Source organism: Nitrospirota bacterium (assembly GCA_030645475.1).
In the GTDB taxonomy this organism is placed as follows: Bacteria; Nitrospirota; Nitrospiria; order Nitrospirales; family Nitrospiraceae; genus Palsa-1315.
The window spans coordinates 1-57,106 of the sequence record JAUSMA010000054.1; the positions used below are offsets into that span (position 1 = coordinate 1).

Here is a 57,106-nt window from a genome sequence, read left to right on the forward strand (position 1 = left end):
GTTCTCGCATCGTTCAGACCCTCAACGGGGACCCGGCCGCCTCACCACTCGGCGGCGCGCACAGACGTGGTGCTCCTTACTCGTCGCACCGTGCGCCCCAGAGGGTACGCCTCGGCCCTTCACTCGCTGCGGCCTTGCTGGACGACCTGTTTGAGCATCCTGCAGGGCAAACATAGGCCAAGCTCTCGTCCTAAATCTCAGCCTCACCCGTTGCAGACAGGATCCTGATGGCGCAATACGACATGCTGGTGATTGGGACCGGGCCGGCCGGCCAGAAGGCGGCGGTCCAGGCCGCCAAGCTGGGCAAAAAAGTCGGCATCATCGAACGCAAAGAGGTCCTCGGCGGCGTCTGCACGAACACCGGCACCATCCCCAGCAAATCCCTCCGCGAAGCAGTCCTCTATCTCTCGGGGTTCCGCCAGCGCACCCTCTACGGAGCCGGCTATCGCCTGAAAGAGACGATCACGATCGAAGATCTCGCCTTTCGCGCGAACCACGTCATCAAGAACGAAATCGAGATCGTGCGGAACCAGATGGCCCGCAACCATATTGATCTCATCTACGGAGAGGCCCGCTTCCTCGATCCCCATCGGCTCCTCATTCAACAAGCAGGCACGTCGACGGAACATCGGGCGCATGTCATCGTCATCGCAGTGGGAACAGAGCCAGCCAGGCCGCAGGCCATTCCCTTCGATGACCACACGATCATCGATACCGACGGTCTCCTCACGCTCACACACCTTCCAACCTCGATGGTCATTGTCGGAGGCGGCGTGATCGGGACGGAGTATGCCTCGATCTTAGCGGCGCTCGGCGTGCCGGTCACCCTGATCGACAAGAGGCCGCGCTTGCTGGAATTTGTCGACGCGCAGATCATCGAGGCCTTGCAGCGGCAGATGACGAACCTCGGCGTCACACTCTGTCACGAAGAAGAAGTGGTCTCCATCCGGAAAGACTCGGATGGACAGATCACGGTCTCCCTGACGCACAGGCCGCCGCTCACCGCAGCGACGCTGATGTATGCCATCGGTCGCATCGGCGCCACGAAGTCCTTGAACCTGGATGCCGTCGGCATAACGCCTGATGCGCGAGGCCGTATTACCGTCAACGAGCATTTCCAAACATCCGTCTCCCACATCTACGCTGCAGGCGACGTCATCGGCTTTCCCGCCCTGGCCTCCACCTCCATGCAGCAAGGACGCCATGCCGCCTGCCATGCCTTCGGGCACCCCGATCACACCGACACAGACCTCCTGCCCTACGGCATCTATGCCATTCCTGAAATCTCCATGGTGGGACAGAACGAGGACGATCTGGTCAGGGCAGGGACTCCCTACGCGGCCGGCATTGCGCATTATCGCGAAATTGCACGGGGACAGCTCATCGGCGATGACACCGGCATGCTGAAGCTGCTCTTTCACCGCGAGACCCATGCGCTCCTGGGCGTCCATGCCATCGGAGAAGGAGCCACAGAGCTCATTCACATCGGCCAGGCCGTCATGGCCTACCGCGGCAAGATCGATTACTTCATCGACACGGTCTTCAACTACCCGACCCTGGCGGAATGTTATAAAGTCGCCGCGCTGGACGGCATCAATCGATTGCCGAGACCCTGGCCGCCGCACGGGTGAAACTCGTGAAGCGTGAAACGCAGATGGCATTAACTTCCTCTCTATTTCTTTCTCGCGAGATACGAGATACGCTTCACGAACAACGTCCTGTATAGAAAGAGGCCACGATGTCATTCTCCGACCATCTGCGCATGCTGGCTCAACCGATCTGGGACGCACAGCTCACCCATCCATTCGTCGTCGCCTTGGGCAAGGGGACCTTGCCCGAGCGCACATTCAAGTACTACATCCTGCAAGACGCCAGGTTTCTCGGCGACCTGGCCCGCGTGTTTTCTGCCGGAGCGATGAGAGCGCCGGATTCAGAAACGGCGCTGCGGCTCACGAAGCTCGCAGAAGAAACCATCGTCGTCGAACGGAGCCTCCACGAAGGATATGGGTCGCGCTGGAAAATGACCGCAAAGGACATGTCGTCCGTGCCTCTGGCACCGACGAACTATGCCTACACCAGGCACATGCTGACCGTTGCACATACAGGCTCGGTAGCGGAAATCACCGTCGTCGCCCTTCCCTGCGCCTGGATCTACTGCGCCGTCGGACAGCATTTATTGAAGAACGGACCTCCGTCTAAAAATCATCCCTATCGCGACTGGCTCATGCTCTACGCCTCGCCGGAGTTTGCAGAAGTGCAGCAATGGATGCGCAAAAAAGTGGACCAGTGGGCCAAGACCGCAGGGAAGGAAGAAAAACGGCGCATGGAAGAAGCGTTCGTCATCAGCTCGCGGTATGAGTGGATGTTCTGGGAGATGGCGTGGAACGAGGAGAAGTGGCCGGTGTAAGAGGCGGGCGGGCCAGAGTTGGGCGGCTCTCTTCGCTTGAACGATATAAAGCACGCCGTTTTAGCATTGACGAGTATTACCGCATTATCTCTGCTGTAAAGCCACAAATCGAAACCCTTACGAATATGCGGTGGGACATCCCTACTCCCCCGGACTTCTCAAAATTGATGGCGCAGCGCATACCTTTCCTCATCGGCGGGTTGCCCGGCTATGAGTATATGGTCCACCTCCGTCATCATGGATTCCCCTCTCCACTACTCGACTGGACCCGCTCGCCCTATGTAGCGGCTTTCTTCGCATTTGATGGTGCTAAAGATCACACTAAAACAGTCTCGATTTTTGCGTACCAGGAATATGCGGGAATGGGAAAGAGTGGTTCTAGTGGAGAATCTGCCATATCGAGCTTAGGCCCGTATATCAGAAGTCATCGGCGACATTATCTTCAACAGAGTGAATACACAGTCTGTACTGTCAAGAAAGAAGACGTCGGTTACTACGAATGTCACGAATCGGCATTCGGGGGAAGTGTTACTGTTCAGGACCTGCTTTGGAAGTTCAACCTACCAGCCAGTGAGAGAGCAAAAGTCCTCAGGGCACTTGACGCCCACAACCTCAACGCATTTTCTCTGTTTGGCTCTACAGAAAGCCTCATGAAAACATTAGCTCTTAGAGAGATCGATTTTTCGACCGAAGAATGACAACAAATTTCCCTGCAAGGGCACGATGACCAATCGTCACATCTGGCTAAATCTTGGCGGGCAAGGGCTATTAGTTGGACTGCTAAGGCTTATCTATTGGCTGAATACCGGTGCGCGGGCGGTGCCTGGGTTGATTGATGATTTGCAGAGCGGGGATCTGCAGGCGCAGATGTTGGCGGCGAAGGGGTTGAAGCGGATCGGCTCGAACGCGCGGTCGACAATGCTGGGTTCGTGAGGAGGATGCTAAAAAGCCCGCTAGACAGGCCCTGCCTGCTGAGTATAATGTGCGCTAACGTTGACGTGATTCCCGATCTCACAGGATGACTTTCCCGGTATGAATCGCCTCCTCCTTACGATCCTCCTGGCCATCTCCACCTGCTGGACGGTTCCTGCTCACGCAGCCTCGCCGTACGAGGACAGTCTGAGACTGCTGGCGGAGGGAGTGATCGCCGATGTCGCAAAGGCGAAGAGGGGACGCCTGGCGGTGATGGACTTTACGGATGCAAAAGGCATCGTCACACCGATCGGACAGTTTGTCGCAGAGGAACTGAGCACGCAGATCTTAGTCACCGGCGAGTTCAAAGTCGTCGACCGCGCCCTCATGATTTCGACGTTGAAAAAGTTCCATGTCACGAAGCTCGAACCGGCTCAGGCGAAAGCCGTGACGCGAGCGGCCAAAGCGGTACGGGCCGATGTATTTCTCACTGGGTCCTATCTCGAATCGGCTGGAGAGGTCCGGGTCACCGTGAAGCTACTCAACCCCAGCACCGTCCAATCACTAGGCGCCACACGCGGCACCCTTCCCAAAGCCGGCCCGCTAGGGGATCTGATCAAGGAAGTGAACAAACCGCCGGTCGTCATCGTCGATCCGTCCGCCAAGGCGCCTCCACCCCCCGGTCTCGGCTTCCACCGTAATGAGCAGTATCAGCTGGTCGTGACCGCGCTGCACCAGCGGGACAATCGGGTCACCGCCGATCTGACCGTCGAGAATACCTCGTCGCGTGACCTGAAAGTCCTCTGTCTGCTGCAAAACACCCTGCTGGAAGACAACCATGGCGCGCTATGGAAATTGGATGCGCAAGACAATCGTGAAGGACTCTGTGCACGTGGGCTCGAACTCTCGCCACGCGAAAAAGACCGAGCCGTACTGACCTTCTCGGCTCCGGCCAGCGCACAGGCAAGCCACTTTACTTTGCGTTATCACGAGAGAATGCCACGCCAGGATGCCCGGTTCTCCATTGAAGGCCTCACAGCCGAACCGGCTGGAGCCTCTCCAGCAGTCACAGATACGCCAACACCACCTTCCACCAATTGAAATTCACATGAACACATCACTCATCAAACAGGTTTTAACGATTGCCGGATCCGATTCGGGCGGTGGTGCAGGCATCCAAGCCGACATCAAAGCCATGTCGGCCAACGGGGTCTATGCCATGTCGGTCATTACGGCGATCACGGCACAAAATACGGAAGAGGTCACCGAGGTCTTCGAATTACCGACCTCCATCGTCGCGGCGCAAATCGATGCGGTGTTCGACGACTTCGACGTCGCGGCGGTCAAGACCGGGATGTTGTCCTCGATGGCCATCGTCGAAGTCGTCGCCAAGCTCCTGAAACCTCAAAATGTCACGAATCTCGTGGTGGATCCGGTCATGATTTCGAAGACGGGCAAGACACTGCTGAAGCCCGAGGCCATCGAGGCCGTGAAGACGCAACTCTTCCCTTTGGCACTGCTCGTCACACCGAATATCCACGAGGCCCAGCAACTGTCCGGCATCGAGATCAAAACCCTCGCGGACGCTCGCCGCGCCGCCAAAGTGATTCATGCATTCGGCTGCAAGTATGTGCTGATCAAGGGTGGTCACTTGCTGGCAGAACGAGGCACCGACCTGCTCTATGACGGCCGATTCTTCAATGTGTTCAAGGGGGAGTTCATCGACACCCCCCACACGCATGGCACAGGCTGCACGCTCGCCTCGGCCATCGCGGCCCATCTCGCACGGGGTAAATCCATGAACGACGCCGTTCAGACGGCCAAGGCCTACCTCACCGAGGCCATTCGCCATAGTCTGGCGATCGGCCACGGAGCGGGACCGACGAATCACTTCTATTTTCTTCAATCCTAGGAGACTGACGCATGGGTCGTTTGACCGCCCGCCCACTAACGTTTCTGATCACTGGGTTCGGCTGGCTCCTCCTGTCTTCCCTGCTGGGATTAGCCATCCTCATTGGATTGATCCATGGCACGCCGCTGCCCTCATGGTTACGGCTGGTCCATGTGCATGCCATCCTCATCGGCGGCATCCTGCAACTCATGATCGGGGGACTCTGTGCGTCCCCGTCACACAGCTCCCAGGGCGACGGAGCTCCCTCGAAATCTCATCTAGGGCTGTTCGTCATCCTCAATGCCGCCACGGTCGGTTTGCTCGTGGGATTCGGTCTCGGAGACATGAGGATCGTCGGCGCAGCTGGAGTGGTGATACTGGGAGCAGTCGCCTCTCTCGCCCCGGCAGCCTGGCAATATTCTCGACAAAGCCCGGCTCAACCAGCCAATCCCTCGTGGCTCTATCGATTCTCACTCATCGCCTTGCTCGGAGGATTAGCCATCGGCATCGCGATGGCCTTCCGAATCATGCCGGAGCTCTATGCCCATGCGCGACTCCTTCACCTCCATCTGATTCTGATGGGTTTCGTGACGTTAGCCATGATCGGTGCCACGCAGCGCCTCCTGCCGATCATCTTGCACACCGAACTCTATAGTCCCAGGCTCGCTCGGCTTGTATCGATATTGCTTCCTGCAGGCTTCGCCATCCTCATCGGGGGATTCATCACCTCCTCCCTCAGACTGGAACTCGCGATCGGAGGACTGCTCGTCCTCAGCATCGGCCTCTACGCCTATAATCTCCTTCGTACATGGACCCGCTCAGGCCGGCCAGGGAACGCCGCTTCCGATCATCTCCTGGTCGCCACGTTCTTCCTGGTCCTCATGATGATTATGGGCGTCCTCGTCGGGGCCAACTTCCTTCCGCAACTCCCCGTATTGCCGTTTGGATCGTTGCACCTCGCAGCCTATACTCACATGGCCTTGATCGGATTTATCCTGCAGACGGTCGTTGGAGTCTTGTCCTTTGGCATTCCTGAACTACTGGCGACCAGCCGAGTCGCAAGCCGGAAAAAACAGGGCCCCTATCGAGAGCAACTCGCAGCTATCATGGACCGGTGGCGAGCCGTTCAGCTGGCAGGATTGAGCTTGGGAACCATGAGCTTCGGCGTACTCGCAGCGATGACCTGGAACTTCCCGCTCAATTCACTCCCCATGCAGATCGCCACCTGGGTCACTGTCGGCCTGCTCCTGAGCAGCCTGGCCCTCTTTACCGCCAAACTCGCCTGGGCCTTCGGGGTTCGTCCTCCCGAATAATAATTGCCTCTCCCCCCACTTTGATCGAGAGACTATCCAATGGAAGAAACCCTAACCTTTCATGATCGCCATGGTCACGGCATTTCCGCGATCTTGAGCAGGCCGGACAGACCAACGACAGGTCTCGCGGTGCTCTGCCACGGGTTTCTCTCCGGCAAGAACAGCACAACCAATAAAACCTTGACCCGCCTCCTCAATGAGCAGAGCCTGGCGACCTTCCGATTCGATTTTTTCGGCCAAGGAGAGAGCGACGGACCGTTCGAAGACATCACCACCACGCTGGCGATCGCACAAACTGAAGCCGCACTGAATCTGGTAGCCGCCAAGGGATACGACCGAATCGGGCTCGTCGGCTCAAGCTTCGGAGGGCTCGTAGCCATTCTGACGACAGCCCGGCGGCAGGGAATCACCTGCGTAGCCCTGAAATGTCCAGTGGTGGACTTTGCGGAAGAGCTTCGCTTAACATTCGGGCCTGAAGAATTGGCTCGCTGGCAAGCCACGGACACGATTCCGAACATCATGGGCGGACCGAACCGGGTCCGTTTGCGATATGGCTTTTACGAAGACTGCCTCGGACAGATTGCTTATGGGCCGGCTGAACGAATCACGGCACCGACGCTGATTGTGCAGGGCGACCATGATGAATGTGTCCCCCTCCATCAAAGCCAACGATTGCACGAGGCGCTGGGAGGTCCGAAGCGGCTCGATCTCCTGCCGGGCGCCGATCACCAGTTCACGCGAGGGGCAGATTTTCTCCAGATGACCACCTCGATTAGCGAGTGGCTCGTTAGGCATCTCATGACTGAGGACAAGATCGTTTAGTCTGACTAGAGTCGTGCGCAACATATCGCACTGCTCCATCACAAAGGATCCTCCCACAGGATGCTCAAAAAGGCCGTCCAGCAAGGCCGCAGCCGATGAACGCACCGGAGGCGTACCCTCAGGGGTACGTTGAGGATGCGTTCAAGCCGAGAACGCAGCTGGCGGGATTTTTCAGCATCCTGTTAGGTCATACATGATTACCGAAGGCACCCAACAGGTCTTGACGGTTCTCTATCCCCTCTACAAAGAGGAGGTCTACCGGCGACGCGAACAGATGATGCGACTCACGGCCTTCGGTTCACTGGGCCTGATTGCCATGCTGTTTGCGCTCCTCCTGAGCCCACAGAAGGATTGGCTCACAGGCTTCGATACGCTGGTCATGGGCGTTGCCAGTCTCATCTGGTGCGGGCTGTTCTGCGCGTTGATCCTCCAGCAACAGTCCCGACATCGACTGGCCAAACAAGTCCTGATTCAGCTCGAACAAGCGTTGGGGTTTTACGAAGACGGCCTCTTTGTCGAGAACCATTCTCTCTATCCTGAAGGATGGAAGACCGCCTGGCTTGGTGATCGGACCGCGACACTCTACTTTGCGTCGCTCTGGTCATTGACGGGATTGTTCCTTCTCTCGCTGCTCTTCTCCTCATAACGGTCGGTCACAGCCCTCACAACATTCAGACCTCCAACGCTGCGCCCTTTCTTGCCGTCTCTAGGAAGTTTCTTCCAGCCTCTGCCTCTTCTCTCTACAGACATACGGATACATCGCCATCGCAAACTGACAATTTCCTCGCCAATTGAACGCTTTTCACGAAAAATGCGGATGTATTCCCCTGCATGTACGGGGCATACGCTTTGCGTAGCTATCACCATCTGTTCCAACACCGTTTTGACTGTAAGGGAAGGTACCGTGACACCGGTCCTCACATCGTACCCTGTCAAATATATCTTTCTCACTACCACCCTGTTCGCAGGCCTCACTGCCTCGACGGTGATCGCTGCTGAACAAGGTAGGGAAGGCCCTCATAGCCTGATTCACCGGCCACAGGCAGAGCGCCCTGCTCTACTCGTGCCGACCCAAGAGACCAGGGTCAGACCTCTCAACGATCAACCTCCTCGCCTCACACCCCAAACCAAACTGCCCAAGACCCCAGCACCGCTAACAAGCGCACCAGTGAAACATCATCGAAAACTCGCCACACGCCCGGCTAATGTATCGACCACTATTCCAGCCGGAGAAACATCGATCGCCGCAGCCGGGAAAGTGACACGAACGACGGTCGATTCCACCAAGGCTACTGCGCCTCCGGCAACGGCGCCAATAACACAATCGACGGCAAGCCTCTTCGCAGGAGCCACCTCGACTGCTGCCGCGACAGCAAGCCCGAGATCTTCCACACCCTCTCCCTTCGCCAACGCGGCAACCGCCAGCCCTGTAGCCTCGACTGGAGGCGGTTCCGCTCCTTCGCCCGGTGGTTCGAGATCGGCAGTGAATTTGCTCAGGACTTCCGCAATTGCGAGCTTGCTCCAAGCTCCTACGCCTGTGGTCGTCGCACCTCCGTCACCCCCGCCACCTTCGACACCTCCCTCAACGCCTCCTCCCGGCCCATCGACTGGAAGCGTGACACTCTCATGGGCGGCAAATGGGGAACCAGACCTGGCAGGTTATAAAGTCTACGTCGGCACGGCATCCGGCAGATACGATTTCCCTGGTTCGCCTTTCATGACAGGGCTCGTCACGAGCTACACGATATCCAATCTTCCAAAGCCCCAAACCTACTTCTTCGCCTTGTCCGCCTCCGACAATGCCGGGAACGAGAGTTCACTCTCGGCGGAAATCAGCAACAGCCTCTATTAGCGACCGCTGAAAATCGCTGCCAACTGCGTTCTCGGCTCCCCAAAATCCTCAACGTACCGCAAGGGTACGCTTCCGCGTTTTAGTTCGCCTGCGGCCTTGCTGGACAGCGATTTTGAGCGGTCGCAATATTCCAACTCATAGAATCTTCGGCAAGCTGCTACGGTCTCGTCGGATGACCGTTTTGAGCAGCCTATTTTCAGTGGAGATGCGAAGGAGCGTACTCTCTGCAGGATGCTCAAATAGACGATCCAACTAGGCCGCAGGGAGTCCGGCGACTGAGTCGCACGTTTCTCTCCCGCCCACCCCGAGGTGCCGAGACCACTCTTTCACCGGTGGGTACGTCGCAAGGAGACGGACGACCGAGAACGACGTTGGAAGACGGTTTGAGCCACCGCTGAGATGAAGATAGTTGTGGCGTTCATTTGGCTATAGAAATCTCGGCAGGATGATCAAAACGGTCATCCAGCGAGGCCGCAGCCGACGAACGCACCGGAGGCGTACCCTCAGGGGTACGTTGAGGATGCGTTCAAGGCGAGAACGAAGCTGGGGACCGTTTTCATCAGCCTGTTAGGATTTGGCGCAGCGGAAGCCCGTATAACTATTGCGTGTCTCAGGCGCGAGCTTGAACCGTCCATATGTCAGAAGATACTTCGGTGCGTCGGACCAGGATCCGCCGCGGAGCACTTTAAATTGACCTGACTCAGGTCCTTGCGGGTTTTGTTCCGGAGAGTTCTCGTAGTAGTTCACACCGTACCAATCCTCGACCCATTCCCCGGCGTTCCCGGCCAGTTGGTAGAGCCCGTATGGACTCTTACCCTGGTCATAGGACTGCACGGGCATCAAGACCTGGCTATAGCTGAACCGCGCACCCAATGCGTAATTCGCCAGTTCCTTGTTCGGCACCTGATTACCCCAGGGGTACAATCGTCCATCCGTTCCTCTGGCCGACTTTTCCCATTCCGCTTCGGTCGGTAGCCGCTTCCTCTTCCACCGGCAATAGACATCCGCATCAGACCAGTCCACGCCGATCACCGGCCGATCGCCATGCTGCGACAGATCGACCATATTCCATTGCCACGGTGCAGGTCGATTCGTCTCAGAAAGAAAAACTGCGTACTGCGCCGCCGTCACTTCGTGAACGTCGATGAAGAACCTGGATAATACAACGTGATGCTTGGGACGCTCATCTTCAAGCGCCTGCATCCCGTCGACACCCATCGTAAACGGCCCTTCGGAAACCTCGACCATCGGAGTTTCGGCAGGGGGCTGCAGCTCCAAAGCCTTCGATCTTCTCAGCCGATCAAGTTGAGCCTGTGCATTCATATCAAGCGTGAAAAAGAGAAGGATGGTCAAAACGGTCATCCAGCAAGGCCGCAGCCGGCGGCCACACCGCAGGCGTACCCTCAGGGGTACGTTGAGGATGTGGCCGAGGCGAGAACGAAGTTGGGGACTGTTTTCACCATCCTGAGGATTAATGGATAAGCCCTCCCACGACCCAATGCCGATCATCCGGTACATCGATGATCAAGCGCGTCAAATTCATTTGCGCCAATTGTGCGCTGATTTCATCTTCGGTGAACGCCGCCAGCAACGAGTTGTAGAAATCTCTCCTGAGAATGTCCGGAGCCCCTGAGGCATACCGGTCGACGATCGCCTGCGCCTCTCCCGGCGATTCAGGCCGCAAGAGGTCCATCACGAGCACAGGCGAACCAGGCTTCACAGCCACACGTATTTTGTGCCAGAACTGCAGCGGGTTCGGCACATGGTGTAACAGGCTATTGGACATGGCGGCATCGGCCATATTGGCCCCGGCAAGGTCCTGAAATCGTTCACAGCGGAAGGTGATACGATCGGACAGCCCCGCTTGCCGCACCCTGTCCTCGGCCAACCGTATCATCGGGGAAGACGCGTCGACCGCAGTAATCCGACAGCCTGGTACTGCGCGGGCCAAACGAATGGGAATATCGCCAGGGCCACAACCCAGGTCGAGCACATGGCCCCCGGAGAACTCTGGAAAGTATTCACGGAATAGATCGACGAAGCCCTGGTTCTCCTGCGAAAAGTCCGCCGCCGCATAGGCCTGGACCTGCGCGTCGTCCTCCATCAGTTCCGGTTCGAGTGTTCGATTCATCGCCCCCCCCTGTCGCAAAAGCTTATGGCTATTCACGCTTCTTCACAATCGCTCAGCAATAGCCCCTACTCCCTTGCTTGACCATGCTCCAACCGCTTGCTATAAAGACCCGCGCAGGATCTTCCTGCATATTCGTGCCAACACCGAAAGGGGAATCTCGTGAATAAATCTGAGCTCATTGAAGCCATTGCCAAACATGCCGACCTGTCAAAGGCCTCAGCAGGCAGAGCGCTGGAAGGAGCCTTGTCTGCGATCAAAGGCAGCCTCAAGAAAAAGCAAAGCGTGTCCCTGGTCGGATTTGGCACCTTCAAAGTCAGCAACCGCGCCGCTCGCACCGGACGTAATCCTCGCACCGGCAAAGCGTTGAAGATTAAAGCAGCCAAAGTTCCGAAGTTCAAACCAGGCAAAGCGCTGAAAGATTTCGTCAACTAAACTAGCACTTGCCCTATCCCTCTCTGAAGCACCGGGCGTTCCTGCATGGGCAACAAGCGCCCCGGCAATTGAAGTGCGGGCTAAGGTCTGGGACCATCAAACCAGACCTTAGCCTATGCCTTCATCACCGTCACTGCATCGCCCGATCTCACAAGCCCTTCACGCAGCACCTTGGCATAGACCCGGCTCCAGCCTGGATGCTTTTTCTGGGAGATGCGCTGATAGTCCCCGTCCTGAAACCATGGCGCGTTGTGACTGCAGGGAACCGTGTAGCTCATCACTTCCAGCTGAACAGCCGGGCCAACGGCCAATCGCACACCTGGCTGAATGATCTCCCATTCCACTCCCGCAAGCGTCAGGTTTTCCCCCGACGACCCCGCGTGAATCGGGTGACCTTCGCCCTGAAGCCTCTCAAGCAATTCGAGCGAGTAGAGACAGACGGCCCGATCAGGCCCACCATGCACTTTTAGATTTCGTTGCCGATCGCCCTCTACACCCCGCTCCATCACCGTCGCTTCACGAATCGGCTTCTTCGGGACACCGCCGTCAGAGACGTTGATCTGATGCACATGAGGATAGGACGGTCGTCCTGGTGCGGTCATCGGCTAGCTCCTTCGCAGGATTCCCCCATCAATAATTCCAATGCCACCCAGCCCTCTTGCTCTCGCCGCTGGGAGAACAGCGCGCCAACCTTGGAAAAGGCTTCGAGAATCTCCTGCTCTTGATCGAACAGAATGCCGGACAGCAAGAGCCGCGCACCATGAGTCGCGTATTCCGCCAGTTCATCGCACAGCAGCAAAAGCGTCTGACGGTCGAGGTTCGCCAGCACGAGATGAGGCCGAGATGATCCGGCGACATCGCTGAGCGTCCCACAGACTAACTGCAGCTCACTTCCAAACCCGTTCTCTCTTGCATAGTCTCGTGCGCAGTCCACCGCAACAGCATCGCATTCGACTCCAAGGGCCGAGGTCGCCCCCAGCCTCAGTGCGACCATCGCCAGAATCCCGCTGCCTGACCCCACATCCAGCACGGACTCGCCGCCGTGCACGACATCCTCCAGCCATTCGAGTAACATCCGCGTCGTCGCATGGTGTCCGGTCCCAAACGCCTGCTTGGGGTCGAGCACAATCTCAATATCTTGTGGCTGCAGCACCGCCTGCTCCCAGCTCGGCCGGATGACGATCCGCCGACCGATCCTGATCGGCCTAACCGACTGAGCCCATTGCCGATTCCAATCCTGATTCGGTATCGATTGCACCAGCACTTCGGCATCGGCCCCACCGAACTGTTGCAAGACCGCTCGAAGCGCCGCCACATGATCGGCACTCCACCGGTCGCTCGGCCAATAGAGATGCATCGTAGGACCATCCTGCCAGGCCCCCTGTACGAAGGGATCTGACAGCGCGCCCAGGAGTTCTCCCGCGTCGATGTCGGCGTGAATCGTAACGTCTATCCAATCCTGTGCCATTGAATCCTATCCCGTTATTGACGGAGCCTGGCCCATCCAGTAAGGTCGAAGCGACCATGCAACAGAATCAGCACCACGCACAAGCGCCAGTACGAGAGCAGACGTTGCAGCGGCTGCTTCGACGAACCGATCGGTTGCTCCAGACAGGACTCCGAACCAGTGCCACCTTTACCCGCTGGCGTGTCGTCCTGTTCGTCACGGCGCTGCTCTGCACGATTACGCTCTACAGACTCGGTTGGTACCAGGCCGGCAATGGTTCGCTTGCCGGTTTTCTCATCCTGTTTCTGATCGTCGCGAGCTATCATACCAGGCTGGAACAGCGGATTCATCGGCTCCGGGAATGGCAACAGATCAAGCAGACGCATGCCGCTCGCCTCCGCCTCGATTGGGACAGAATCCCTGCACAGACCTTCGCCGGGCCGGCCCATCATCTCTACGCGAACGATCTCGATCTCGTCGGCCCCCATTCGTTGTTTCAATTGCTCGACACCACCGTCTCCTCGCACGGCCGCGAGCGATTGGCTGCATGGCTCCTCTCACAGCCGCCTGGCGCTGACGCCTGGGTGCAACGCCAAGCCTTGGTCCGCGAGCTCACGGCACGGCCATTGTTTCGAGACCGATTGGCGCTTGAAGCCCGCTTGCTCGGTGAGCAGGAGATCGACGGCCATCGCCTGGCTGCCGTACTGCAACATCGCCTGGACATTCCCCGACTGCACCTCATCCTGCCGATCCAGGCCCTCCTCGCCGCGACCACCGCAGGGCTCGGACTCGCTGCGCTGCTGAATCTGCTGCCAGGATACTGGATGTTCTCCTTCGGCCTCTACGCGCTCGTCTATTTTTTCACGGACCAGGGAGAGGAATTGCTCGAACATGCGGTCGGCCTCCACCATGAAGTCGAGAAACTCGGAACGGTATTCGGGCACATCGACCGTCATGCGAGACGCTCTCGCTCCGTCCTCTCGCGCACTTGGGCCCCGCTCACGAACAACGCCACGTCCCCTCTTCGTCTGATCCGACAGGCCGCACAGGTCCTCCATGGCATCAGCATCAAAGCCCATCCGGTCGTCCACCTTGCCGTGAATGCCCTCTGCCCCTGGGACCTCTGGTTCGCCAGAAGGTTGGGCCAGATCCAGGATCAGATCCGCGATCATCTCCCTCTGTGGCTGGATCGACTGGCGGAAATTGAAGCGGCTTCGGCATTGGCCACTTTCGCCTACCTGCACCCCGGCTACATCTGGCCCTCATCGCTTCAAACCGACGGCCAACAGAATGGGGCAGCCCCGCGCTGTTCCGCTCGCAATCTCGGTCATCCGCTGATTCCCCATGCGATGCGCGTGGCCAACGACTTCTCCCTTCAGGGCCTCGGACAGGTGCTGCTCGTGACCGGATCCAACATGTCTGGGAAAAGTACCTTCCTCCGGACTGTGGGAATCAATATCTGCCTCGCACAAGCTGGCGCACCGGTCTGCGCCAGTCATTTCGAGTGGACCTGGGTGCGCGTGGTCTGCTGTATCCGGGTAGACGACTCGCTCGACGAGGGGCTGTCATTTTTCTATGCGGAAGTGAAACGGCTGAAGACCCTGCTCGACGCGACGATGGATCGATCCCACGCCCCGGTGCTCTTCTTGATCGACGAAATTTTCAAGGGCACCAACAACCGCGAGCGATTGATCGGGAGCCGCTCCTTCATCACCGGCCTCTCGCAAGGCCATGGGTTCGGCATGGTCACGACCCACGACCTCGAATTGACCGATCTCGACAAGACAGTGCCGGGATTACGCAACGCCCACTTTCAGGAAACGGTGGAAGCCGGCGCACTCCAATTCGACTACCAGCTCCGTTCAGGCCCCTGCCCCACCACCAACGCCTTGCGGATCATGGAATTGGAAGGGTTGCCGGTCCCTCGCCAGACGGACGCTCATCACTCTTAGCAGGCTGTTAAGCAAGGCCGCATCAACAGCTTGCTAGTTTTCTTTGACCTTTGTTCTTGGTTCCTCCATATTTACAGCATCATCCACGAGACATGTGCTCACGCACCGCATGACCCAGGACGAGAAGCATCCCCTCCGCGGCCTCCTCATCGCGCAATTCTGCGGCGCGTTCAACGACAACGCCTGGAAACTGATGGTCGCCTTGCTGGCGATCAGGCAGGCAACCGCACAAATGGCTCCCGGCCCCGAGCTGGAGACTGCGGCACAGACACAAACGGCGCTCACCTTCATCATCTTCACCTTGCCCCTCGTGCTGCTGTCATTGGTCGGCGGCACCTTGGCCGATCGTCTGAGCAAACGCACCGTCATCATCGCGATCAAGATCGTCGAGGTCTTCCTCATGAGCGCGGGCACCGCTGCGCTCTGGCTAAACCCTACGGGCGGCATCTTGCCCCTGATCGTCTTGTGCGGAATGGGCGTGCACAGTGCGCTCTTCAGCCCGTCGAAATACGGCGTCCTCCCCGAATTGATTCCGCATGAACGGCTCGCGGCCGGCAACGGCCTCCTGGAGATGTGGACCTTTGCCGCCATCTTGATGGGCACGGCAGCCGGAGGGTTTCTCTTGCAAGCAGCCGGCGATCGACTCTGGCTCGCGCCACTCGCCTTGGCCGCCCTGTCGCTCGTCGGCCTGGTCGCAGCCTTTGCCATTCCCCACGTCTCCCCTGCACGTGCAACCGGCGGCGTCGGCTCGACGATCCGCGGCGCCTGGGCCGCGATCCAATCGGAGCGGATGCTGCGTCTGGCCATCCCTGGGGAAATCTTCTTCTGGACGATCGCAAGCCTCTTCGCCCAGAACGTGCTCGTCTATGCCAAAGCCGTCCTCCATCTCTCCGATGCCCTCTCGGGACTCCCGCTCACGGTCTTGTCCGTCGGTATCGGGCTCGGCGCCATGCTGGTCGGTCGGCTCTCTCAAAACCGGGTGGAGTACGGGCTGATTCCCTTGGGAGCGACGGGGGTGTTTCTCGCACTCGCGCTGCTTGGACTATTGACGCCGTTACTGCTCGACACATTTCTGGTGATGGGACTCCTCGGAGTCTCCAGCGCCTTCGTCTTTGTGCCGCTGAACGCCATTCTTCAATGGAAATCGCCACCCGATCGGCGCGGCGCCGTCATCTCGTTCTCCAACACCTGCGTCTTCACCGGTATTCTGCTGGGCTCCCTCGCCGGCGGCTCCCTGGCCAATGCGGGACTCTCGACGAGCAGTATTTTTCTCGCCACCGCCTGCTTCACCATCGGAGGCACGGCCTGGGCCCTCTGGCTTTTGCCCGATGCGTTTCTGCGGCTGGTGCTCGTGATCTTCACGAATACCTTCTATCGCCTCCGCCTCGTCGGCCAGGACCATGTTCCCCAATCGGGAGGGGCATTGCTCGTCCCGAACCATATGTCGTTCGTTGATGGATTCTTGCTCATGGCCGCCGTCGATCGGCCCATCCGGTTCGTTGTGGATGCCGCCTATGCGACACACCCGATCTTGAAACGACTGATGACCGCCATGAACGTCATCCCGATCTCGTCGGCAGGCGGCCCCCGCGTGATCCTCCAAGCATTGCGTAGCGCGGGGCAGGCGCTCGACGACGGCGAAATCGTCTGCATCTTTCCCGAAGGCCAGATCACCAGGACCGGAACACTCTTGCCGTTCCGACGGGGCTTCGAACGCATCGTCAAGGGACGAACCGTCCCTGTCATTCCGGTCCACCTCGACCGGATCTGGGGCAGCATCTTCAGTTTCACGAACGGACGGTTCGTCGGCAAATGGCCGGAGCGAGTCCCCTATCCCGTCACCGTGTCGTTCGGAGCGCCGCAACCCTCCTCGACCCCGGCCTATGAACTCCGCCGCCTCGTCCGTGAGCTGGGGGAAACTGCCTGGCATCTGCGCAAAGCCGATCAGGAAACCCTGCATCGTCCTATCGTGAGAGCCTGGCGGCGGCATCCCTTTACCTTTGCCCTGGCCGATAGTTCACGCCCGCACGTGTCCGCACTGCAGGCGTTGATCGGCACCATCGTACTCGCCAGAATACTCAGACCCCATTGGGAAGGACAGCAGCATGTCGGCTTACTCCTGCCACCCAGCGTCGCCGGTGCCTTGATCAATATCGCCGCCGCACTGTCAGGCAAGACCAGCGTCAACCTGAACTACACGGTTGGAAAGGCCGGCCTGGAATCGGCCATCGCACAGGCCTCGATCAAGACGGTGCTCACCAGCCGCCAATTTATCGAGAAAGCGAAGCTCGACATCCCGCAGGGCACCACCATCCTCTGGCTCGAAGACCTCGCCAAAACAATCAGCGGCGGCAAGAAATTCGTCGCGATGCTGTTGGCCCTGTTCGCCCCAATACGAGTGGTAGAACGGGCCTGCGGCCAGATGCGTAAGACCAGCATGGATGACCTCGCCACCATCATCTTCAGCAGCGGCAGCACAGGCGAACCGAAGGGCGTGATGCTCTCCCACTTCAGCATCAATTCCAACGTCGAAGGAGCCTCCCAGGTCATCCATATCAGCAACACCGATCGCGCCCTCGGCATCCTCCCCTTCTTCCATTCCTTCGGCTACATGCTCCTGTGGTTCTACTTGCGACATAACACCGGGGTCGTCTTTCATCCCTCGCCGCTCGACGTAGGCGCGATCGGAGAACTCTGCAGCCGGTATCGCATCTCGCTCCTGGTCGCCACGCCGACCTTTCTCCAGCTCTATCAGCGGCGCTGCACGCCGGAACAATTCAGCACCCTGCGCGTGATCATCACGGGAGCCGAAAAGCTGCCGATGCGGCTGATGCAGTCGTTCCAGGAACGTTTCGGCGTGACCCCCGTCGAGGGTTATGGGGTCACCGAATGTGCGCCTGTCATTGCGGCAAACTGCCCGGACTTCCGCGCCTCGGGATTCTTTCAAGTGGCCTCGCGGCGAGGAACCGTGGGGCAGCCGCTGCCCGGCGTGTCCGTACGCATCGTCGACCCCGACAGCTATGAGATCCTTGCGCCAGGCAACCCCGGCATGTTGCTCGTGAAGGGCCCCAACTTGATGAACGGCTATCTGGGCCGGAAAGATCTCACCGACAAAGCCATGAAGGATGGCTGGTACATCACCGGTGATATCGCCACCCTGGATGAAGACGGCTTCCTCTCGATCACCGACCGGCTCTCGCGCTTCTCGAAGATCGGCGGGGAAATGGTCCCGCATGGCCGCGTCGAAGAAGCCCTGCAGCAGGCGGCAGGCGGCGACATGCAAGTCTTCGCCGTCACCGGCATTCCCGATGAGAAGAAAGGTGAACAGCTTGCCGTCCTCCACACCCTCGATGAAGCGCAGATTCCCGGCATCGTGGCCAAGCTCGCAGCAAACGGCCTCCCGAACTTGTTTATTCCATCACGCGCAAACTTCATCAAAGTCGAGGCACTACCAGTATTGGGCACTGGCAAGATGGACCTGCGCGGTCTCAAGCGTATCGCGATGGAACGGCTATCGGGAGACGTGAAACGTCTTTCGTGAGTCGTATCTCGCGAGATACGAAGTAGTATGACAATGCCACCTGCCACAAAATCGCTGATCGACTGTCATGTCCATCTGGCTGCGTTGCCCGATGGCGACAACGGCTGCTACATCTCGCCCAAGATGTTGAAGAGTCCGCTGTTTCGGTTCTTGTTCTGGAAACACGGACTTTCTGTCGATCGCCCTCGCGAGGCCAATCAGAAATATCTCGACGACCTCCTGGTCGAACTCCGCGCCTCCCGCCATGTGCAGAAAGCCGTACTCCTCGGCATGGACGGCGTCTACGATCACAACGGATTGCTCAGCCGAGAACACACGGATTTCCTCATCAGCAACGACTATGTGCTGAAGACGGCGCAGGCCCACCCGCATGAATTACTCGCAGGGGTCTCGATCAATCCCCAGCGGCGCGACGCCATCGATGAAGTCCATCGCTGCGCCGATGCCGGCGCGGTCCTGGTAAAAGTGCTGCCGAACGCGAAACAATTCGACCCGGCCAATCCGAAGTACAAACCCTTCTACCGGGCACTAGCCGAACGGAATTTGCCGTTCCTCAGTCACGTCGGCTACGAGTTCAGCTTGATCGGCAAGGATCAATCGGTCGGCGACCCGGAGCGGCTTCGCATGCCGCTCGACGAAGGCGCCACCGTTATCGCCGCCCATGCCTGCAGCTACGGCCTGATCCTCTATGAAAAGTTTCTGCCCACGTTGCGGGACCTCGTGCAGCGCTACCCGAACTTCTATTCGGACATCTCTGCTCTCACATTGCCCAACCGGTTCCGAATGCTCCTGCATCTTCGCAAGTATCCTGAGGTGCATGAACGCCTGCTCTTCGGCACCGACTATCCCCTGTCCGTGTTCCACGTCGCCGCCTGGGGTCGCGTCGCCTTCGGGACGCTGCGTAAGATGATGCAGACCAAAAACCGCTTCGACCGGCAAGTCGAGGTCTGCAATGGGCTGAAATTAGGCTTCCGCTCGCTGGGAGACCTGCTTCCCCATACAGCGGCGAAAACGACCAGCTAGCGCGACATGTCTATGGATCGCGAGGAGATACTTGCCAGCCTGCGCGAAAGGATTCTGGCCTTCGCGACATTACGAGTATCGAGGGATCGCGCCGAGGACCTTGTCCAAGACGTGCTCTCGGTCCTTCACAACAAATATGCGCGCGTCACGGAACTGACCGAGCTGGTTCCGCTCGCTTTTCAGATCCTCCGGTTCAAAATGCTGGATGCCCATCGCAAGTCACTCCGGCGAGGCGAGTATCAGCAGGAATCGGTCGACGACCTTCCGCTCGCCGATCCCGGCGACGATCCAGCCATGGCGCTGGATCAGAAACAGCGCGTCGATCGACTCTTGATCGCGCTGGCCCAACTCGGCGAACGCTGCCGCGAACTCTTCAAGTGGAAACTGGAAGGCAACAGCTTTCCTGAAATCCAGAAGCTGATGGGCCAGAATTCGATCAACACCATTTACACGTGGGATCTGCGCTGCAGAAAACAGTTACTAACTCTCATGGGCGGAAGTTGGGAATGACGGGGGAAGTGCTGAGTCCTGAGCGAGATACGCTTCACGTTTCACGAATGACGGTTAAGAATGTCTGAGCCGGACCTCGAATAATTGCTGGGCGGATTTGCAGCCGATACACTCACTCAGGAGGAGCGTCAAAAGCTGTTCACCGCTGCACTGCACGACCAGCAGCTCTTCAATACGCTAGCCGATGAACAGGCGCTGAAAGAGTTGCTGGCCAACCCTGTCGTACGCCGCAAACTCCTCGCGTCACTGGGACAGAAGAGCGCCTCAGGCGCAGGAGGATCCTTCTCGTGGCTAGACTGGTTCAGGCGACCGGCCGGGCTGGCATTCGCCGGAGGCCTGACCGCAGCGGCCCTCGCAGTCGTATTAGGCATCAGGATTTATCAGGACAGTCTGAAACAGGCGGCGCAATCGATCGTCACTGAAGAGGCAATGCCCGCAGCAGCGCCGACAACAACTGCTCCAGCCTCTCAGCCTGCGAAGCCTTACGTCACGGAGCCCCAGGCGAAGACCAAGGAGCGCCTCGAATCGACAATTCCCTCTTCAAAGAAAGACACCCTTGCCGACAAGATGGCAAAGAGAGAACAGACTGAGCCGCCTTCACAGCCAGAACAGAGGGCATCGGATCTCGCGCGGGACAGGCGGCAACAGGGGAACGAACAAGACCCAGGACAAAAACAAGCCGAAGCTCCTGTCGCCGCACTTGGCAAGACATCGCAGGAATTAGGCTCCTCTGAGGATCAGAAACTTGCAGCGAGCGCCGCACCACCTACAGTCCCCGTGCCTGCCCCCATGCGAGCACCGGCAGTCAGTGCACGAACGCTCTTTTACGGCGAGGACGCGGCAAGGGCCGATAGTCCCGGAATGGCTCAAGAACAAGAGCGACTCAGCAAACCGCTTGCTGAGTCGGCGCCCCAATCGAACCGGCCTGAGCGGAAACTGGATCGATTCGCGCTGGCAGGAAAAGCAGTGGAAGCAGCCGCCCAACTCAAACCATTAGGACTCCGCTATAGCTTTGTCGTTTCTGGAACAGATGGGCAGGATCGGGAAGTGGATGCGGCGACGGCCGTGAAAAATACCGCGCCTGCACGTCTCGCCCTGGAGGCCAATCAAGCCTCCTATCTACAAATCTGGATGACGGTCGGCTCCTCACCCACGCAATTGCTCTTGCCTGATAAAAAAACCGGACAAATCTCCCTGAAGATTACCGCGGGCCAGCGACAACAGATTCCCTTGCCAAAGAAAAACGGTCCCGTCACCCTCACGGTCCGCCTCTCCCAAGTCCCCTTTGGACCGATCACGAGGCAGGAAGCCGCCCTGTTCGACCGGCTCTCTCCCGACCAACTCCAAGAAACAGTCCCGCAGGAACAAGCCACTTATGTCATCAACCAAGACCCAGCCTCTACGGCACAGCTCTCCGTCGAGATTCCGCTCGGTCGCTAGCGCGAGAAACTTCCTGAACCTCCTCGCAGGATGCTCAAAACGTTCGTCCAGCAAGGCCGCAGGCGAATCGAAACCGGAGGCGTACCCCTGGGGTACGTTGAGGATTTCAATGAGCCGAGAACGAAGCTGGCGGACGTTTTCAGCATCCTACAAGAAGTTGATCACCACCAGCCCGACAATCGCGGCTACTCCACCGATGCAGCAGAGCAGAAACCCGGCGGCTCCAGCCACAAACCAGGGCTTTACTCGCCGGAACTCTTGCGGCGTCAGCAACGGATGGAGCTCGACGGGAGCCCTCCACCAACGAGGCGGGAGCGTCGTGCGTGGCCTGAGCTGTCGGTAGAGAACGACGTGATACCACAGGCCCGTCGGGATCCCGACGAGGAGGCCTGCAACCAAGACCCAGAGCCCCAACTCGATCATGATCTGCGGCGTGACGACGAGCGTGATGAGCGCGATCACGCAAAATCCCACCAGGCTCGCGAGGACCAGCAGCAGTTCAAGCATGAGAGGGATTATACCGGAATCTTCTTGTAGGCGGAGGCGGTTCGTCAAAAATCAGAACAGCCTCGCAGGATGCTCAAAACGTTCGTCCAGCAAGGCCGCAGGGGAATCGAAACCGGAGGCGTACCCCTGGGGGCGCACGGTGCGACGAATAAGGAGCACCATGTCTGTGCGCGCCGCCAAGTCGGTGAGGCGGCCGGGTCTCCGTTGAGGATTTCGATGAGCCGAGAACGAAGCTGGCGAACGTTTTCAGCATCCTGCTAGACAGGAATCATGGTTGGATACGCCCAACATAGCGCCCAAGCTGCGTGACGAACGGAAACCGCAGCATCATGAACAGGTTCAAACAGACCGGGGGACCCAGATGTTCGAGGCCGATCTTCATCCCCAGTTGTCCCAGGGCCGGTTCCGCGCAGTAGGTTCCGAATAACCGATCCCACCAGGGCACATTGAAACCATAGTTGCTATTGGTTTCGCGCACGTCCACTGAATGGTGGATGCGGTGCATGTCCGGCGTCACAACGAACCACCGAAGTATGCGATCGAGACTCACCGGCATCTGCACATTGCTGTGATTGAACAGGGCCGTGCTGTTGAGCACAATCTCGAAGGCGACCACCGCGAAAGGGGCCACTCCCAACGCCAGTACCGCTGCGGCCTTCACCATCGTTGAGATCACGATTTCGACCGGATGAAAACGCACCCCGCTGGACACATCCAGATCCAGGTCGGAGTGATGCATCATGTGGAACCGCCAGAGGATCGGAACCAGGTGGAACACTTGATGCTGGCAGTAGATAATGAAGTCGAGCGCCACCACCGCCAGCCCGAATTCGAGCCAGACCGGCCCCTCGATCCAGTTCAACAGACCCCACCCACGTTCCTCCGCCATGGCGGCAACTGCCACCACACCGCCCATGAAAAACAACCGGGCGATCACCGTATTCAGGATCACGATCGTGAGATTGCCGCCCCATCGGCAGAGCTTCGAAGCCGTCAGCCTTCGTCGCGGCGCCACCAGTTCCCATGTGGCCATGATACCCAGCACGGAAAGGTACGAACCTACTCAAATGAGGTCGTCAGAGCCCATACCACCCCCTGCTCATGCTGACTCCCGCTCAATCCAATGTTCACGGATCAATGACCCCTGGAGCCTTACTACGCTCACGCATCACGACTGACCTGTAAAAAGGACCAGGGCCGGACCATGAAACCGGATGATACGCCGAACCGATCGACCTCGTGCAGCTAGAGGCCCAGGTCTGAGAGCCCTTGATGGTCATCCGGGCGACGCCCCAGCGGCCAGTGATACTTGCGCTCCGCCTCGCTGATCGGCAGGTCGTTGATGCTGGCGATACGGCGACGCATGTACCCCTGCTCGTCGAATTCCCAGTTTTCATTGCCGTAGGACCGGAACCACCTGCCGGCATCATCATGCCATTCATAGGCAAACCTCACCGCAATACGATTCTCGGAGAACGCCCATAACTCCTTGATGAGCCGATAGTCCAACTCCTTGCTCCATTTTCGAGTCAAAAACTGCGCGATGGCGTCACGTCCAGCCAGGAACTCCGCGCGATTTCGCCAGACACTGTCTTGCGTGTACGCCATGGCAACCCGCTGCGGGTCGCGGGTATTCCAGGCATCTTCGGCCATGCGAACTTTTTGAGCGGCAGTGTTCGCGTCGAATGGCGGCAATGGTGGTCTCGGGGATTCAATATCTCTCCTTACGTGAAAGATTGAGTTCGCCTATCGACTACTGAGAAAAGATATAAGACTCTGGAGCAATTGCTCGTTCGTTCTATGTACACCATCATTGATGAAAACAGCCATGATCGAGAGGGGCATCAATGGCTTCTGGGACACCTTTCAGTCCCCGCCTTCTCATATTGCGGCCTGCTGTACCAATAGGCCCAGGCGATCAATATGCCTTGAAGGGACAGTCGGAGCCACAACCCAAGCGGCGAAGCCCAGGGATACAGTTCAGGGTGCAATGCCATATGCACATTCGCAGGAAAGACCGCGATCAACAAGGCGATCAATCCCCAGGCCGCCAACCGGGACCACCGCTCGAACAGCAGAAGACCTCCCAACCCGATCTCCGCAACGCCGCTGAGGTACACCAGCGCCACAGGCCAGGGCAGATAGGGCGGCATGATGCTCAGATAAAACGGCATGTTTAGGAAATGGTTCACTCCGGCCGCCATAAAGAACAGGCCGTACAGCCAACGCGAGATGTGTTTGATTCGATTCATCGCTCAAGCTGAATGGGCGAGACTCTCACCATGGAAAATTAACCCTCTAGCGCTTGTCCGGCGGGATCGTTTTGAGCTTGGCCAAGAACTGGCGATGCGCCGCCGCATCGACCGGTCGATGTTTCACCTTCGTGCCAGCCGGATCGTTCCCGAGGAAGTTGTCGCCGTTCCAATTCGTCGCAGATCTGATTGGCCTCTGGACGAACCCACCGCCGCAGTTGGGACAGACATTACCCAGAACCTGCTCAACGCACGTCACACAGAAGGTGCACTCATACGAGCAGATCCGCGCCTCAAGCGACTCAGGCGGCAGAGCCTTGTTGCAGTGCTCGCAGGTCGGTCTGAGTTCAAGCATGGTGTTCTCGATGTGAAGCTACCTAAAACCGGCAATCAATGGTTCCTGGAACATTTTCCTGCTCCCCTGGAATGAATGGGTATGTGTCAACGCATGAGAATCTTGGCGGTGATGATGGCTGGGTCGTTCTCGTACCCACGTTCCGCAAGTACGGTGACTTTGTGTTTTATGTCTTCGGGTGACCAAAAAATCCATTTATTCTGCTCCATGAACTGACGGAGTGGCCCGCTTTGCCCTTGGTAGACCTTGCCAGCAGCGAGACCGAGGGAAATCTTCGTATCTGGCCTCGCCATGCCGCAGGCAACGAGGTCTTGCAACAACCTTGAGAAAACGATTGAGCGATAGCGCTTTGAGGTGAAAAGCTTGTAGCGCCCCTTTGGCACATCGTGCTCTTCTTGCAGTTGTGCGAGTTTGACACCCGGAGAATCGAGGAAAGACTTTGCCTCAAGGGCAAGCACTTCGTTTCTAGCGAAATGAAGCGCTAGCAAGTCGATCTCCTGACGCGGACTGGAGTGCTTTCCGACTTGTCGCTTTTCTTCTTTTGTCACGTTGACCTTGAAAGATCTACGTACCCAATAGCCATCCGCTTCAAGCAGTGTAGCGATGATGCTCTCAAAATGATCCATCAGTGACTCACCGACACATGGCAATCAATGGTTCCTGGAACCTTACCCAGCTCCCGAGAAACGCACGGTCGCCTACAGAAATTCAGAATGTCCCCGTTTCCTGCTCCAGTCTTTCTCATCACCTTCTTTTTCTCGCTTTAGCTTTATCGCTCAGCTTCTGAATCTCCTGTGTGAGACGGGAATCATCCACCTCATCTAACTCAGAGAACTTTTCAAGGGCATATGCTCGCATACCGCGTTGCGTGGGGATGCGACAAAACTCTGAGTCGTCCAAAAGACTCCGGGTCTTGGCAAGCACGCGCTCCTCCTGCTTCAACCTCTGTGCATCCATCTTCTCGCGAATCGCCTCCCGGTCTTCAGCAACCTTCTCGATAGCCTTTTGTTGTTGCCCCTCAAATGAATCCCACCAAGCCTCAGATAAAGAAAAGCTCAGTGCAGCCAACTGACCCTTTGCGATCAATAGAAACTGACACTCCTCTCCGATATACTTCCTAAAGTCTGCCAATGACGGCAATGCAACCGTCAAATCAAAACTCTCTGCATCTCCCGCAGACTCATCCGAACTCAATACTTCCTCCTCGAAGTCTTCACCACCATCCTTGACGTCGTAATCCAAATCATAATTAAAATCTTCTTCGCCGAGCTTCGAGACGAAGAAAAAAATCACCGTCACCCCCAACGCCTTTGCCGCCTCAAAAAACTCCTCCAACGAGCCGGAGAACATAAAATCCGTCGGCTCATCACGGGTAGCGCCTCCCTCAACAGGGATGGGATAGAAACCTGCCGACTTGATGCGTTGCATTAGTTCCGAGGTGATCATAATAAACCTATTTATTGCAGGTATTGAGCGGAAATAGTACGCCCCGACGGTCTACAACTTTGTGCGTGATTCTTGCGCGTGTTCACTTACTTGTCAACGTTCATTCCAAGCTTGCGCGTCCTCGCTTCAAGAGAGTGGCCTGCATAGTCTCCCACTGCGCGCGTCCAACGAAAATTGTTCACCTGGTCTATCTCGTCTATCTGGTTTGTCTGGTTGGTCGGACTGGAAATTCATCCAGAAGAACCAGACAGACGAGCCTCCGCGCGTTGCGCGAGCACAGGAGATCACCTAGCCTGCCCTCTCTCCCCCTTCGGAGGGCGCGCGTTCCGCGAGCAAAGAGACTACGCCAGCCGCCTCGCCCTCCTTCCCTTGCGCCCACAGACCATTCGTGATAACTGAAGAGATATGAGCGACACCGGCCACATGACTTCTGAGGGAAGCGCCAGGGTTCAGGCTGCAATAAGACAAGTCTTGGCTTGCCATCCATCTATCGCCGTGGCGATCCTCTTCGGCTCGCTCGCGGCCGGACGCGAACGAGCCGATAGCGACCTGGATCTTGCCGTGGCTTCGACCGCGCCGCTCAGTCCGCAGACCCGACTTCAGCTCATCGAAGAACTGGCGGTCGCGATGGGTCGGCCAATCGACCTGATCGATCTCTCACAGACTCACGGACCACTCTTGCAACAGATTCTGACGAAGGGGTGTTTGATTTTCTGTACCGACCGGACACGCTATGCCGACCTGCTCCTGCGAGTGGTCTATGAAGAGGCCGACGTGATGCCCTATTATCGCCGCATCCTCGCGGAAAGAAGGCAGGCATGGATCGGAACACAGCCCGCATTACCCACGGAAGCTTCTACTACAACCGCCGATACGTCGCTACGACACGCCTGACGGCGGGCGGGCTCGCCGCTCACTCGGTCAACATACTGTGTTAAGTATGCCTCCCTCATTCACGACTCCGCGCGCCCGTCTCGCTTGACGTCTCAACGGTTCCGTCACGAACCCTCGTGAATAATGCGGGCTAGTCGAAGCCAAGCTCGAATCCCTCCGCCGCTGCGTCGAGCGAATCGCGACAAAGACGCCGTCGTCTTCCGATCAACTGGCACAGAACCCCGACCTGCAAGACATCATCGCCCTAAATCTCCAACGTGCCGTGCAATTATCCGTGGATCTTGCCTCCCACCTGATTGCCGAAACCGACGCCCGTCCGCCTGCCACCATGGCGGAGAACTTCGACGCGCTCAAGAACCTTCAGATCATCACCCCTGCCCTGGCTGACCGTATGACAAAAGCGGTCGGATTCAGAAACATTGCGGTTCATAGCTATCACACCATCGATTGGAACATCGTCTATCAGATCTGCAGCCGTCACCTCGACGATTTTCGGCAGTTCGCCCAAGCGGTTGCCCAACGACTCAACGCCCGCTAAACATATTAACTGGCCAGACCCCTTCGCCTCCATCTCAAATGGGGGAGGCCTGCTCGATCTCCTACTGCGCACGTCCAACGAGGGCCTTCTCAGGCCGCGCGTTGCGCGAGCACCGGAGATCAGCAGCGAACCTAGTCTTCCAGTTCACTCCCTCATCGTTTAAATAGGGGAGTAGCCAGATCGTCCTTTACTGCGCGCATTGAGGGAGCACATTCTGATCGTGCGGCCTCAGCGAGCAAGAAGGGCGGTCTGGCTACTCCCCGCCTGTCCGCCTAAGAAGACCGTTGTTTGGTTTGTCTGGTCTATCTGGTTTTGTTGGTTGAACGAAACTAACCGGATGAACCAAATCAACCAGATGGAGCAGATAGACCAGGCTTCCCCTAGACGTACAGGCAATCGAAGCCCTGTTATACCGAGATGAGTTTCCTGCAGCCTGCTAGCACTGAAACGACAACGGCGAGATGTGGGAGTCCCACACCTCGCCGTGTCTTGCTTGACGCCAACCCGAAAGCTGACGCTGTTGCCCTACGTTCTCACTGAAAGAGAGAACGTCGTCTGTCGTGTTGACTGGTAGGCCAGATAGACCGAGCTCCCCGCCTGTTCGGGAGCCGTAGGAGCCGGATTCGTCTGAGCCCCTTCAGCCTGCTGCGTTTCGCCTGCCTTCTCATTCTGCGATGTCTTCCCGAAGTTCTTCAGGAATTGCGAAAAATATTTGCCGAGCTTGTCCGTCTCGATCCGTGCGCTTTTCGTCGCATCCAACACTTGCTGCACGATCGACGAGGTCTGGCTTGGCACAGCCGCAGGCGCCGCACCCTGGGTTGGCACCGTGATACCAGTCGACGGAGACGGGATCGCCGCTGCCGTCGTCGGCGCCTCACCTTGGGTCACGGCTTCAGTGGTTGGAGCCGGAGGTGGAATCGCAGGGACTGTGGTATCGGAAGACGGAGCAGGGATCGCCTCCTCCGTCGTGGGTGCCGGACCAAAGGTGACGGCCTGAGGTGTTGGGGCAGACGGAATGGTCGGAGGAGTCGACGTGTCGGGCTGGCTCGCCGTCTCACCGGTCAATGCCGCAGCAAAGCGCGTCACCGTCCGTTCGAAGTCGACGCTCAGGTCCAAACCGGACAGGGAGGAGTAGTCGCCAAAACTCTCGCTCAGCTTTGAAGACTTAGCCAGGGCCGCATCATCCTGTCCGCTCAAGACTTTCTTGAAGATGTTCGCGACTTTCCGAAACAGTTTGGAAAGGTCCTTCACCTCTTGGTCGTTCAGATCGCCTTCGACCGTCACCCCGAATTCTTGTTTGAGCGAGTACTCGGCATACTTCGCCTCAATATCCGTCGTCGTACCGTTGCCGGCGGCATGGGACGTATAGTTCACCGCGCGGAAATCGGATTCAATATCCGCTGAGAGGGTAATCTTGTCGCCTTCCGCCGTCGTCACACTGAGGCGACCGGAGAAGTCGGTGGAGACCGCAACCCCGCCGACCTTCGTATCCAATCGCTGAGCGCCCGTATTGTTCGAAGACGACAGGTTGAAGAACTGGTTCGGATCGACTTGGGTCAGCGCTTGAACGGACATGATGCCACTCCTCGATTTGACAGGCTCAGTACGACTTGCCGCGTACTTCTCCTATCGGCGCCCACTAGGTTGAACTTTAGTACGCCAGCGCTCTTGTGCTATATATAACGAATACGATCTGCGATAAGACCTTCGACTCCATGCCCCACAGAGGAGGGACCGTGATGAAACAACATGCTGTTTTGGCCCTATTTCCAGCGCTTCTGCTGTTGGCATCCGGCTGCACACTCAAAGCCACAGTTAAGGAAACGACCGATACCACCTCCAATGTGACAGGCACGACGTCCGGCCGCACCTGGTGGAATGAAGACGGGCTCCTGCATCCCGAACATAAGCTCACGGCCTTTTTGGCCCTGAACGAGGCCAATGTGGAGCAGGATCTGGCACGAGGGCGTGGGGAATACGTGACATCGCTTGGCACTCTTCTAGGATTACCGGACGACCAGCAGACCGCCTTTCACAGCAAGGCCCAGGCGAACTTCGAAGCGCTCACCACATCCGATCGAGACACCCAGGTCCAACAGGTGCGGACGCTGGCTCGCTAAACATTGAATAAGGAATACTCGACCGATGCTCCCATTTCGACGAATTTTTAATCCCACGGATTTCTCAACCGAAGACTCCGCGGCATTCGCCCATGCCCTCAAACTCACCTGCCTTGTACAGGGCGAGCTGACGATGATGCATGTCGACCCCGCCATCGGGCGCAAAGACTTCGAAGACTTCCCTCGCATCCGGCCGCTCCTCGCTCGATGGGGCGTCTTGCCGGAAGGCAGCTCGAAAGACGATGTCGTGAAATTGGGGATCCAGATCAAACGAGTCCGCGCCATCGCAGATCATGCCACAGACGCCATCCTCCAGCAGTTGATCGCCCACCCCTCAGACCTGTTAGTGCTGTCGACGCACCAGCGCGAAGGCTTCGCTCGACTCACGCACAAGGCCGTGGCCGAGCCCTTATCGCGCAAGACTCACACCAAAACGCTCTTTGTCCCAACCGGCGTCGAGGGGTTCGTCTCAACGGAAACAGGCAAGATCAACCTCACCCGCGTGTTGATCCCCATCGTCCATACGCCGCACCCGCAACCGGCCATCGATCTTGCAGCAGAACTGGCGAGTGCGTTGGGCAGCGAGAATGTCTTATTCGAACTGGTGCATCTTGGGAAAGAAGCCGATCTCCCGAAATTCACCAAGCCCGAGCGCCCAGGCTGGTCGTGGGAGACCCTCGCCGCCAAGGGCGATCCGGTCGAGTGGATACTGGCGGCTGGAGCGGAGTTCGACGTGGACCTGATCGTGATGATGACGGATGGGCACAACAGCCTGTTCGACCTGCTTCGCGGCAGCACCACCGAACGGGTGGTCCGTGGGGCACGCTGCCCTCTGCTCGCTATTCCAGCCTGAGTTGATGGTTCGGTCTGCTCCCCTCAAGCTGCTCGTTCGGTCTGTCCGCAGCGCCCCGACCCAGCACAGTTCGCACCACCACCCCGTCACGAAGCACCAACATGTTCGTCGGGACAGCCGGTATCCGCGGTCCCGGGAGAATCACACCGGCCAGATTCAGCGGGTCGCAGGCGGACAGCTTGACCTCCTGAGCCAGACCGAAGCCGGTCTGGCGTAACGCCCGCATCGACTGGACCGCCTCCGGCAATGCAAATTGCTCCCCGACAAATCCCGAGACGAAACGTCCCCCTCGGATCTCGCCTTGCAGCTCCATGCGCCGATATTGCACCAGCAAATCGCGCCAGGACTGGACCAACGATTCACGGGCCAGCAAATCGCGAAACACCACGCCATAACGACGAAGGAGTTGGCGCGCAACGGGCTCAACCGAGCGTGAAACGTCAGACGTAAGGCGTGAGGCGACTAACCGCGAGGGCTCAGGACTGATAGCTGATGGCTGATGGCTGAAAGCGCTTCGGAGCAGCGACCACCGCCCGGCTGAATGACGGGGCCGGCGAGACCGCCCTCGTCCTTCTGCTCGACGGCGACGCGGATCCATGAGCGCGCGAAGATTATCGAAGCCATCGGCCGTGACCAGGCCTGTGGCCACGAGTTCCCAGAGCCCTTCTTCCACTTCACTCGGAAGATGGTTGGTCATTCGCACGAGATCGGCAAAGAAGCTTGCCCCTCGCTCAGACAAAGTCCGACGAAGATCTTGCGCCACGGCACTCAACTGGACAAAGGGGTCAGGCCCGGCCGATGCGGCGTCAGCGTGGAAGACATCCATTAACCACTCGCTCTCCTCACGTGGAAAGAGACCGATCGGCGCCACACTCGTCGGGACGATCCGACGTCGGTCAAGATCGCTGCCCTGTGCCAACCGCGGATGAGGAGACAACCGGCCCCAACTGACGGCCCCGCTCAGACAGAGCCGGTCCAGATACTCCGGCTCATATTTCGCCAACCGCGCCCGTAACAGCTGTGGCTCCCAGGCCGAGGCGGCCGCTTCGAAACCGGCCAACTGGGCGATCACGTCAGCCAGCCCCGCCTCTCCATGCAAACGTGCCCCAGGCGCCACATGTTGCCACCGCAAGAGAAAGGACATGAACTCAGCCGCCGTGACCGGCTCGATTTCCTTTCTCAGCCTGCCAATGGTCAATCGATGGATGCGGGCCAGCAACCGGCGATGGCACCACTCGGGCGCGCCCGACAATGCTGAGTCCTGAGTGCTGATTGCTGAGCGCGGCCGGAACTGGCCGCGGAGGACTTGACCGGACGCTTCGAGGCGAAGCAGAGAATGAGAGACCGTTTCAACCGGAAGGTGCAATCGCGCTCCAAGTTCACTATCCATCGTCGGCCCAATGCTTTCCATCCAGCCGAGCACGATAGCGTCGAGCGTCGTCTCATCGCCTCCCACCAATGCCGTTTCGACCTGGGACTGATGTTCTTTCGCCACCCAGCCTCTTGCCTCTCGCCCCTCGTCCCGAGCCACCAACTCAATTGCCCGCCCTTCCTCTATCAATCGTGGCAGGTGCATCGCCCAGTCCTTGAGTTCCTCGACCGGCAACCAAACCAACGTGAGCAAGGCATCGTGCAATTCATCCGGATCGCGCACGACGGGCCAGGATTCGCGCTGCACTTCCTCAATGGCTGCAGGGTCTAACGCCCCGACCTCGTCGGCCAACTGAGCCGGCAACGTGCGCCGCATCTCCACCGCCCGCGCACGCCGCTCTTCCAACGGTGCATCGTCGAGAAACGCATAGGGGTTGGCATTCAAGATCTCGTGCGAGAACGGCGAGGGGATCGGCGTATCGACCGCCACACAACGAATGGCCCCTGCTTCAATCTGCTTGAGGATTGCCGTCAACCCGTCGAGATCCATCGCCTCCGTGAAACAATCCCGCAGGGTCTCGTTCACGAGCGGATGATCAGGAATCTGGCGGGTTCGCTCCCCGACAATATTGTCCTGACAGGCGATGGCATCGGGGAAGACGGCGCCGAGCAGATCCTCCGCCTTCATCCGTTGAATCTGCGGGGGAACTTTTTTGCCATGGGAAAAACGCAGCAACAGCAACGCACGGCTCACATTCCAGCGCCAGCGAGTCATAAACATCGGGGCCTGAAGCACGGCGGGCAGCAAGACCTCGCGAAGCGTCTGGCTATGCAGGAAGCCGAACACCGAATCGAGCGGGAAACTGTGCTTCTCGCCGAGTGAGATCACAATCCCATTGTCGGTCGCCGCCGCTTGCAGTTCGAAATCGAACGTCACGCAAAATCGCTTCCGCAAGGCGAGGCCCCAAGCCCGGTTGATCCGCCCTCCGAATGGCGTGTGCAAGACGAGCTGCATCCCGCCGCTTTCATCGAAGAACCGTTCCGCCACGATCGTCTGTTGGGTCGGCACCGTTCCGAGCACCGCGATTCCAGCGGCGATGTAGGCGACAGCTTGCTCCGCACCACGTTGGTCAAGCGCACATTCACTCTTTATCCAGCTGATGGCTGATCGCTGATGGCTGATAGCCGGATCGGAAGAAGACAATCGCTCTGCAATCGCCTGGCGAAGAGATGCCACTTCGGCAGAAAGCTCTGCCGTGCGCGACGGCGCTTCGCCTCGCCAGAAGGGAATGTTGGGCGGGGCTCCGTGAGCATCCTCCACACGCACCTTGCCCCTCTCGATGCCCTTGATGCGCCAGGACGTGTTGCCCAGCAACATGATATCGCCGGCCAGACTCTCCACAGCGAAGTCTTCATCGACCGATCCCACGACCGTACCGTCAGGTTCCGCAACCACGGCATAGTTCGCCGTGTCAGGGATGGCCCCGCCGGAGGTGATCGCCGCAAGCCTTGCCCCTCGTCGGCCCTTAATGCGACGATTGATCCGATCGTGGAATAGATAGGCCAGCCCCCGCCCGCGATTGGTCGCAATCCCGTCCGCCAACATCCGCAACACCTGGTCGAACTCCGAACGGTCCAAGGCTCGATAGGGATCGGCCCGCCGGCAGAGATTGAACAGATCGTCCTCTTCCCATGTCTGTGTCGCTGCGGCTGCCACTATCTGCTGCGCCAAAATATCGAGCGGAGCCGGCGGTACGGCAATGCGATCCAGGACTCCTGTCCGAATCGCTCGCATCAGCGCCGCACATTCGAGCAAGTCGTCCCTCGTCATTGCAAACAGACGGCCCTTGGGAATGGCCTTGATCCAGTGACCGGCCCGGCCGACCCGCTGCAGACAGGTGGCAATCGCACGGGGCGAACCGATCTGACAGACAAGATCCACGGCCCCGATATCGATGCCGAGTTCCAGGGAAGCCGTGGCGACGACAACGCGCGTCTTGCCGCTCTTCAGCCGCTCTTCAGCCGACAAGCGAATCTGGCGCGAAAGGCTGCCATGGTGCGCCGCCACGGCATCGGCGCCTAAATCTCGCAGCCGTTCCTCCAGGAAATGCGAGACTCGTTCAGCCAGGCGTCTCGTATTGACGAAAACCAGGGTCGAGCGGTGCTGCCGGACCAGTTCGGCGACGCGATCATAGATATCGGCCCAGATCGCATTCGTGGCCACAGCGCTCAATTCGTCCTTCGGCACCTCCACAGCCAGATCCATCTCGCGCTTATGCCCCACGTCGATGATGGTGCAGGGAGCCGTGCGGGACGAAGGGGTACAGGCTGAAGGTTCACGATTGCCGACCAGGAACTGCGCCACGGCTTCAATCGGCCGTTGTGTGGCAGAGAGCCCGATCCGTTGAGGCTTCGTGAGCGTCAGCGCTTCTAATCGCTCCAGCGACAAAGCCAAGTGGGCGCCTCGTTTATTCGGCGCCACAGCGTGGATTTCATCGACGATGACGGTCCGGACCGTCTGCAAAAGTCGGCGGCTCTTCTCCGCCGTCAATAAAATATAGAGCGACTCCGGGGTCGTGACGAGAATATGGGGCGGCCGCTTGAGCATCTGCTGGCGATCAGCCATCGGCGTATCGCCGGTGCGGACCAACACACGAAGTTCCGGCATCAAGAGCCCCGCAGACAAGGCTGCGTTTCCTATTTCAGCAAGCGGCTGTTGAAGATTTTTCTGAATGTCGTTGCTGAGCGCTTTCAGCGGCGAGACATAGAGCACCTGCGTATAGTCGTCGAGTTCACGCGCCAGGGCCTGTTTGAAGAGGTGATCGATGCAGGAGAGAAAGGCGGCAAATGTTTTACCGGAGCCGGTCGGCGCGGCGATCAACACATCGCCACCGGACTGAATGGCAGGCCAAGCCTGAACCTGAACATCGGTGGGAACACCGACGCTCGAACGAAACCAGTCAGCAATGAGAGGGTGGAATCGGGAGAGCGGCATGGTACGAAGATCGTACCATGCCGCAACATGAAGCTCTATCGGCTAGGGTGTCGCGCGGACATACGTGTGCTGACCGCCACCAGTGCCCAGATTGCTCGCCAGCGAGGCGAACGCAACAAATCCTCCGCTCCCATTCATGGCAGGGATATCGCTTGCGGCATCACCCGCGACGACACTTCCGCTCGTATTGTCTCGAGACACCAGGCTCGTTGTCGGCCCAGTACGGTCATGGAGATATACTTGTTGTCCACTGATCAGAGCGATCAGATTGGTTGAGGCCGACACAAAAGCGACGTAACGTCCGTCGGCGCTGATGGACGGTGTATTGCTATTTTGGTTCCCGGCATTAGGGGTCCCACTATTGTCTCGCGAAATGAGACTATTGGTGCCGTTCGCGCCCGTATTCCGGTCGTGGATATACACCTGCTGCCCACTGAACCCGGCCACAATATTGGTGGCCCCTGAAACAAAGGCCACATAGCGGCCATCGCCGCTGATCGATGGGACACTGCTGTTCCCGTTGCCGGCCGTGCCTGCACTATCTTTCGAAACCAGGCTGGTCGTACCGTTGGGCCCATTCAAGCGATCGTGAACATAGATCTGCCGGTTGCCCCCGGCGGCGCCGAGGTTGGTCGACAACGAAGCAAAGGCCACAAACTGGCCGTCTGAACTTATCGTCGGGGTAGAACTACTGTCATTGCCAGGTATGGGAGTCAGGTTGTTGTCCTTCGAAACCAGCGTCGTCTGCCCCGTTTGCCGATCATGCACATAGACCTGTGCCCCGCTGACACCCGATACTAAATTCGTCGACGCCGAGACAAAGGCAATATAGCGCCCGTCTGCGCTGATCGCCGGCGCACTGCTGATACCAGTACCGACCACGCCTGCACTGCTTTTCGAGATGACGGAGGTCTGGCCGGTCTGACGATTGCGCACGTAAATCTGTTGGCCGCTGACTCCGGTCACGAGGTTCGTAGCCAGCGAGACAAACGCCACGAGGCTCCCATCGCTACTGATTGAAGGCGCGCTACTCCCACCGTTTCCCGAGATGACAATCGTTGCGGTGCTATCGCGTGAAACCACTTCAATTTGATTCGTTTGCCGACTGTGCAGATAGATCTGCGAGCCGCTGACACCGGTGACGAAATTTGCCGCTTGAGAGGTAAAGGCCACGAGGCTTCCGTCACTGTTGATGGAAGGAGCCGAACTGGCACCGCTACCTGCCACACCGGTACCATCGACTGATACGCGATCTGTCCTTGGATGCACCGCAAACAATACCGAACCGGTCGCAGCCTTGCCTGTGCCGTCCCTCACAGTGAACACCGCGGTCGGATTTCCCTCTGCCGTCGGGGTGCCGCTCACGACACCCGTTCCTGCATTGAGGGTGAGGCCTGTCGGCAGGGTACCGCCAGACAAGGTCCAGGTGAACGGAGCCGTGCCCCCTGTGGCAGCCAATGTCGAGGAATAGGCATTCCCGACTACGCCATACGTTGCCGAGGTCGTCGATACCGCAAAGACCTGAGTAGTGCCTCCTCCCGCACCACTCCCGCCACCTGAACAGCTGAGGAGACTGAACCCGAGGATCATGACCGACAATATTGAGGCGATATGTTTCATATCCGGAATTCTCCTACGAATTCTTCTTCGAGCAACAGTTGTGCCATCTTACTCGACTATGAAAAGATGAACCAACCTTACGGATGGGGGGTATTGAGTGAGCCAACCTTCGACTTCGCCACTCGTGCTGCTGGGCTCCGGCTATACGGGGCATGTGTTGTACACCATGGAAGCCGCTCAAGGACGGACGATCCTGGCCACGAGCAGAAATCCTCTTTGCCATCTCGCGGAGATGCCCTCGGAACAACGTGTGATATTCGACCTGGAACAGCCCTCGACCTGGATGAATATCCCTATAGGCGCCGATCTCGTCTGGTGCTTTCCGGCAACTCCGCTTCATCAGGTAGAAGCCTTCGCGGGCTGGCTCAACGCCTCAGCCAGACGCCTGGTGGTACTCGGCAGCACCTCTGCCTATGAAGTCGGCGAATCTCAGGACTACCCGCCGCAATGGATCGATGAAACCGCGCCAATCGATCTGACCAAACCCCGCGTTCAGGGTGAGGAGTTCTTACGACACACATATGGAGCGATCGTCTTACGCGTCGCGGGCATCTATGGGCCCGGGAGAAATCCGTTGAATTGGATCAGGCAAGGCCGCGTCGGCCCATCACGGAAATATGTGAACTTGATCCACGTCGAAGACCTGGCTGCCATCTGCCTCGCCGCCATCGAAAAAGGAACCCCTGGCGAGGTCTACAATGTCAGCGACGGCCAACCTCACACATGGAGCGAAATCTGCGCCACCGCGCAACAGCGATGGAACGTGACAGCGACAGCCGCAAAAGAAGACTCTTCATCGGGAAAACGAATCAGCACCGCCAAAGTTCGCGTTCAGCTAGGCTACGACCTGAAGCACCCGGACTTATACGAAGCCCTGCAAACACTGACATAGAAACTTCACATATTGTGGCTCTTGCGGACGATCAAACTGGCTCTCCAACTAGGCCGCAGACGAAGCCCAACCGGAGGCGTACCCGTAGGGTACGTTGAGGATTGGGTTGAGTTGAGAACGACGTTGGAAGCCAGTTTGATCGCCCGCTACCGTAACAACGCCATCACGGCCAGACAAACGAGCAAATTATTGATGGCATGCGCCAACATCCCAGGCAAAAGACTCCCGGTTTTTTCATACATCCAGGCCCAGAGCAGACCACTCCAGAGCACACTGATGAAACCGACCAATCCATAACCATGGGCAATGGCAAAGATGCTCGCACTGATCAGCGCGGCAGGCAGGAAGCGGAACCTCCGGCGTAGAATCGCGAACAGGAGCCCGCGAAATGCGAGTTCTTCAAACACGGGCGCAAAGATCACATACTCGACCAAGCTGATCGCCGTCAGCATCGGTGAGGCCCAGACAAGATCTGCGTCGAACCATTCAGCCCAATGACTCGTCAGATGAAGCGGCTCCGACAGCCAATCCATCACCCACTCGCCCCACAACCCGGCAGCCACCACCGCCAAGACCGCGGTCGCCAAACGTCCGGCACGGGCCCATCCGATCTCCAGCCCAAAGCCTTCGTCAAACGTCATCCCGGCCGGCCGGAAGAGGTGGCGATGGGCTAAAAAGAGTAACGGCAGATTCGTCATCGGAATGGCCAATGCCCGAAGCGACGCATTGTCGGGCGGCGCATAAATCAAAAATAGCGCAGTACCCATCGCACCGATCGCGCCGCCGCGCAGCAAGACTGCCGCACCGATTCCGCCTGGCCAGGGCGGCGGCACGCCCGGTTCATGGAGCCTGACGAAGCTGGACGGCTCCTTCCGCCTCAGCCAGATGAGTACTAAGCCCACCGTCCCAAGGACCAGCGCGCTGAGCTCGACAAGCGTGACGCGCTGCGACCGGACAAATTGACGGTCGACGCGGACCGCAGCCTGTTCCTGAATCCTAACCACGAGTGCGTGATCCTTGGCACGGCGGGCCAACCCTTCAGCCAGGCGATCGTAAAACCAGCCGGCAGGCAACAGCTCTGCCAGCTCGGCTTGCCACAAGACATACCGGTCCGCATCCTGAGCCGGTCCTTCGCCATAGGCGGCCATCACCAGATCGGCAAACTGAGGCAGCGGATCGTCCGCTTCGGCCCAGTCGTGCGCGGAGAGGAGCGCCTGCGACACATGGCCGGCCTCAGCTTGAAGAATCGCTAACTGAAGCGGCACGACAGGATCGGCAGAGACCCTGGCCAATTCTCGATACCATTCAATCGCATGAGCCTGTTCAGCCTCGCGATCGCCGGAGGCCCAGGTAAAGAGCCATTGCTCCCATGGTCTCGCACGCTTGAGACCTTCATGAACATCCATCGTCCGACTGACCATCAGACTGAGCGCTTGCTCAGGTGCCTCGATCCGCTCCAGCTTAGATGACGATGCGGACAGCCACACCACCATGGCCAAGGCCCCCACGAGAAATATGGCTGCCAAGAGCGTGATCTTGGGCGAAAATCGTCCGGGATAGATTCCGACCGGGGGCGGCGCGTCCGTGGCTCGCCACCAGGATTGTGGCGGCGGCGACTCGTTGAAGGGCACAGTCTCTCTCTCCATCATAGTTCGAACTATAACATGCTGATTTTCCGACTCGAAACCCCTCAAAGTGACTAGACCACGCAAAAGACCCATCAGAATACCCGTGGCCGAAGGCAACTGAACTCCGCTATACTGAGCCGTTTTCTTTTCCGCCTGGGGGAAAACCAAACTAGGCAACATGATCATGCGCTGGTTCATCCGTCTGGAGCGACAGGAGTAGCCCCCTACAGGATGCTCAAAAAGGTCGTCCAGCAAGGCCGCAGCGAGTGAAGACCCGAGGCGTACCCGGAGGGTACGTTGAGGGTCTGAACGATGCGAGAACGCTGCTGGCGGACTTTTTCAGCATCCTGTGAGATTCGGAGTGTGATGCCCTTTCCAAACTTCATCCCGCCACGCCGGCTGCTCCTTGGCCCAGGACCCAGCATGGTGCATCCGCGAGTCCTCCGCGCACTCTCGACTCCTCTGGTCGGCCATCTGGACCAGGCCTTTCTCGGGATCATGAACGATATCCAAACCCTGTTGCGCGGCGTCTTTCAGACCAAGAACCGGTTCACTATCGCAATCTCCGGCACCGGCTCAGCCGGGATGGAAGCATCGATGGTGAATATCGTTGAGCCGGGCGATACCGTGATCGTCGGGGTCAATGGTGTGTTTGGCACAAGATGGGCCACCATCGTCGAGCGGTGCGGTGGCAAGGCCATCCGCGTAGAGGCCCCCTGGGGGCAAATCATAGAACCAGAGGCCATCGAACAGGCACTGCGCCAATCCGGCCCGGTGAAGGCGGTGGCCATCGTCCATGCGGAAACATCGACCGGCGTCTGGCAGCCGCTGGAGCCCATCGCCCGCCTCTGCCGCGAGCATGACAGCCTGTTTCTCGTCGATGCTGTGACCTCGTTGGGGGGCGCCCCGGTCGAGGTCGATCGTTGGGGCATCGACGTCTGTTATAGCGGCACACAGAAATGTCTGAGTTGTCCACCCGGCCTGTCTCCCTTCACCCTCAGCGAACGCGCATTGGATGCGATCAAAGCCAGGCGAACGCCCTGCCAGAGTTGGTACTTGGATCTGTCGTTGATCGCGGACTACTGGGCTGAAGGCAAGAGGGCCTACCATCACACGGCCCCGATCTCCATGCTCTATGCGCTACGGGAAGCGTTGCGCCTCGTCGACGAAGAAGGATTGCCGGCTCGCTTCGCGCGCCATCAACTCAATAGCGACGCCTTGACCGCGGGCTTGATCGAACTTGGACTTCAGCCTCTTCCCCCCACAGGATATCGACTCCCGATGTTGACCTGTGTCACAGTCCCCTCCCATATTCCTGAGGCCGAGATACGGACGAAGCTACTCTCGATCTATGGCATTGAAATCGGCGGCGGGCTCGGCCCCCTCACAGGAAAGGTCTGGCGTATCGGCTTCATGGGCGAATCATCGACCGAAGCACACGTCTTAACCCTGCTCAATGCGTTGGAAGAACTCGGTATTCGCGGCGGGTGGTTGTCCACTCCCGGAGTCGGACTCCAAGCCGCAGCACGGATCTATAACCGCAAGGCGTCTTAACGGCAAAGGACATCACTCTCATGGATAACAAACCATTACTCTGGGTACTCGGTGGCGGGTCCTTTGCTTTTGTCGCCGTCATCACCTACTGGATCTTTGCCCTGACATTGGCCAATCAGATGAAGGCTGATCTCGTTCCGCCGGAAAAGGCCGCGTCGTATATCCACGCCTTGATCGAAGCCAACCGAAAAAACTACACGGAAAACGTCGTGGATAAACTCCGCAAGGCAGGACTCGCGGTCGCGATCGAACATTGGCGAGACGAAAAAGGCGTACCCCTGCCTGCACAATTTCTCTTGGAGTCCGGGCGGCTGGTCGCACAAAAGGATCTCAAGTTCACCTTCCGGCTCGCCAGCATGACGCCGATCTATGTCTGGAACGGTGCGACGACAGACTTCGAACGAAAAGGGCTCGACACCGTCACCAAAGATCCCTCAAAACCCTTCGGGGGGTTCGTCAGACTCGACGGTGGCCGCTACTATCAAACGATTTATCCGGATCTCGCGGTCGCCCAATCCTGCGTGACCTGTCACAACGAACATCCCAACAGCCCGCGCCGCGACTACAAAGTCGGCGATGTGATGGGCGGCATTATCATCACCATCCCCATCGATATACCATGATGAAATCCTTTGCCATTCGCTCAGTGCGCGTCATCGACGGGACCGGTCGGACGATCGAACGGGCCACGGTGATTATTCGAGGGAAGACCATTGCCGCCGTCGGACCGGATCGAGAGCTCTCTATCCCACATGGCGCGACCAAGATCGATGGCCGGGGACTGACCCTGCTGCCGGGATTGATCGACTGTCACGTGCACTTCTGCCTCGGAGCCGAGCCGGATGTCGTCGAGGCGATCGCGAACGAGACGCCCGCACTGACATTGCTCAAGTCCAGCCGGGCGGCGCACCAGACCTTGGAGGCAGGCGTGACCACCGTACGCGACGTCGGGTCGCGAGACCATGCCATCTTCACGTTGAAGCAGGCCATCGATACGGGCCTCGTGCCAGGCCCTCGCATCGTCGGAGCAGGCCTGGCGATTTGCATGATCGGCGGCCATGCCCGGTTTATCGGTCAGGAAGTGGAAGGGGTCGAACAAGTCCGTGCTGTCGTACGCGCACAAATCGCCGCTGGAGCCGGCGTCATTAAAGTCATTGCCTCTGGCGGTGTCCTCACGCCAGGCACCTCGCCCGACCAGGCCCAAATGACGGTGGAAGAACTCAGGGCCGCCGTGGAAGAAGCCGGGCAAGCGGGGAGGAAAGTCGCCGCCCATGCCCATGGATCATCGGGGATGAAAAATGCCGTCCGCGCCGGAGTCCATTCGATCGAGCATGCCACGCTCATGGACGAAGAAGCCGCAACCATGATGCGTGGACAGGGTGTCTTCATGGTCCCGACCCTCTCCGCGCTGGCCACTACGGCCGCCTGCCGCCTCGGGTGCGGGGTGCCTGACAGTGCTCGCGACAAGGCCAAATCGATGACGAAACGTCATGCCGTCAGCTTCAAGAACGCCCTGCGTGACGGCATCCAGATTGCGATGGGCACCGACGCGGGGACGCCCTTTAACTTTCATGGCGAAAACGCCCAGGAGCTCGAACGGATGGTCGCCTTCGGCATGAGCCCGATGCAGGCCATTCTCGCCTCGACCTCCGCTGCCGCACGTTTAATCGGTATTCAGGACCTGGTGGGAACCATCGAGAAGGGGAAAGTGGCAGATCTTCTACTGATCGAAGGCAATCCGATCCGCCACATCGACCTGCTCCGCGACCGCAGCCGGATTGTCGGGGTCATGCAGGCAGGCACGTGGGCGGCGGGACCTCTTTCGAAGACGTGAACCGCGAGACGTGAAAGGTGAAACGTAAAACGAGAAGAACCTCCTTCGTTTCACCTTTCACGTCTAACGTCTTTCGTAGAACAATTCCAGTGCGCTGGCAAAACCCTTGATGCGTCCTTTGCGGAAGACGTCCTCGAGCTGTCCGCGCAACGATCTCACGCCTCCCTCGTCGCCACGATTTGCCACCCCTTGGGACAACAACATCTCCGTGGCCACTTCGACGAGCCGCTGCTTGCGCCCCTCCATCTCAACCGTGACGAGCTCCTCCATAACCTCCGAGGCCCGTTCCCGAATAATGGCTTCCTTGAACGTGTCATATCCTTGATCCGCCACCGTCCGCTCGCGAATCACGGCGAGTTCCGCTTTGATCCGCTTCACGTCTTTCATCAACAGGGCGAAAACTTCCTTGCGCCCTTCATCGAAGAGCTTCAGCTCCATCTCGTCGAGAATAACGGCTGGATCGATCGCTTCATCCCGGGTGGTTTCATCCCCCCAATTGAGCCGATCGTAGTTCCGCCGCTTCTCCGGGTCACCAATGATTTCATACGCCGCATTGAGCTCACGGATCTTGGATTCCGCCTGTGTGCTCTCGGGGTGGCGATCAGGATGGTGCTGAAAGACCAGCTTCCGGTACGCCTTCTTGATCGCGTCGTCGGACGCGTCGCGCGAGACCCCCAGCACCCGATAGTAGTCGATTCGTGCCATGGCGGCGACTATAGCATGGGACTTCGCCTGGCTACACCTTGCCCCACGCATTGCACAACTCTAGCCTGGCGCAACTCCCAACGGCATGCGGCATGCGAAATAACCGCTTCAAATTTAGCCTGAATCGTGCGACCCCTTGACATCCCCTTAAAGCGGCTTATGGTGTAAATATGACTAACACACCGCCACCCAAAGCCCTGACCCACGACGAGAAGAAAGCTGCGGATGCGGCCTTTGCCGGTCGCCCCTTCGATGAGTCCTGGTCTGCTGCCGCCCGAGCCGTGTACGACGGTATTGTGAAGGCCTTGCCTCCCACAGACGCCGTGAGCTCTGCTCCCTCCACCGTAGAAGAATCCGCGGAGGCTCCGTCCGCGCAACATGAACCGCACGAGGCTCAAGAGCCTCTCTCGCTCGAGCCGGTCGATGGACAAGAGTTGGTAGAGGGGACAGTCCTGCCTCCGGCCATTCGCGACCGAGACGCGGCTATTCAAGCCGGAACCTTGATCGACGTGACGCCAACTGCCCTGCAACTGGGTATCACCTTCCCGGTCACGATCACCCGACCGCTCTGGGAAGTGGGCATTGTCACAACCCACGCACTCCCTGAAGCAGATCAAACGAACCGGTTACGCGACATTCTCATGGCTTTTCGCCTGCGCCTGGCCAGTCTGACAACCGTATCGCCCCTGCTCGACTTTCCAGTTCTGCTGGCCTTACCGCCGAGCACGGTGCCACAACCAGTGCCCCTGTTTGCGCTCATTCAGCCGGATCCCACGCACCAGGCGAATGTGACGCTACTGTTGCCGAACGAAGTGTCCCTCTCCATCACCTCGCTGAATTAACAGGCTGTTGAAAAAGACCGTCAGCGGCGTTCTCGGCTCGCAAGAATCCTCAACGTACCCCGAGGGTACGCCTCCGGTTCTTGCTCCGCCTGCGGCCTTGCTGGCGGTCTTTTTGAACAGCCTGCTGGCTCATCGGCCATCATCGAAAACGTCCCATTCGCCGAACCCTACCAGGGCAGAAACAGTTCCCCTTCAAGCGACTAAGCCAAATCGCTTCTGAATAAAAGCACGCTCCTCCGCCTCCGTTGTGATCGTTCCATCGATGCGTGCATCTAACAATTTCCCCAAGATGGTCCCGTACTGCGGTCCTGGCTGCAGCCCCATGGACTGAAGATCTCGTCCCGTGAGTGCCGTCTTGCTCGTTCGATTCTTCATATAGGCCACAAGTTGCCCCTTCAGGCCGCTCAATATCGCCGCTTGCTGCAGACTCATCTGCTTTGCAAGAGCCAGGACGAGCGTCTCATCCGGAAGGTCTACCAAGAGGCGATAGACCTGCGACTGGCGTACGATTCCCTCATCGGCCAGTCTCTTCAGGACACGATCGACCAACGTTCCGCCGGCACTCACCTTCCTGGCTTGTTCCCGTGACAGTGCGAGCCGCCTGATCATCGTCGCCATCACAGCCGGGCTCGACTCGCTCGAGAGAGCCATGAAATAGACGATTGGCTTGTCGATCTCACGATCCGGGAATCGACGCGTCCACCAGGTAAGCGCCTTGGGAACGGCCGTCACCACTCGCTTCACGTTCGTCGTGTAGGTCAAACGGCGATGAAGGAACCGGAGCAACCTCAACTGCGACAACCGCGCCATCACCCGCACCGGATTGCGCTCGCCGAGCAGCAACAGGATTTCGTTCTGCAATCGAGGACCGGAGAGTTGCTGGATCAGACTCGTGGAGGCCGCTTGTGCGAGCAGGCGACTCGTCTTGCGCTCAAGGCGGAACTTGAGCCGTTGTTCGAACCGGACCGCTCTGAAGATGCGCGTGGGATCGTCCTGAAAGCTGCCTGCATGCAGCACGCGGATCGTACGCGCACAAAGGTCGCGCTGCCCTCCATAGGCGTCGAGCAGCTGTCCGAACTGTCCGGGATTCAGTTGCAGCGCGATGGCATTGATGGTGAAGTCCCGCCGGTAGAGATCCTCTTCGATCGACGCAGGCTGAACCGTCGGCAGGACACCTGGCAAGGCATAGGACTCTCGCCTGGTCGTCGCGATATCCATCTTGAGCCCGTCAGGAAAGACCAGTCGCGCCGTCGCAAACCGTTCGAATACCGCAAGCCCAGCGCGATAGCGGTCGGCAACCAGTCGAGCGAAAGCAACACCATCTCCTTCAACCGTCAGATCGAGATCCAGGGTCGCATGCCCCAGCAGCAGATCCCGAACCACACCGCCGACGAGATACAGGGACACGCCCCGTTCATCCGCGAGAGCTCCAAGCTCACGAAGAAGAGACCGACGCTCTTGAGGGAGGCGATCCAACAGATTGCGACTAGTCATCCGACCTTTCATGGGACGTCATTGTAGCAACCCCGCTTCATATTCGAAACAGAGCGAGGAAACAGCCTCTCGCAGAAAGCCCATCCACGTTTATACAAAGACATGGGCTCGCGGGTGGCGACAAGGAGGCAGTACCGCTGAAAGACGTGTCCGTATGGGGAGTACGAGCGAGAACGAGATCCGCTTTCACCCTGGCGAGACAGTTCTCGTAATCATCGGCAACCGCAAGGCCAACTCAGCAGCACTGGCCTTGACTCCCTGCTGCACCAAGGCCAGGACCTCGAGAAGATTGAATGGCTTGAGGAGATAGGCCACAGCCCCCAACCGCATGGCCTCTTCAGCAGATTCGAGACTTCCCCTCCCAGTCACCACGATGACTTTGACGGCTTGGCCACTTGCCCTCACCCGTCGAAGCAACTCCATTCCACTGATATCAGGAAGGCCGACATCCATGATGACTAGGTCCATGGGACCTTCACCAATAATTTTCAGCGCGGCAGAAGCCGTCTCCGCCGTATAGACCCGATAGAACGAACTGAGAATCATACAGAGGGCCTTTCGAGGCCCCTCTTGATCCTCAACGATCAAAACGTTTGGCTGAGAAGCGCCTATCGCCATCACATGCTCCGCACACATTCGCTGATCCGACGCCTCATCATACCTGCACATCACATGTCCCACTAGGTGCATTGGCACTCTAAGTCCATTTAACCACGTAACGATAAAACACTATATCTCCGGAGAGGCATCCACGGAGAGAATGACTCTACCGACGGATTTGTCCTACAGCGCCGCCAGGCCGAAGTCGACCGTAACACCTCAATACATTGAGGCATTGGGCAGGAAGCCTGCTCAGCTGAACGGGCTGACATCCTTTCTTTGTCGCACGCATTGTAGGAATCGCCCTACAGCCGACATAGACTCAGGCGTAGTGACAACTCATCAGTATCGGTGCGAATCCAGCCATGCACGCCGGCGTCCTGCTATAACCATCGCCCTGCGCCTCAAAGAGCCAGTCGCCCTCCCACGGCTGACTCGTTTTTTCCTGGCATTGCATGCACAGCGTTTACCTTTTCCTACTCCCGCCGTCTTACTGAGTGACAGGTTGATTGGTGGGGGCCTCCGGATGAGAGAGCCGGTTCCATCCCATCCAAGAACAGCCGCGACTCATACGTATCATCCACTCTCTTGCACAGAAGGAGCGCACATCATGAAGAACAGTCTATTGAAAGTCGGAACGATTGCCAGCTTGGTCATGGCCATGGCAGCCCCCGCCATTCTGCCGAATATCGTCTTCGCGCAGGCGGATGTTCGCCAGGAAGATCGGCGGGCGGATCGGCAACAGGATCGCCAAGCGGATCGGCGGGAAGATCGTCAGGCCGATCGCCAGCAAGACCGACAGGCTGACCGGCAACAGGATCGCCAGATGGACCGTCAGGCGGATCGGCAGATGGATCGCCAGGCAGATCGGCAGCAAGATCGGCAAGCGGATCGGCGTGCCGATCGTGGTGGACGCGGCCGGTAAGTTTGTTCACACGAACGACAAGAGGGGCTCACGACAGATGTCGTGAGCCCCTCTTATTTTTCACCTCAGCCCCCCGAGGATCTACTGATGCCGCTTACCTTGGCGGTCGTGCTTTTCACAGGCAATGTGGCGCGAGGCACGATCCTGCGCATGGTCGATTCTAGCCCGCTCTCTCTTGGTGACCGTCCCATCTGACTTCGCCTTATCTTCCATCTTATTGATGTGTTCCTGCTGCTTGTTCAAGCGATTGGCTTCACGCTCATTCAGCTGGCCACTGGCAATCCCCTGATCGATCCGCTTCTCCTGATTGGCTTGCCGCTGATCGATCACGGGCCCGTCTGCCTGTGCGTAGGCCAGCCCCATGGTCAAGATGACTGCGCTGATGGCGAGCAACATCTGCTTCATGATTTCCTCCTCAATTAGGTAACGTGTGAGCCCCTGCCTGCAACAACGCGCACACCAACTGTGTGTTGACCACAGAATTCAACCACTTGCCAGCAGCACCCCTTCTGCCAAGACTCATTGGTTTCGTCCAAGGGTTTGTCCTTTTATTCAATGGAAAAGGGCTGCCCTCTCACGAAGGCAGCCCTGAGAATAACTCCAAATCACACATTTTAGTGGTCTCTTCCTCCGTGACCACTCCCTCCGCCTCGATCAGGTCGGCTGCCACGATCGGAACCTCCGCTGCGGTCACCGCCACTGCCACCCCGATCCGAGCTGCCGCTTCGATCGGAGCTCCCACCATGATCGCCACGGTCGCCGCTGCCGGATCCGCTGCGATCTTCCCGAAACAACCGGTCTCCTCGCTCTCCCCGGCTCACCTGTTCGCGAAGGGTCTGCAGACTCGCACGGCCATCATGGAACTCAGCTCCACGGCGCTTTACTTCCCGGCTGAGATCGAGCAATTCGGACGATCGATACCCTTGGCGAAGGCCTTCGCCCACCAGCGCAGTCCCATCCTTTGACGAAATTCGGCCCTCTTTCATCACCGCCAGGCTCTTGGCCCCGGCGGCCAAGGTCTCCTGCGTGACCTTCTGTTTTCCATCCTGAGAGACACGGGCAAGTTCCCGCACTTCCTCCGAAGAGGCGCCACGGGACAACGCATCGGCCATCATCTCGATAGCCCGCTGACGATTGCCTTCCGCCACACCGCGCGTCCCGACTTCTCGAAGAACTTCTTGCGCCGACTCAAAATGGGTCACGAGCTGGCGTAGGACCGGATCGATCCGCTTCGGCTCCACGCCCTTCGCCAACCCTTCTTTCACTTTGTTGGCCAAGGGTTCCGTCGGCAGACCCTTTTCTCCCGCTTTCGCCACATGGTCCAGCAACTGATTGACCTCTTCGGCCGAATAGCCTTGGGCCGAACGAAGCCGGTTGATCTCCTCGCGATCTTGGACCGACAGCGTCTCCGCCTGAACGGCCGCGACCGGCAGCCAGAGCGCTACGATGATCAACCCCATGTGTATATTTGTTTGTATACGCATCGCCTTACCGCACCACGACCACACCGTTCGTGTGCCCAAACCCATCGGTCACAAAATCTTCTGCCATCGGCGGCGTCACCCATCGAGTGCCGTTCACGAGATAGATGAAGGTATATTCCCCTTCATTCAAGGGCACCTCGGCCGACCAGAGGCCGTTGCGGTCAATCGCCTTCATCGGCGTGGCCCCCTTGCTCCAGCTGTTGAACGATCCCATCACGAATACCTCTGTGGCATCCGGTGCCAAAAGCGTAAATCGTACGCCCCCTGACACCCGCTTCGGCAACTCGGGCTTCATCGTCTGTGCGCAGGCCGACAGACCGATGAACAACAGCACGATCACGAATCTCGGCACCATCTTGCTCATGCGCGTGAGCGTACCCAACTGCGCGACTCGATGCAAGGAAGTCGATATGAGGATTCGCAGGCTGTAAAAAAATCGAAACTCCCAATTCGCAATGCGGTCTCCGCACATTTATCATCGTATCTGAACAGGCCACGGGATGCTCAAAAAGGCCGTCCTGCAAGGCCGCAGCAAACGAAGAGGCGAGGCGTACGCGTCGGTACGTTGAGCCTCTGAGCGCGGCGAGAACGCCGCTGGCGGACTTTTTCAGCATCCTGTTAGATACTGACATCGAGCACCGCATTCTGCGCTCCAAACCCATCGCCTGCCCCCTCTGCTGCCAGTGGGTCGGCAATCCATTGTTTGCCATCGATCACAAACATATATTGATAACGTCCCGGCTTCAGTGGAATCGTCGCCGTCCACAGGCCACCTTCGGATCGTTCCAACTGCGTCTGCCCTGGATTCCAGCCGTTAAAATCTCCCGCGACCGAGACCGACTTGGCACCAGGCTGAAGCAACACGAGCCGCACAAACACGGTAGTCTCTTGCCCAGGTGCGAATGACGCCTGCTGCGCCTGCCCCCCGGCAACCGGCACAGGCACTTCCACAATCCGTTCAGGCCCAACACGCAGCAGACCCACAACAGCGACCACCACCACACAAGCCGCAGCCATCGCGCCGGCCAGATTCCACTCCAACGTCCGCGGCAACGTCATGGCTGCGCGGAGTCGATCCCAGAGGCTGATGGACTCCGGCGCAAGCTTGGCCTGCACCTGCGCCATAAATCGCGCCGACGGCGCGACACGAGGCAACTGCGCTGCTTGGCTCACCACGAGTTCAAGGTTCAGCCAGCGCCGCCGCAACGACTGATCGGTATCCATCGCCTGAAGAAACGTCACCCGCTCCTCCGGCGTCAGATCGTCATCGAGAAAGCGTTGGATCAGCAGCTCTTGTTCTCGCATCGCTACGCCTCTTTCAATTCTGCCAACTCACGACTCAACTGCACCCGTCCCTTATACACCCGCATTTTCAACGTATCGCCATTTACCCCGAGAATCTCCTGCATCTCTTCGTAACTCAACCCTTCGACATGCTTCAAGACAAAGGCTTCTCGGTAGAGGGGCGGCAGCCGCTGGATCGCCCGATCCAATTCAGCAGCAACTTGCTGCTGCGACAAGAGCCGTTCCGGGGTCCGCGCCTCCACCACTCGATCGTCGAGCACGTCTTCGATCTCGACATCTTGGAGCCCCTGCCCTGGCCGTTTGACTCTAAGCCAATCCTTGCACTTGTTGGCTGCGATCCGGTAGAGCCAGGTGGAAAACTTCGACTCGGCCCTGAACGTCGGCAGCGCTTTGAACGCCGCCACAAACGTCTCTTGGGCCAGATCCTCCGCCTCCGTCCGATCCCCCACCATGCGGTAAGCCAAGTTCACAATCACCGTCGCATATCGTTCGACTAACTGGCCGAATGCATCCTGGTCCTGCTTGAGGCAGCGAGCAACCAACTTGGCCTCGTCTGCCGCTCCTCGTGGGTCTAGCAGTATCGCCATGCTCGTTCACCCTGCATGGCCGCTGCCGAATATCCCATTCTGCTTCCCTGATCTATTAGACGAGTCATCACGGTGAAGGTAAACGCCTACAAAATGATTAGAATCGGTAACTGGCCCCGACCGAGAATGCTTGATCCGGAGCCCCATTGGATACGCCTAGCGTCACACCGGCATTCAATCTCCAGGCCGCCGAAGCCGTATAGTTCACCGCGAAGAAAACATCACGGGCATTTACAAACCCCGGGACAATGGCTCGGTACTCTTCGAAATAGACGCTCGCCAAGAGATCTTTCGTCACGTAGTAACCGGCCCCGACGTCATACCAATATTGATTCTGGAAGTTCAGCCCATCGGGATCCCCGATGATGTTGTAGCCCCCATCCAAAAATGCAATCCAACTATTGCCCAACATTTTGGACATTTCGATGCCTGCCCCATAGTCCCATTCGCCGGTTCCAAGGCCCTGGCTGGCACTCGCCGTCGGCATCTTCACCCGTCCCGTTACCGCGATAAGCGGGAGATAGTCATTTTCTTCCACTACATAGTAGCGCCCTCTCAGAATAATATCGCCGAGACCCGACGTCGTTACTTTTTGTCCGGCTGTTCTGGTTGTAGTTCCGCACGTGCGGTTCTTCCCGCTCACGTTAGAATTCTTCCCGCTACAGCCTCCATCGTCAGGAGTGCCTCCCCCTCCACCGCCCGATCCACTATTCGTGTTATCGTCGACTCGTGTAGCCGTACCGCCGACAAGAGTGGTCCGTCCATCGCTAGTCGCGGTCACAAATGGGATAACCAGGGTCACATCGCCATCTTTAAACATTCTCCGAATCGATAGGGGCGCATAAAAAAATGTGCTGGTCGTGCCAGTCCCGAAGTTGCCACTGCTATAGCTGGGGGTAAACCCGAGCTGCCAATTGCGATCAGGGGAAGGTGGACCTTGATCGGTCTTATCCGCCGCATTGCCCACCATAACCCAGAGCCCCAAACACATAACGACACCGATCAGCACTCTTGTCCATTTCAACATCATGACTCCTTCAATCTTTCTATCTCTGATTCACACCATCGATAGCGCTCATAACACAGCGGCGTCGGGCAAGTCTCCCGACGCCGCCATCTCGCCGTAACCGACAGCGAGGTCGATCTAGTTGCGCCCAGCTCGCTCCGGCTTTTCCGGCCGTTCCGGTCTCTGCGGTCGTTCGGGGCGTTCCGGACGCTGCGAGCGCTCAACCCGTTCGGGGCGATTTGAGCGATCCATCTGGACAGACCGTGCATTGTCTCGCCCTTCCCGCCCATGCTCGCCCGCCACTTGATCTGCCCGATCGAGTCCGCGCACCTCGCCGCCGGCACTGGAACGGCGATCCTCCCGTCGATCTTCCTGCTTCAATCCTCGATCCTCTTGCCGTAACCCTCGATCCTCCTGGCGAACGTCACCCACCTGAGCAAATAGTGCGGGTACACCCACACTGGATAAGAGAAGCGACAAGACTGTGATGTGAGTTAAACGATTCATACCCTCCTCCTTTTTCTATGCCACGTTGAACACGATAACCAGATCGCCACATTGCTGCAAGCTCACAGCGCCCCAGGCCTCACACGACCTTGACTCTACCTAGTAAGACGAGGGAACGATGCCAAGGTAAACACCCTCTCTCACGCTTGATACGTCACCCCAAAAACATGAGCGCCAAGTCACGCCTTCGCAACCACTCGCTCTGTCCACCTGACCAAGATCGACCTTACCGACTACGGCTGGCTCGATCTGCTCGACGATCAAGCTGACGGTCCTCTCGGCGATCGGCCTGATGATCGAGTTGGCGATCCTCGCGGCGGTCTACCCGACGATCGTCGTTTACATGCCGGACATCGTCACGGCCACCATGGCCGGATCCACTATTGGCGGAACCAGGCCCACGATTATCGGATCCATGCCCGCTATTCCCAGAGCCGGGACCGCTGTTATCACTTCCACCTCGTCCGCCTCGAATGTCGGCCTGATTGCCGCCACGATCATTCACCCCCTCCAGGCGAAGTCGATCGAACTGCGCGCGAAGGCTCTGCCGTTCGGCTTCCGTCAGTTGCGATTGATCGACACCTTCAATCCTGGCCCGCAACTGTCCTTCTTCCCGTCCGACCCTTACCCGAACGTCACCGCTACGAAAGGTGACATTCCGTTCTGCGCCGTTCGCCGACGGCACGACGCTCGACACCTGGCGAAGCAGATTCTTGTTGGGATCGCTGTTCAGGAAGAGCACCCGCTGCTCGGCCTCTGTCAACGACACATTACGGAACTGCACTTCCTGCACCCCTGGCCGTGCGAATTGCGTTTGAATCGTTTGCTTCAGCGCCTCGATATCCACCGAGCCAGAGCCAGTCCTCGGCAACGCCCCGCTGATCTCGACCTGCCCATTCTGAATCGGCGAAACAGTTTGAGCCCAGACCGAACTCGTCACGAGGGCCAATCCACTCACAATCCATACTGTCAGCTGATTCACGCGAAACCCTTTCATGGTGCCCCTCCTTCCCCTGTTTGTTTCATAACGAAAACACTGACTGGCCTGCCGACTACGATCTCGGTTTAGGCAGATCCCCATGAGACGATCCTGCCGGCCTCGGCATATCAGCCAACACATCCGCCGACCAGGCGACGTGCGCCGGGCACCATTGCCATACACCGAGGGTGATGATTCGAGTAAGACCGGCAGGAATACAGGCCGTCGTATTCACCGACACCTTTCGATTGACGACACGCGTCGAAGCCCCACAACGATTCAAGTAGGGTTCGCTGGCCACTTTGTGCAGGTCGAAGTGAGGGACAAAGAAAGCGACCACCGGCACCGGCAGGACCGCTAACGAAGAGTTGTCCACCCATTCGCCTCCGGCGCAGTGGCCGTCCAACCCCGCGGTTCGTTTCACATCGTCTCGAACCAATGTCGACGTGCAACCAGGCAGGAGCAGAAGAATTAAAAGAACGAGCACACTCGCTGTTGAATGGACCTGTCGCATGAAGCCCTCCTTCCTCCTTCGCCTAATGGGTTAGACGAGGGAGGGGGAGAAAGGTAAACCCTATGCCCAGGAACGGTTATCGGACGCCTTCGAAAAACCCGCAGAATTGTACCGACCGGCGGAACTGGAGGAGGATAGATAGAAGATGCATCAAATGCCCATGTCAAAAACTTGCGCATCTGCGATGAAAAAAGAAGAAGAGCGAAGCGGAGGGACACCGGAATACGCGCTTCAAGAAAGGCAGGTCTCTAAGAGAGAATTGTGTCAACAACCTATACACTGAACGGAAACGCACAGGCGACAAGACCGACGTATCGCACGGCAGATCTTGTCGCCCCCACCCATTTCTAGATCTACGTTCAACCAATCCCCCTTATTGAATTACTGCATCACGCCAGTGGTGACGATACTCACAGGACCACTTGCCGGAGATACGCCCACGAAGGTGCCCGCCGGCGTCAGAACCCCGGTGTTGACATCAATCGTAAAGGCCGTCACGTCATTGGAACCTCGGTTCGCCACATAGGCCCTCCGCCCACTCACGTCCACGGTGATGGAAGCCGGGTTCAGCCCTGCGACAACCGGAGCGCCCGCAGACGTTAGCGCCCCGGTAATCCCATCGATCGCGAACATAGACACATTGTTGGAGCCGGTGTTCGCCACATACGCCCACCGTCCGCTCGGGTCCACCGTCACAGAGACGGGGTTTGCCCCCGTAGGAACCGAAGCGCCCACCGCCGTCAATGCTCCGGTCATGCTATTGATCCTGAATACCGACACATCGTTCGAGGTACCGTTGGCCACATAGGCAAACCGCCCGCTCAGGGCCACGGTGACGGAGACCGGATTCGTCCCGACGGCAAACGGACTACCCGCCACCGGCGTCAATGCCCCGTCGACTCGATTAATCGCATACGCTGACACGCTATTGGAGCCATGATTCACCACATAGGCCCACTGCCCGCTCAGATCCACCGTCACGGCACGAGGGCTAGCTCCTGCAGCAACCGAACCCACAGCGGTCAACCCCCCGCTGAGCCCGTCGATCGTGAAGGCCGACACATCGTTGGAGCCTTGATTCGCCGTATAGGCAAACCGCCCGCTTGGGTCCACGCTGACGGCCATGGGAGCCGTCCCGGCAGCAACCGTCCCCACGGCGGTCAATTCTCCGTTCGTACTGTTGATCGCAAAGGCCGACACATCGTGAGAGCCTTGATTCGCCGTATAGGCAAACCGCCCGATCGAGTCCACGGCTACAGCATGGGGAAGCGTCCCTGTGGAAAATGGACCGCCCGCCGCTGCCGTTAGTGCCCCGGTCGTACTGTTGATCGTGAACGCCGACAGGGTCTCGGACAATTGGTTCGCCACATAGGCAAACTTCGGCGTGAACTGCACTGGTGCCCTGCCACCGACAATAGTTAATGAACTCGGACCGGTGCGGGTGACAACGGTTCCGGACGTCGACAATGGTGTCAGCGCTCCGGTGACACCATTGATCGCAAAGGCCGACACGGTGTTGTCACCGAAGTTCGTCACATAGACGAATCGCTCGCTTGGGTCCACCGTGACATACATGGGGTTTATGCCTGTAGCAACCGGAGCTCCCACCGCCGTCAATGCGCCGGTCGTACTGTTGATCGTGAATGCCGACAGGCTGTTGTCACCAAAGTTCGCCACATAGGCCCACCGCCCGCTCGGGTCCAAGGTGATGGCACGAGGGTCAATCCCTGTTGGAACCGGAGCGCCAGCTGTCAAAGCGCCAGTCGTGCTGTTAATCGTGAAGACCGACACCGTGTTGTCACCGCGGTTCACCACATAGGCCCACCGCCCGCTCGGATCAACGACGACGGCGCGGGGGAGTGTCCCAGTGGAAAACGGACTGCCTACCACCGCGGTCAGCGCTCCAGTCGTATTATTGATCGTGAAGGCCGACACGTTGTCGGAAAAAAGATTCACAACATAGGCAAACCGCCCGCTCGGGTCGACCGTGATATACATGGGAGCAGTCCCTGCGGCAAACGGACTGCCCGCCACCGCACTCAACGCCCCCGTCGTGTTATTGATCGTGAAGGCCGACACGTCGTTGGACACACGGTTCGCCACATAGGCCCACCGCCCACTCGAATCCACGGTGACAGAAAGGGGGTTTGTCCCTGCGGGCACCGATGGGCCTACCACCGTAAGCGTTCCGGTTGTGCTGTTGATTGCGAACGCCGATACGCCACCGGTGATTTCGTTCGTTGCATACGCGAATCGACCGTTTGGGGACAAGGAAACGGAGCTGGGATTGAGCCCTCCCGTCGTGACGTACCCGAGCGGTCGCAACTGTCCGTTTGTCGGATTGACTGCATAGATAGAGAGCGAGTTCTCGTTCCCGTTCGTCACATAGGCAAACCGAGGCACACTAGCAACAACTGCTGCCGATGATGTTGGTGCGACCGCCCCGCTACTTCCGCCATCGCCGCCCCCGCCGCATCCCGCTAGAATGACACCCATAATGCCAAGTGTCGCAAGCGACAACACCTGGGCCCCCTGCATGATCCCCCTGATCGAGCAAGAAAATCGTTCCATCGTGGTCATCCTTACCTCCGAAATTCGTCGTTCACCCTACATCGTTCAAAAGCAAAATGCTGAATCGGCACTACAGCCCTCTTGCTTATATTTATAGCAGGCTCCGTAGGTAGGGACTATCCCTCAAGAGATGAGGGAGACCCCCTCCTTTCGAGGGCCCCTCTGGCCATTCCACCCAGCGGAGAATTCCAATATTGAAGAGTCCGAACCTTGAGGTTCAGACTCTTCCCGGTGATGAGAAATTCTATGGAGCGGTCGAGGAGAGCGTCGACACCGCAACAGGGTCATCAAAAAATGCACAGACACCCGCTGCCCTAACAACGGCCGTCCAGGAGAAGCACGCACTGGATATCAGCAGCGAGGGGAGAGGCGCCGTCAGAAAGAAACGAGGGATACACCAATAGCAAGGAAACTAGGCAGAACAGACGAGAGAGGGAATCTGGTTAATTTTGTAAAACGAAGCCGATCCTCGCGGGTACTCATTGTGCCAATTTCGTGTCCTTGACCTTCAACGCATCCTCAACCAGAGTAAGCACCTCTTGAAAATTGAACGGCTTGAGCAGATAGGCCACCGCTCCCAATCGTAACACTTCTTCAGCAGACTCGATGGAGGCCCCCCCGGTCATGACAATCACTTTGACCTCTTGCCCGCTAGCTCTGACCCGTCGAAGCAACTCGATACCGCTATAGTCGGGAAGACCGACATCCATAAGGATCAGGTCGATGGGGCATTCGACAATAATCTTTAGCGCAGCTGAGGCCGTCTCCGCCGTATAGATCCGATAGAACGAGCTGAGAATCATCATCAGGGCCCTACGCGGGCCCTCTTGATCCTCAACAACGAGAATAGTCTGCTCAGATGGGGTTGCTGCCATACGTACTCCGATTCAACATGATACTCCAAGTGGGCCATATATATCACAATTCTGATTCCTTCTGACCTTCAATTCCACGCTCACGGCCTAAAAATACGGCATTACCTCAAGCGCGGCAGCCCTAAACCGCAACACTTCGGCTCTAGCAAGCCTCAGTAAATTTATCCTGAGATCATAGGT

56 protein-coding genes are annotated in these 57,106 nt (G+C 58.2%); 26 read left to right on the forward strand and 30 right to left on the reverse strand.

The window, feature by feature from the left end:
- Positions 1-227 precede the first annotated feature (227 nt).
- From sthA to Q7U76_09105, 9 genes are all read left to right on the forward strand, one after another.
- On the forward strand, positions 228-1,631 hold the full coding sequence (gene sthA, locus Q7U76_09065) for a Si-specific NAD(P)(+) transhydrogenase (protein MDO8356524.1): 1,404 nt from the start codon (positions 228-230) through the stop codon (positions 1,629-1,631).
- 107 nt (positions 1,632-1,738) lie between these two features.
- Positions 1,739-2,407, forward strand: coding sequence for a thiaminase II (gene tenA, locus Q7U76_09070; protein MDO8356525.1), 669 nt, complete (start codon positions 1,739-1,741; stop codon positions 2,405-2,407).
- Entirely contained in the window at positions 2,380-3,105 is a 726-nt protein-coding gene (locus Q7U76_09075) for an FRG domain-containing protein (GenBank protein MDO8356526.1), read from the forward strand. Before tenA ends, Q7U76_09075 begins: the two co-directional genes overlap by 28 nt.
- A gap of 25 nt (positions 3,106-3,130) precedes the next feature.
- Positions 3,131-3,340: a hypothetical protein gene (locus Q7U76_09080; GenBank protein MDO8356527.1), complete on the forward strand. Its 210-nt coding sequence runs from the start codon at positions 3,131-3,133 to the stop codon at positions 3,338-3,340.
- Positions 3,341-3,439: 99 nt separating this feature from the next.
- Entirely contained in the window at positions 3,440-4,420 is a 981-nt protein-coding gene (locus Q7U76_09085; protein MDO8356528.1) for a FlgO family outer membrane protein, read from the forward strand.
- A gap of 22 nt (positions 4,421-4,442) precedes the next feature.
- The gene (gene thiD, locus Q7U76_09090; protein ID MDO8356529.1) at positions 4,443-5,231 is read left to right on the forward strand and encodes a bifunctional hydroxymethylpyrimidine kinase/phosphomethylpyrimidine kinase; all 789 of its coding nucleotides are present in this window, start codon (positions 4,443-4,445) and stop codon (positions 5,229-5,231) included.
- A gap of 11 nt (positions 5,232-5,242) precedes the next feature.
- On the forward strand, positions 5,243-6,523 hold the full coding sequence (locus Q7U76_09095) for a hypothetical protein (GenBank protein ID MDO8356530.1): 1,281 nt from the start codon (positions 5,243-5,245) through the stop codon (positions 6,521-6,523).
- Positions 6,524-6,562: 39 nt separating this feature from the next.
- Entirely contained in the window at positions 6,563-7,345 is a 783-nt protein-coding gene (locus Q7U76_09100; GenBank protein ID MDO8356531.1) for an alpha/beta fold hydrolase, read from the forward strand.
- Positions 7,346-7,538: 193 nt separating this feature from the next.
- A complete protein-coding gene (locus tag Q7U76_09105; protein ID MDO8356532.1) occupies positions 7,539-7,991 on the forward strand; it encodes a hypothetical protein in 453 nt (150 codons plus the stop codon).
- A gap of 530 nt (positions 7,992-8,521) precedes the next feature.
- Here the strand turns inward: Q7U76_09105 and Q7U76_09110 are convergent.
- Positions 8,522-8,737, reverse strand: coding sequence for a hypothetical protein (locus tag Q7U76_09110; GenBank protein MDO8356533.1), 216 nt, complete (start codon positions 8,735-8,737; stop codon positions 8,522-8,524).
- Between the two features lie 223 nt (positions 8,738-8,960).
- Between Q7U76_09110 and Q7U76_09115 the strand changes: the two genes are divergently transcribed.
- Complete coding sequence (locus tag Q7U76_09115; protein ID MDO8356534.1) at positions 8,961-9,197, forward strand: hypothetical protein; 237 nt, start codon at positions 8,961-8,963, stop codon at positions 9,195-9,197.
- Positions 9,198-9,764: 567 nt separating this feature from the next.
- Here the strand turns inward: Q7U76_09115 and Q7U76_09120 are convergent.
- Together Q7U76_09120 and Q7U76_09125 are read right to left on the reverse strand one after the other, a co-directional pair.
- Positions 9,765-10,550, reverse strand: a complete 786-nt coding sequence (locus Q7U76_09120; GenBank protein ID MDO8356535.1) for an SUMF1/EgtB/PvdO family nonheme iron enzyme — start codon at positions 10,548-10,550, stop codon at positions 9,765-9,767.
- A 118-nt stretch (positions 10,551-10,668) separates the two neighbouring features.
- Positions 10,669-11,328, reverse strand: a complete 660-nt coding sequence (locus Q7U76_09125) for a class I SAM-dependent methyltransferase (GenBank protein MDO8356536.1) — start codon at positions 11,326-11,328, stop codon at positions 10,669-10,671.
- Positions 11,329-11,487: 159 nt separating this feature from the next.
- Between Q7U76_09125 and Q7U76_09130 the strand changes: the two genes are divergently transcribed.
- Positions 11,488-11,760: an HU family DNA-binding protein gene (locus Q7U76_09130; GenBank protein MDO8356537.1), complete on the forward strand. Its 273-nt coding sequence runs from the start codon at positions 11,488-11,490 to the stop codon at positions 11,758-11,760.
- A 113-nt stretch (positions 11,761-11,873) separates the two neighbouring features.
- On the opposite strand, the gene Q7U76_09135 is transcribed toward Q7U76_09130, so the two are convergent.
- Positions 11,874-12,362 (reverse strand): MOSC domain-containing protein, encoded by a 489-nt coding sequence (locus Q7U76_09135; GenBank protein ID MDO8356538.1) that lies wholly within the window; start codon positions 12,360-12,362, stop codon positions 11,874-11,876.
- The gene (locus Q7U76_09140) at positions 12,359-13,228 is read right to left on the reverse strand and encodes a 50S ribosomal protein L11 methyltransferase (GenBank protein ID MDO8356539.1); all 870 of its coding nucleotides are present in this window, start codon (positions 13,226-13,228) and stop codon (positions 12,359-12,361) included. The genes Q7U76_09135 and Q7U76_09140 overlap by 4 nt, the downstream gene beginning before the upstream one ends.
- Between Q7U76_09140 and Q7U76_09145 the strand changes: the two genes are divergently transcribed.
- The 5 genes from Q7U76_09145 to Q7U76_09165 all read left to right on the forward strand — a co-directional run bounded on the left by Q7U76_09145 (position 13,228) and on the right by Q7U76_09165 (position 21,673).
- The gene (locus Q7U76_09145) at positions 13,228-15,159 is read left to right on the forward strand and encodes a MutS family DNA mismatch repair protein (protein MDO8356540.1); all 1,932 of its coding nucleotides are present in this window, start codon (positions 13,228-13,230) and stop codon (positions 15,157-15,159) included. The two genes, Q7U76_09140 and Q7U76_09145, sit on opposite strands and share 1 nt — an antisense overlap.
- 109 nt (positions 15,160-15,268) lie before the next feature.
- Complete coding sequence (locus Q7U76_09150) at positions 15,269-18,700, forward strand: acyl-[ACP]--phospholipid O-acyltransferase (protein MDO8356541.1); 3,432 nt, start codon at positions 15,269-15,271, stop codon at positions 18,698-18,700.
- A 27-nt stretch (positions 18,701-18,727) separates the two neighbouring features.
- Entirely contained in the window at positions 18,728-19,723 is a 996-nt protein-coding gene (locus Q7U76_09155) for an amidohydrolase family protein (protein MDO8356542.1), read from the forward strand.
- Positions 19,724-19,735: 12 nt separating this feature from the next.
- Positions 19,736-20,233, forward strand: a complete 498-nt coding sequence (locus tag Q7U76_09160; GenBank protein MDO8356543.1) for a sigma-70 family RNA polymerase sigma factor — start codon at positions 19,736-19,738, stop codon at positions 20,231-20,233.
- An 84-nt stretch (positions 20,234-20,317) separates the two neighbouring features.
- Positions 20,318-21,673 (forward strand): hypothetical protein, encoded by a 1,356-nt coding sequence (locus Q7U76_09165; GenBank protein ID MDO8356544.1) that lies wholly within the window; start codon positions 20,318-20,320, stop codon positions 21,671-21,673.
- Positions 21,674-21,820: 147 nt separating this feature from the next.
- On the opposite strand, the gene Q7U76_09170 is transcribed toward Q7U76_09165, so the two are convergent.
- The 7 genes from Q7U76_09170 to Q7U76_09200 all read right to left on the reverse strand — a co-directional run bounded on the left by Q7U76_09170 (position 21,821) and on the right by Q7U76_09200 (position 26,233).
- On the reverse strand, positions 21,821-22,180 hold the full coding sequence (locus Q7U76_09170; GenBank protein MDO8356545.1) for a hypothetical protein: 360 nt from the start codon (positions 22,178-22,180) through the stop codon (positions 21,821-21,823).
- Between the two features lie 268 nt (positions 22,181-22,448).
- Positions 22,449-23,213: a sterol desaturase family protein gene (locus Q7U76_09175; protein MDO8356546.1), complete on the reverse strand. Its 765-nt coding sequence runs from the start codon at positions 23,211-23,213 to the stop codon at positions 22,449-22,451.
- Positions 23,214-23,425: 212 nt separating this feature from the next.
- Complete coding sequence (locus Q7U76_09180) at positions 23,426-23,896, reverse strand: nuclear transport factor 2 family protein (GenBank protein ID MDO8356547.1); 471 nt, start codon at positions 23,894-23,896, stop codon at positions 23,426-23,428.
- 128 nt (positions 23,897-24,024) lie between these two features.
- The gene (locus tag Q7U76_09185; GenBank protein MDO8356548.1) at positions 24,025-24,432 is read right to left on the reverse strand and encodes a DoxX family membrane protein; all 408 of its coding nucleotides are present in this window, start codon (positions 24,430-24,432) and stop codon (positions 24,025-24,027) included.
- A gap of 46 nt (positions 24,433-24,478) precedes the next feature.
- Positions 24,479-24,787: a DUF1272 domain-containing protein gene (locus Q7U76_09190; GenBank protein ID MDO8356549.1), complete on the reverse strand. Its 309-nt coding sequence runs from the start codon at positions 24,785-24,787 to the stop codon at positions 24,479-24,481.
- A gap of 86 nt (positions 24,788-24,873) precedes the next feature.
- A complete protein-coding gene (locus Q7U76_09195; GenBank protein ID MDO8356550.1) occupies positions 24,874-25,413 on the reverse strand; it encodes a hypothetical protein in 540 nt (179 codons plus the stop codon).
- Between the two features lie 118 nt (positions 25,414-25,531).
- Positions 25,532-26,233 (reverse strand): hypothetical protein, encoded by a 702-nt coding sequence (locus Q7U76_09200; GenBank protein ID MDO8356551.1) that lies wholly within the window; start codon positions 26,231-26,233, stop codon positions 25,532-25,534.
- Between the two features lie 405 nt (positions 26,234-26,638).
- On the opposite strand from Q7U76_09200, the gene Q7U76_09205 reads away from it, so the two are divergent.
- Both Q7U76_09205 and Q7U76_09210 read left to right on the forward strand, forming a co-directional pair.
- The gene (locus Q7U76_09205; protein MDO8356552.1) at positions 26,639-27,127 is read left to right on the forward strand and encodes a nucleotidyltransferase domain-containing protein; all 489 of its coding nucleotides are present in this window, start codon (positions 26,639-26,641) and stop codon (positions 27,125-27,127) included.
- Between the two features lie 175 nt (positions 27,128-27,302).
- Positions 27,303-27,665, forward strand: coding sequence for a DUF86 domain-containing protein (locus Q7U76_09210; GenBank protein ID MDO8356553.1), 363 nt, complete (start codon positions 27,303-27,305; stop codon positions 27,663-27,665).
- A gap of 525 nt (positions 27,666-28,190) precedes the next feature.
- Here the strand turns inward: Q7U76_09210 and Q7U76_09215 are convergent.
- Positions 28,191-29,240, reverse strand: a complete 1,050-nt coding sequence (locus Q7U76_09215) for a hypothetical protein (GenBank protein ID MDO8356554.1) — start codon at positions 29,238-29,240, stop codon at positions 28,191-28,193.
- Positions 29,241-29,404: 164 nt separating this feature from the next.
- Between Q7U76_09215 and Q7U76_09220 the strand changes: the two genes are divergently transcribed.
- Positions 29,405-29,785 (forward strand): DUF3015 family protein, encoded by a 381-nt coding sequence (locus tag Q7U76_09220; GenBank protein ID MDO8356555.1) that lies wholly within the window; start codon positions 29,405-29,407, stop codon positions 29,783-29,785.
- A gap of 25 nt (positions 29,786-29,810) precedes the next feature.
- Positions 29,811-30,638, forward strand: coding sequence for a universal stress protein (locus tag Q7U76_09225; protein ID MDO8356556.1), 828 nt, complete (start codon positions 29,811-29,813; stop codon positions 30,636-30,638).
- Here the strand turns inward: Q7U76_09225 and Q7U76_09230 are convergent.
- Together Q7U76_09230 and Q7U76_09235 are read right to left on the reverse strand one after the other, a co-directional pair.
- Positions 30,625-35,004, reverse strand: a complete 4,380-nt coding sequence (locus Q7U76_09230; GenBank protein ID MDO8356557.1) for a DEAD/DEAH box helicase — start codon at positions 35,002-35,004, stop codon at positions 30,625-30,627. The two genes, Q7U76_09225 and Q7U76_09230, sit on opposite strands and share 14 nt — an antisense overlap.
- 42 nt (positions 35,005-35,046) lie before the next feature.
- Positions 35,047-36,624, reverse strand: coding sequence for a putative Ig domain-containing protein (locus tag Q7U76_09235; GenBank protein MDO8356558.1), 1,578 nt, complete (start codon positions 36,622-36,624; stop codon positions 35,047-35,049).
- A 97-nt stretch (positions 36,625-36,721) separates the two neighbouring features.
- Between Q7U76_09235 and Q7U76_09240 the strand changes: the two genes are divergently transcribed.
- Positions 36,722-37,516, forward strand: coding sequence for a hypothetical protein (locus Q7U76_09240; protein MDO8356559.1), 795 nt, complete (start codon positions 36,722-36,724; stop codon positions 37,514-37,516).
- A gap of 146 nt (positions 37,517-37,662) precedes the next feature.
- Here Q7U76_09240 and Q7U76_09245 read toward each other — a convergent pair whose 3' ends face one another.
- Positions 37,663-39,165 carry a CPBP family intramembrane metalloprotease gene (locus Q7U76_09245; protein MDO8356560.1) on the reverse strand — a complete coding sequence of 501 codons (1,503 nt, stop codon included), beginning with the start codon at positions 39,163-39,165 and terminating at the stop codon, positions 37,663-37,665.
- 345 nt (positions 39,166-39,510) lie between these two features.
- Between Q7U76_09245 and Q7U76_09250 the strand changes: the two genes are divergently transcribed.
- Genes Q7U76_09250 through Q7U76_09260 form a run of 3 tightly spaced genes read left to right on the forward strand, consistent with a single transcriptional unit; the run spans position 39,511 to position 42,532 of the window.
- Positions 39,511-40,698: an alanine--glyoxylate aminotransferase family protein gene (locus Q7U76_09250; protein MDO8356561.1), complete on the forward strand. Its 1,188-nt coding sequence runs from the start codon at positions 39,511-39,513 to the stop codon at positions 40,696-40,698.
- A gap of 20 nt (positions 40,699-40,718) precedes the next feature.
- Positions 40,719-41,321: a DUF3365 domain-containing protein gene (locus Q7U76_09255; protein ID MDO8356562.1), complete on the forward strand. Its 603-nt coding sequence runs from the start codon at positions 40,719-40,721 to the stop codon at positions 41,319-41,321.
- Entirely contained in the window at positions 41,318-42,532 is a 1,215-nt protein-coding gene (locus Q7U76_09260; GenBank protein MDO8356563.1) for an amidohydrolase family protein, read from the forward strand. The genes Q7U76_09255 and Q7U76_09260 overlap by 4 nt, the downstream gene beginning before the upstream one ends.
- Positions 42,533-42,595: 63 nt before the next feature.
- On the opposite strand, the gene Q7U76_09265 is transcribed toward Q7U76_09260, so the two are convergent.
- On the reverse strand, positions 42,596-43,237 hold the full coding sequence (locus Q7U76_09265; GenBank protein MDO8356564.1) for a DnaJ domain-containing protein: 642 nt from the start codon (positions 43,235-43,237) through the stop codon (positions 42,596-42,598).
- 170 nt (positions 43,238-43,407) lie between these two features.
- Here Q7U76_09265 and Q7U76_09270 point away from each other — a divergent pair, with 170 nt between their 5' ends.
- A complete protein-coding gene (locus Q7U76_09270) occupies positions 43,408-44,079 on the forward strand; it encodes a hypothetical protein (protein MDO8356565.1) in 672 nt (223 codons plus the stop codon).
- 192 nt (positions 44,080-44,271) lie between these two features.
- Here Q7U76_09270 and Q7U76_09275 read toward each other — a convergent pair whose 3' ends face one another.
- Both Q7U76_09275 and Q7U76_09280 read right to left on the reverse strand, forming a co-directional pair.
- On the reverse strand, positions 44,272-45,573 hold the full coding sequence (locus Q7U76_09275; GenBank protein ID MDO8356566.1) for a hypothetical protein: 1,302 nt from the start codon (positions 45,571-45,573) through the stop codon (positions 44,272-44,274).
- Between the two features lie 186 nt (positions 45,574-45,759).
- A complete protein-coding gene (locus Q7U76_09280; GenBank protein MDO8356567.1) occupies positions 45,760-46,191 on the reverse strand; it encodes a response regulator in 432 nt (143 codons plus the stop codon).
- A 592-nt stretch (positions 46,192-46,783) separates the two neighbouring features.
- Here Q7U76_09280 and Q7U76_09285 point away from each other — a divergent pair.
- Complete coding sequence (locus tag Q7U76_09285; protein MDO8356568.1) at positions 46,784-47,098, forward strand: hypothetical protein; 315 nt, start codon at positions 46,784-46,786, stop codon at positions 47,096-47,098.
- 81 nt (positions 47,099-47,179) lie between these two features.
- Here Q7U76_09285 and Q7U76_09290 read toward each other — a convergent pair whose 3' ends face one another.
- From Q7U76_09290 to Q7U76_09340, 11 genes are all read right to left on the reverse strand, one after another.
- Entirely contained in the window at positions 47,180-47,503 is a 324-nt protein-coding gene (locus tag Q7U76_09290; protein MDO8356569.1) for a hypothetical protein, read from the reverse strand.
- A gap of 209 nt (positions 47,504-47,712) precedes the next feature.
- Complete coding sequence (locus Q7U76_09295) at positions 47,713-48,558, reverse strand: hypothetical protein (GenBank protein MDO8356570.1); 846 nt, start codon at positions 48,556-48,558, stop codon at positions 47,713-47,715.
- 28 nt (positions 48,559-48,586) lie between these two features.
- Positions 48,587-48,946 carry an isoamylase early set domain-containing protein gene (locus tag Q7U76_09300; protein ID MDO8356571.1) on the reverse strand — a complete coding sequence of 120 codons (360 nt, stop codon included), beginning with the start codon at positions 48,944-48,946 and terminating at the stop codon, positions 48,587-48,589.
- 254 nt (positions 48,947-49,200) lie between these two features.
- Positions 49,201-49,887, reverse strand: a complete 687-nt coding sequence (locus Q7U76_09305; GenBank protein ID MDO8356572.1) for an isoamylase early set domain-containing protein — start codon at positions 49,885-49,887, stop codon at positions 49,201-49,203.
- 2 nt (positions 49,888-49,889) lie between these two features.
- Complete coding sequence (locus tag Q7U76_09310) at positions 49,890-50,474, reverse strand: sigma-70 family RNA polymerase sigma factor (protein MDO8356573.1); 585 nt, start codon at positions 50,472-50,474, stop codon at positions 49,890-49,892.
- 97 nt (positions 50,475-50,571) lie between these two features.
- Positions 50,572-51,504, reverse strand: a complete 933-nt coding sequence (locus Q7U76_09315; GenBank protein ID MDO8356574.1) for a transporter — start codon at positions 51,502-51,504, stop codon at positions 50,572-50,574.
- Positions 51,505-51,618: 114 nt separating this feature from the next.
- Positions 51,619-51,987, reverse strand: coding sequence for a hypothetical protein (locus tag Q7U76_09320; GenBank protein MDO8356575.1), 369 nt, complete (start codon positions 51,985-51,987; stop codon positions 51,619-51,621).
- Positions 51,988-52,213: 226 nt separating this feature from the next.
- A complete protein-coding gene (locus tag Q7U76_09325; GenBank protein MDO8356576.1) occupies positions 52,214-52,984 on the reverse strand; it encodes a hypothetical protein in 771 nt (256 codons plus the stop codon).
- 55 nt (positions 52,985-53,039) lie between these two features.
- Complete coding sequence (locus Q7U76_09330; GenBank protein ID MDO8356577.1) at positions 53,040-53,480, reverse strand: hypothetical protein; 441 nt, start codon at positions 53,478-53,480, stop codon at positions 53,040-53,042.
- Positions 53,481-53,861: 381 nt separating this feature from the next.
- On the reverse strand, positions 53,862-56,051 hold the full coding sequence (locus tag Q7U76_09335; GenBank protein MDO8356578.1) for a beta-propeller fold lactonase family protein: 2,190 nt from the start codon (positions 56,049-56,051) through the stop codon (positions 53,862-53,864).
- Positions 56,052-56,530: 479 nt separating this feature from the next.
- The gene (locus Q7U76_09340) at positions 56,531-56,926 is read right to left on the reverse strand and encodes a response regulator (GenBank protein ID MDO8356579.1); all 396 of its coding nucleotides are present in this window, start codon (positions 56,924-56,926) and stop codon (positions 56,531-56,533) included.
- Positions 56,927-57,106: the final 180 nt, after the last annotated feature.

What these genes read in the sequence shown, in the direction of transcription:
- sthA (MDO8356524.1), top strand. Translation starts at nt 228, where the DNA reads ATGGCGCAATACGACATGCTGGTGATTGGGACCGGGCCGGCCGGCCAG.
- tenA (MDO8356525.1), top strand. Translation starts at nt 1,739, where the DNA reads ATGTCATTCTCCGACCATCTGCGCATGCTGGCTCAACCGATCTGGGAC.
- Q7U76_09080 (MDO8356527.1), top strand. Translation starts at nt 3,131, where the DNA reads ATGACCAATCGTCACATCTGGCTAAATCTTGGCGGGCAAGGGCTATTA.
- Q7U76_09085 (MDO8356528.1), top strand. Translation starts at nt 3,440, where the DNA reads ATGAATCGCCTCCTCCTTACGATCCTCCTGGCCATCTCCACCTGCTGG.
- Q7U76_09095 (MDO8356530.1), top strand. Translation starts at nt 5,243, where the DNA reads ATGGGTCGTTTGACCGCCCGCCCACTAACGTTTCTGATCACTGGGTTC.
- Q7U76_09100 (MDO8356531.1), top strand. Translation starts at nt 6,563, where the DNA reads ATGGAAGAAACCCTAACCTTTCATGATCGCCATGGTCACGGCATTTCC.
- Q7U76_09105 (MDO8356532.1), top strand. Translation starts at nt 7,539, where the DNA reads ATGATTACCGAAGGCACCCAACAGGTCTTGACGGTTCTCTATCCCCTC.
- Q7U76_09125 (MDO8356536.1), bottom strand. Translation starts at nt 11,328, where the DNA reads ATGAATCGAACACTCGAACCGGAACTGATGGAGGACGACGCGCAGGTC.
- Q7U76_09135 (MDO8356538.1), bottom strand. Translation starts at nt 12,362, where the DNA reads ATGACCGCACCAGGACGACCGTCCTATCCTCATGTGCATCAGATCAAC.
- Q7U76_09140 (MDO8356539.1), bottom strand. Translation starts at nt 13,228, where the DNA reads ATGGCACAGGATTGGATAGACGTTACGATTCACGCCGACATCGACGCG.
- Q7U76_09150 (MDO8356541.1), top strand. Translation starts at nt 15,269, where the DNA reads ATGACCCAGGACGAGAAGCATCCCCTCCGCGGCCTCCTCATCGCGCAA.
- Q7U76_09155 (MDO8356542.1), top strand. Translation starts at nt 18,728, where the DNA reads ATGACAATGCCACCTGCCACAAAATCGCTGATCGACTGTCATGTCCAT.
- Q7U76_09160 (MDO8356543.1), top strand. Translation starts at nt 19,736, where the DNA reads ATGGATCGCGAGGAGATACTTGCCAGCCTGCGCGAAAGGATTCTGGCC.
- Q7U76_09170 (MDO8356545.1), bottom strand. Translation starts at nt 22,180, where the DNA reads ATGCTTGAACTGCTGCTGGTCCTCGCGAGCCTGGTGGGATTTTGCGTG.
- Q7U76_09175 (MDO8356546.1), bottom strand. Translation starts at nt 23,213, where the DNA reads ATGGCCACATGGGAACTGGTGGCGCCGCGACGAAGGCTGACGGCTTCG.
- Q7U76_09185 (MDO8356548.1), bottom strand. Translation starts at nt 24,432, where the DNA reads ATGAATCGAATCAAACACATCTCGCGTTGGCTGTACGGCCTGTTCTTT.
- Q7U76_09190 (MDO8356549.1), bottom strand. Translation starts at nt 24,787, where the DNA reads ATGCTTGAACTCAGACCGACCTGCGAGCACTGCAACAAGGCTCTGCCG.
- Q7U76_09195 (MDO8356550.1), bottom strand. Translation starts at nt 25,413, where the DNA reads ATGGATCATTTTGAGAGCATCATCGCTACACTGCTTGAAGCGGATGGC.
- Q7U76_09200 (MDO8356551.1), bottom strand. Translation starts at nt 26,233, where the DNA reads ATGATCACCTCGGAACTAATGCAACGCATCAAGTCGGCAGGTTTCTAT.
- Q7U76_09205 (MDO8356552.1), top strand. Translation starts at nt 26,639, where the DNA reads ATGAGCGACACCGGCCACATGACTTCTGAGGGAAGCGCCAGGGTTCAG.
- Q7U76_09215 (MDO8356554.1), bottom strand. Translation starts at nt 29,240, where the DNA reads ATGTCCGTTCAAGCGCTGACCCAAGTCGATCCGAACCAGTTCTTCAAC.
- Q7U76_09220 (MDO8356555.1), top strand. Translation starts at nt 29,405, where the DNA reads ATGAAACAACATGCTGTTTTGGCCCTATTTCCAGCGCTTCTGCTGTTG.
- Q7U76_09225 (MDO8356556.1), top strand. Translation starts at nt 29,811, where the DNA reads ATGCTCCCATTTCGACGAATTTTTAATCCCACGGATTTCTCAACCGAA.
- Q7U76_09230 (MDO8356557.1), bottom strand. Translation starts at nt 35,004, where the DNA reads ATGCCGCTCTCCCGATTCCACCCTCTCATTGCTGACTGGTTTCGTTCG.
- Q7U76_09235 (MDO8356558.1), bottom strand. Translation starts at nt 36,624, where the DNA reads ATGAAACATATCGCCTCAATATTGTCGGTCATGATCCTCGGGTTCAGT.
- Q7U76_09245 (MDO8356560.1), bottom strand. Translation starts at nt 39,165, where the DNA reads ATGATGGAGAGAGAGACTGTGCCCTTCAACGAGTCGCCGCCGCCACAA.
- Q7U76_09250 (MDO8356561.1), top strand. Translation starts at nt 39,511, where the DNA reads ATGCCCTTTCCAAACTTCATCCCGCCACGCCGGCTGCTCCTTGGCCCA.
- Q7U76_09255 (MDO8356562.1), top strand. Translation starts at nt 40,719, where the DNA reads ATGGATAACAAACCATTACTCTGGGTACTCGGTGGCGGGTCCTTTGCT.
- Q7U76_09260 (MDO8356563.1), top strand. Translation starts at nt 41,318, where the DNA reads ATGATGAAATCCTTTGCCATTCGCTCAGTGCGCGTCATCGACGGGACC.
- Q7U76_09265 (MDO8356564.1), bottom strand. Translation starts at nt 43,237, where the DNA reads ATGGCACGAATCGACTACTATCGGGTGCTGGGGGTCTCGCGCGACGCG.
- Q7U76_09270 (MDO8356565.1), top strand. Translation starts at nt 43,408, where the DNA reads ATGACTAACACACCGCCACCCAAAGCCCTGACCCACGACGAGAAGAAA.
- Q7U76_09275 (MDO8356566.1), bottom strand. Translation starts at nt 45,573, where the DNA reads ATGACTAGTCGCAATCTGTTGGATCGCCTCCCTCAAGAGCGTCGGTCT.
- Q7U76_09280 (MDO8356567.1), bottom strand. Translation starts at nt 46,191, where the DNA reads ATGGCGATAGGCGCTTCTCAGCCAAACGTTTTGATCGTTGAGGATCAA.
- Q7U76_09285 (MDO8356568.1), top strand. Translation starts at nt 46,784, where the DNA reads ATGAAGAACAGTCTATTGAAAGTCGGAACGATTGCCAGCTTGGTCATG.
- Q7U76_09290 (MDO8356569.1), bottom strand. Translation starts at nt 47,503, where the DNA reads ATGAAGCAGATGTTGCTCGCCATCAGCGCAGTCATCTTGACCATGGGG.
- Q7U76_09295 (MDO8356570.1), bottom strand. Translation starts at nt 48,558, where the DNA reads ATGGGGTTGATCATCGTAGCGCTCTGGCTGCCGGTCGCGGCCGTTCAG.
- Q7U76_09300 (MDO8356571.1), bottom strand. Translation starts at nt 48,946, where the DNA reads ATGAGCAAGATGGTGCCGAGATTCGTGATCGTGCTGTTGTTCATCGGT.
- Q7U76_09305 (MDO8356572.1), bottom strand. Translation starts at nt 49,887, where the DNA reads ATGCGAGAACAAGAGCTGCTGATCCAACGCTTTCTCGATGACGATCTG.
- Q7U76_09310 (MDO8356573.1), bottom strand. Translation starts at nt 50,474, where the DNA reads ATGGCGATACTGCTAGACCCACGAGGAGCGGCAGACGAGGCCAAGTTG.
- Q7U76_09315 (MDO8356574.1), bottom strand. Translation starts at nt 51,504, where the DNA reads ATGATGTTGAAATGGACAAGAGTGCTGATCGGTGTCGTTATGTGTTTG.
- Q7U76_09320 (MDO8356575.1), bottom strand. Translation starts at nt 51,987, where the DNA reads ATGAATCGTTTAACTCACATCACAGTCTTGTCGCTTCTCTTATCCAGT.
- Q7U76_09325 (MDO8356576.1), bottom strand. Translation starts at nt 52,984, where the DNA reads ATGAAAGGGTTTCGCGTGAATCAGCTGACAGTATGGATTGTGAGTGGA.
- Q7U76_09330 (MDO8356577.1), bottom strand. Translation starts at nt 53,480, where the DNA reads ATGCGACAGGTCCATTCAACAGCGAGTGTGCTCGTTCTTTTAATTCTT.
- Q7U76_09335 (MDO8356578.1), bottom strand. Translation starts at nt 56,051, where the DNA reads ATGGAACGATTTTCTTGCTCGATCAGGGGGATCATGCAGGGGGCCCAG.
- Q7U76_09340 (MDO8356579.1), bottom strand. Translation starts at nt 56,926, where the DNA reads ATGGCAGCAACCCCATCTGAGCAGACTATTCTCGTTGTTGAGGATCAA.